The following is a 56,363-nucleotide window of genomic DNA, read 5'->3' on the forward strand; positions in this document are numbered from 1 at the left end:
ACGGACGAGAACGGCAAGGACGAGAACAGCAAGGACGAGAACAGCAAGGACGAGAACAGCAAGGACGAGAACAGCAAGGACGAGAACAGCAAGGACTACGAGGGCACGTACGAGTACGGCGGCCAGGGCGGCGGCGCCGCCGCCGACGGCCACCGCGACGAGGACAGCAAGGACTGGAAGGGCGAAGAGCACGGCCAGGAAGGCCGCGACGCCAAGGACGAGGGCAAGAAGGACTGGGAGTCCAAGGACGAAGACAAGAAGGACCGGGACTCCAAGGACCACGACAAGAAGGACTGGGAGTCCAAGGACGAAGACAAGAAGGACCGGGACTCCAAGGACCGCTGGGAGAACAAGCGGGACTTCGTCTACTACGGCGAGGCCAAGGTCGACAAGGACGCCCGCCCGGGTCGCTACGAGCTCAAGGGCTCGTGCGGCGAGGGTGAGCTCGTCGTGCTGCCCCGCGGCGGGGTCGACGGCGGTGACGGTGGCGCGAGCACCGGCACCGACCGTGGCCTGGCCACCGGTGGGGCGAGCCTGCTCGGCGCTGCCGCGCTGGGCGGGATCGTGCTGATGCGTCGTCGGCGGACCGATGGTTCGCTCGTCTGACGTGACGACGACACGGGCCGGCGGCCGTCACGGGAAACCGTGGCGCGCCGCCGGCGCGGTCGTCGTCGTCACCCTGGCCATGATCGGTGCTGGCATGATCGGCACCTCGATGAAGACCACGCCCCCTCCCCGCCCGCCGCAGCCGCTGGCCCAGGCCGGTCCCGAGGTCACCGGGCCGGCGGTCACCGGTACGGTTCCGCCGGCCGACGGGGAGCCCGTAGGGGCCGTCCAGGCTGGACTGGAGCGGTCCGCCCCGACCAGCATCGAGATCCCCAAGATCAGCGTCAACGCGACGATCATGTCACTGGGCACCAACCCGGACGGCACCGTCGAGGTTCCCCCGCTGGAGCAGGCCGACCAGGCCGGCTGGTACGAACCGGGCCCGAGCCCCGGCGAAACCGGTAACGCGGTCATCGTCGGGCACGTGGACTCGGCGAAGCTCGGACCGGCCGTCTTCTTCGATCTCGGCTCTCTCGTCCCCGGCGACACCATCACCGTGCGGCGGGCCGACGGCCAACCGGTCGCCTTCAAGGTCGACTCAGTGAAGTCGTACCCGAAGACGTCCTTCCCCACGGAGCTGGTGTACGGGCCGAACGACCGGCCCGGCCTGCGGGTGGTCACCTGCGGCGGTCAGTTCGACGAGGCCGTCAAGAGCTACCCGGACAACGTGGTCGTCTTCGCCACCCTGGTGAAGTGACCCGCGACAACGAAAGCGGTCCGGCCGATCGGGTCACCCCGATCGGCCGGACCGTGTCCGGCGTACCGACTCAGGCCGCGGCGGAGGTCCGCACCAGGGTGCGGATCTGACGCAGCAGCACGGACAGGGCGGCGAGATCCGCCCGCGACTCGTCGAACTCCCCCATCGCCCGGCGCGCCCGGTGGATCGAGGTGGCGTTCGACTGCTCCCACTGCTGCACCCGCTCGTGCGGCGGCAGCTCATCAGGAGTGGAGTCGAGCACCTCCGCGGTGAGCGCGGCCAGCGCGGCGTACAGGTCGTACCGCAGCGCCATCCGTGCCAGCGTCTGCCAACGGTCCTCGCGCGGCAGCAGGGAGATCTTCGACAGCAGCGAGTCCACCCGGAACAGGTCGGAGAGCACGAAGTAGACCGAGGCCACCTCGCCCACGTCCCGACCGCTGCGGGTCGCGGTCTCCACCACGTCCAGCAGGCCGAAGCTGTACATCAGACGGGTCGCCTGCTCCGCCAACTCCCGGGGCAGCCCCCGCTCGGTCATCGAGTCGATGTGCGCCGCGATGGCCTGCCGCTCGCTGCCGTAGAACAGTTCCTCCAGGCCCGGCAGCAGCCGGGTCACCCCGTCCCGCAGGCGGGCGATCTCGGTCGGCACGTCGATCGGCGAGCGCCGGTTGGTCACCAGCCAGCGCACCGCGCGGTCGAGCAGCCGGCGGGTGTCCAGGTAGACGCTGGTCTGCAGCTCGGGCGAGACCTTGTTGTCCAGCGCCTCGACCGCGTCCCACAGCTCACGCAGCCCAAACACCTCGCGGACCACCACGTACGCCCGGATCACGTCGGCCGCGCTGGCCGCGGTCTCCTCGACCACCCGGAAGACGAACGTGATGCCGCCCCGGTTGATCGCCTCGTTGACCAGCACGGTGGTGACGATGTCCCGGCGTAGCCGGTGCCGGCCCATCCGGTCGGCGAACCGCTCGCGCATCGGCGTCGGGAAGTAGTTGACCATGACCTCGGTCGTCCACTCCTCGTCCGCCAACCCCTCGGTGAGGATCTCCCGCTCAAGGACGATCTTCACGTACGCGAGCAGCACCGCGAACTCCGGCGCGGTCAGCCCGGACTCGCTGCGGACCGCCAGCTCCTCGTCCGGCGGCAGCGCCTCCAGCGACCGGTCCAACGCGCCGGAGCGCTCCAGGTCGTTGATCATCCGACGGTGCACCGGGAGCAGCGAGGCGGCCTGGGCCTGGGCGTTGTTGATCGCCCGGGCCTGGTCGTAGTTGTCCCGCAGCACCAGCTCCCTGACCTCGTCGGTCATCTCGGCCAGCAGCTCGTCGCGGGCGGCCATGGCCAGGTCTCCGTCGCCGACAGCGGTGTTCAGCAGGATCTTGATGTTCACCTCGTGGTCGGAGGTGTCCACCCCGGCCGCGTTGTCGATGAAGTCGGTGTAGATCCGGCCACCGGTCAAGGCGTACTCGATCCGACCGAGCTGGGTCCAGCCCAGGTTGCCGCCCTCGCCGGCCACCCGGCAGCGCAGGCTGCGCCCGTCCACCCGGATCGCGTCGTTGGACTTGTCGCCCACCTCGGCGTTGGTCTGGCTGGACGCCTTGACGTAGGTGCCGATGCCGCCGTTCCAGAACAGGTCCACCGGCGCGGTGAGGATGGCCTTCATCAGCTCCTGCGGCGACATCTGCGTGACGTCGTCGTCCAGGCCGATCGCCGCCCGCACCTGCGGGGTGATCGGAATGGACTTGGCGGTACGCGAGAAGATGCCGCCGCCGGCCGAGATCAGCTCCGGGTTGTAGTCCTCCCAGGACGATCGGGTCAGGTCGAACAGCCGCTTGCGCTCGGCGTACGAGGTGGCCGCGTCCGGGTCCGGGTCCAGGAAGATGTGCCGGTGGTCGAAGGCGGCCACCAACCGGATGTGCTCGGAGAGCAGCATCCCGTTGCCGAACACGTCGCCGGACATGTCGCCGACACCGACCACGGTGAAGTCCTGGGCCTGGGTGTCCAGACCCAACTCCCGGAAGTGCCGCTTGACCGACTCCCAGGCGCCCCGGGCGGTGATGCCCATCTTCTTGTGGTCGTAGCCCGCCGAACCGCCGGAGGCGAACGCGTCGCCCAGCCAGAAGTTGTGGGCCGCGGAGATCTCGTTGGCGATGTCGGAGAACGTCGCGGTGCCCTTGTCCGCCGCCACGACCAGGTACGGGTCGTCGCCGTCGTGGCGGACCACGTCGACGGGCGGCACGATCTGCCCGCTGACGATGTTGTCGGTGACGTCCAGCATCGCGCCGACGAACTCCTGATAGCAGGCGACCGCCTCGTCCCGGTCGCCCGGCTTCTGCTTGAGCACGAAGCCGCCCTTGGCGCCCACCGGCACGATCACGGTGTTCTTCACCATCTGCGCCTTGACCAGGCCGAGCACCTCCGTGCGGAAGTCCTCCCGACGGTCGGACCAGCGCAGCCCGCCCCGGGCCACCGGCCCGAACCGCAGGTGCACGCCCTCGAACCGGGGCGAGTAGACGAAGATCTCGAACTTCGGCCGTGGGGCCGGCAGGTCCGGGATCGCCTGCGGATCGAGCTTGAAGGCCACGTACGCCTTCGGCCGCCCACCGACCGGCTTCTGGTAGAAGCTGGTCCGCAGGGTCGCCTCGATCAGCGTCAGGTACGAGCGCAGGATCCGGTCCTGGTCGAGGCTGGCCACGTCGTCCAGCGCGCCCCGGATCGTCTCCACCAGCTCACCGCTGCGCTGCTGGCGCTGCTCCGCGCTGAACTCACCCGGCGCGAATCGGGTCTCGAAGAGCTCCACCAGCAGCGCGGCGACCTTCGGGTACGCGATAAAGGTCTGCTCCATGTAGTCCTGCGAGAAGACCGTGCCGGCCTGCCGCAGGTACTTCGCGTACGCCCGCAGCACCACCACCTGTCGCCAGGTCAGCCCGCCGCGCAGCACCAGCTCGTTGAACCGGTCCACCTCGGCCTCGCCGCGCCAGGCCGCCGCGAACGCGTTCTCCACGTGCGGGCGCACCTCGGCCAGCTCCTGGTGCCCCTCGGGCAGCATGAGACCGAAGTCGTAGAGGTACACCCGGCCGTCGACCCGGTCCACCTCGTACGGGTGCTCGTCGACCACGCGGACGCCGAGCGAGTGCAGCACCGGCAGCACCGCGGAGAGCATCATCGGCTCGCCGTACCGGTAGACCTTGAACCGGACGTCCATGGCCTCGGCCAGGTCGGCACCCGGGACCCGGGTGCCGGGCCGGGGGGCGAGCTGCTTGCGGAACAGGTGCATCTCCAGCTGGCCGGGCTCCTCCAGCAGCTCCAGCTTGGCCAGGTCCTTCATCGCCTCGTACGGCGTGTGCCCGTCCTTGTAGCCCTCCGGGAACGCGTCGGCGTACCGGGCGAAGAGGTGCTTGGCCTGCTCGTCGCCGAGTTTGCGCTCCAGCACCAGCCGGTAGTCGTCGTCCCAGAGCCGGGTCGCGTCGGCGAGCTCCTCGGCGAGCAGGTCGGCGTCGATCTCGCCGGGCGGCCGGGTCGGGTCGGTCCGGACGATGAAGTGGACCCGGGCCAGCATCGACTCGGTGACCCGGGTGGTGTAGTCCACCCCGACACCGTTCAGCTCGCGCAGCAGGATGTCCTGCATCCGTAGCCGGTTCTGTGTGGTGAACCGGTCCCGGGGCAGGTAGATCAGGCAGGAGATGAACCGTCCGTAGGCGTCCCGACGCAGGAAGACCCGCAGCTGCCGGCGGCCGGCCATCCGCAGCACGCCGATCACGGCGTGGTACAGGTCGTCGGTCTTGATCTGGAACAGCTCGTCGCGCGGGTAGGTCTCCAGAATCTGGAGCAGATCCTTGCCGGAGTGGCTGCGCCGGCTCAGGCCGGAGCGGTCCAGGACCTCGGCCACCTTGCGGCGCACCACCGGCAGCTCCCGCACGCTGGTCCGGTACGCGGCGGTGGAGAACAACCCCAGGAAGCGCCGCTCGCCGATCACGTCGCCGGCCTCGTTGAAGATCTTGAAGCCGATGTAGTCCAGGTACGCCGAGCGGTGCACGGTGGCCCGCGAGTTGGCCTTGGTGATGATGAGCAGGCGCTTTTCCAGCACCTTCTCGTGGGCCTCCGGCGTCATCGACGCCAGCGAACGGGCCTCCGGGGAATCCGACCGCAGGATGCCCAGACCGGTGCCGAGCACCGCCTCCAGGGCCTTGCCGTCGACCACGTCCGCGCCGTCCCTGCCGGGAGCATCCACCAACCGGTACTCCCGGTAGCCGAGGAAGGTGAAGTGGTCCTGGGCGAGCCAGCGCAGCAGCTCCACCGAATCGGTGATGTCCTTCTCCGGCACCGGTGGGCGGTTGTCGGAGGTCCGCGCGGCGGCCAACTCGTCGGCCAGAGCCAGGGCGCGCTGGCGCATCTTCGGCCAGTCCTCCACCGCCTCCCGCACGTCGGTGAGCACCCGCTGCAGCTCGCGGCGCAGCCGCTCCCGCTCGGCCGCGTCCCGGACCGGGTCGATCTCGATCCGCATCCAGCTCTCGATGATGTCGCCGGCGATCGCGTCGTCCGGCTCCACGTCCGCGGAGACCTCGGTGAGGCGGCCCAGCGGCTCGCGCCGGACCACGACCAGCGGGTGCACCAGCAGGTGCACGTCCAGGTGGTACGAGTTCAGCAGCGCGGTCACCGAGTCGACAAGGAACGGCATGTCGTCGGTGACGAACTCGACGACCGTGTGGTGCTGATCCGCGTGCGGCTCGTGGATCCGCAGCTTCAGCTCCCCGGGCACCCGCTGCTGGGCGAGATCCCGGTGCGCCCGGGCCGCGTCGAGCATCTCTTCCGCCGTGAAGCCGACCAGCTCCTCGTCCGGGGCGAACCGCCAGAAGCGTCCGACCAGGGTCGCCGCGTCGTGGTCGTCCCCCGCGAGCGCGACAGCCTGCGCCACCAGGCGCTCCGCGTTGGGCACCGGCTCGTCGAGCTCGGCATCCTCCACGTCGTCGGCCATCGCCTCGGTCGGCAGGCCCAGATCGTAGATGGTGTCGATGCTCGACCCGGTCAGCCCGGTCACTCCCGAGTCGAGCCGGCCGTAGCCGTCCCCGTCGGTCGCCGAATCGAAGCTGTCGTCGTCCCGGCCGGAGTCATCCTGCCGGAGGTCGGGTTCCGGTTTGATCGCCGGACGCCGGTCCATCGGTGCCACTCCCCTCGACCCACCGCGTTGTGGGTCACTCTGCCGCCCAGCCTAGGCCTACCGCTCTGCACCTTCGTCGGTGGACCACTGGCCGGACGTCCGGATCGGGACTCTGTCCTTTCACCCGTTGCGGGTCCGAGGTTGGCCGGTTGCGGGATACCCCGCCGCGCGATGTTCATCACACGGGCGCGCGCCGTCTTTCCGCACGTCGGGCGGCACCGCGGGACGCTCCGGACAGCGGCCGCGTACTACCGTGCAGAGGCTGTCCGAGATCGGAAGGACCCGCTCCATGCCCTTGTCGTACCCCCGGCCCCACCGACCGAACCACCGGCGGAGCGTCGCCGCCCTCGCCGCGACCCTGCTCACCGCCGGTCTCCTGGCCGCCTGCTCGGGTGAGGACGGGCCGGAACGCAGCGTCGACGCCTTTCTCGCGGGCTGGCGCAGCGGCGACCTCCAGGCGGTCGGCGTGGTCGACACGACCGGCGCCAAACTGCCGTCGACCGAGGTGGCGCGCGAGATCAAGGAGCTCTCCGGTGAGCTGGCGGCCACCCCGCCCACGCTGACCCGCCAAGGCGAGCCGAAGATCACCGCCGACACCGCGACCGCGAGCGTCCGGGTGGAGTGGCAGCTTCCCGGTCAGGTCCGCTGGGCGTACGACCGGGAGGTGCGGCTCACCCACGGCGACGACGACCAGTGGCAGGTGATCTGGGAGCCCCGGGTGGTGCACGAGCAGCTCACCAAGGGCGACCGGCTGGCGCTGCGCCGCGACACCGGCCCCCGGGCGGGGCTGCTGGACGGCGCCGGGCAACCGATCGTGACACCCCGCCCGGTGGTCCGGGTGGGTGTGCAGCCGCGTGAGGTCACCGACGTCAAGAAGCTGGTCAAGGACCTCGACGCGGCCTTCAAGGCGATCCGTCCGGCGTTGGTCCCCGCAGTCGACCTGTCCGATCTGCCCGAGCGGATAGCCAAGGCCGAGCCGGATGCCCTCGTCGAGGTGGTGACACTGCGCCAGGAGGCGTACCGGCAGATCAAGCCCCGGATCTACGACCTGCCCGGCACCAAGTTCCCGACCGACAAGCTCGACCTGGCGCCGACCCGGGAGTTCGCGCGGGCACTGCTCGGATCGGTCGACCCGGCGCAGGCCGACGACCTGGCCGCGCACCCGGACCGCTACGTCGCCGGTGACCTGGTCGGGCACGGCGGGCTCCAGGGCCGTTACGACGAGCGGCTGCGCGGCGGCCCGGGGCTGACCGTGCTGGTCGAGCGCCCCGCCGAGGACGGCAAGCTGGAATCCACCGGCACCGAGCTGTTCCGCCGGGAGCCGCAGCCCGGGCAGGCGTTGAAGACCACCCTGGACGTGGCCACCCAGAACGCGGCCGACGGGGCGCTGCGCGCGGAGTCGCGCCGGTCCACCCTGGTGGCGGTGCGGATCAGCGACGGCGCGGTGCTCGCCGCGGCCAACGGGCCCGGGCCGGCCGGGGAGAACCTGGCCTTCACCGCCCAGGTGCCGCCGGGCTCGACGTTCAAGATGGTCAGCACGTTGGGCCTGCTGGATCGCGGCGCGGTCACGCTGGACGGGCCGGTGGCGTGCCCGAAGACCTTCACCGTCGACGGTCGGTCCTTCAAGAACTCGGACAACTTCGAGCTCGGCTCGGTGCCGTTCCGCACCGACTTCGCCAAGTCCTGCAACACGGCGTTCGCCTCGCTGGCGCCGAAGCTCGGCGGCGACGGGCTGGCCGCCGCCGGCCGCTCGCTGGGCCTGGAGGGGCAGTGGGACCTGGGCACGGACGCGTTCACCGGCAAGGTGTCGACGGGCGGCAGCCTCGCCGAGCAGGCCGCCGCCTCGTTCGGGCAGGGCACCACGCTGGTCAGCCCGCTGGCGATGGCCGGCGCCACCGCCACGGTCGCCCGGGGTGCCTTCATCCAGCCGAAGCTGCTGATCGACCCGGCGCCGGCCAAGCCGGCCGCGACCGGCGGACCGCTCAAGCCGCAGTCGATCGAGGCGCTGCGCACCATGATGCGCGAGGTGGTCACCGCCGGCAGCGGCAGCGCGCTCAAGGACGTCCCGGGCGGCGAGGTGTACGGCAAGACCGGCACCGCCGAGTACGACGACAACCCGGCCCACACGCACGCCTGGTTCGTCGGCTGGCGGGGTGACGTCGCGTTCGCCGTCTTCGTGGAGAAGGGCGGCGCCAGCACCGCGTCCGCCGTACCGATCACCGAGCGTTTCCTGCGCGCCCTCCCAACCCCCTGACCCACCCACCCCTCCTCGACTCGGGTGATCAAGAGGTTTGCGTCAGTTCTGAGCGGGATCCTGACGCGAACCTCTTGATCACCCGGGTGGCCAGGTGGGTGGGAGCGGGACGGGGGCAGTGAGTGGGTCAGGCGGTGTCGGCGTTGGAGCGGCCGGCGGGGTCCGGGGCGGCTGGCGAGGGTCGTCGTAGCAGGCCTGGGCCGGCCGACGCGGGTGGGCCGACCGGTTCCCGCTCGACCGGAGCGGGGGCGCCGGCCGGCTCCGAGTGGCTCGGGCCGAGGATCCCCAACGACTCCGGCTCGGCAGGGGCCGGAACGCCGCGAGGCAGCCGGCCCGCCGACGGGCGGACGCCGGAGGGCTCGGCGTCGGCGGGCGAGCCGGCAGTGACGGGGAGGTCGAGCGCGGCGGGATCGCCGAACCGTGCCTCGGCGCCGGTCGCGGGACGCGGACCGTCGAGCCGCTCGGAATCGGCCCCGGGCCGACCCTTGCCGCGGCGCGGCGTTGGCGCCGGCCGGGCCGACAGCAACCGGGGCGGCACCGCCTCGGGGGCGGTCACCGGGGCCAGCCCGGCCACCACGGTGTTGACGATCTCGGCCGCGTAGGAGCCGTCCGGGTCGTAGTCGGGGTCGAAGACGGTCAGCTCGACGCCGAGGCAGTGCGGGGTGTCGACCAATCCGGCGAGCAGGATCTCCAGCTCGGCGAAGGCGATCCCGCCCGGGTCCGGCGCGTCCACGGCGGGCATCACCGCCGGGTCGAGCACGTCCACGTCGATGTGCACCCAGTAGCCCGCGCAGTCGGCGAGCTGTTCGTGGGCCCACTGGGCCGTCCGGGCGGCGCCCTCGGCGCGCAGCGCCGGCACCGGCCGGGTGACGATCCCGGCCGCCTGGAGGTCGAGCCGGTATTCGTCCTGCGCCCGGATGCCGAGCACCACCACGTCGATGTCACGGAAGTAGGGTCGGCGCCCCTCCAGCGCGGCCAGGTCGGCCTGGCCCCGCCCGGTGACCAGAGCCAAATCCTCGCCAGCCGCCGCACCCACGTAGGAGGCGTTGCCGGGGTGCCGGAAGTCGGAGTGCCCGTCCACGAAGACCAGCCCGATCCGCCCGCCGACCGCCTCGCCGAGGCGGTGCATGGCCAGCGCCGAGCCGAGCAGCACGGAGCAGTCGCCGCCCAGCACCACCGGGAACTCCCCCCGGTCGATGATGGAGCCGATCCGCTCGGCGAGCGCCAGCGAGTAGTCGGCGATCTCCCGGGCGTGGCACACCCCGTCGCCGGGCCGCCAGTCACCCGGGTCGTACCGGGGTGGGGTGAGGCAGCCGGCGTCGCGGGCCCGCAGTCGGGCCAGCAGGTCGTGGTCGCGCAGCGCGCCGGGCGCCTTCGCGCAGCCCGGGACCGAGGTGGACGTCGGCGGCCGCAGACCGAGATTTGTCGGCGCGTCGAGGACGGCGATCCGGCGCATCATGAGCTCCCGTCCTCGGTGGTCGGGCGGGCCGGCCGGAACGCCGGCCCGCGCTGGCGTGCTACGAACTCAGAACAGGGCGCTGGCCAGGGCCCGGCGTGCCGAGGCGACCGCCGGATCATCCGGGCCGGCGATGGTGAACAGTGAGACCAGGTGCTGGCGTACCGTCTCGCGGTCCTCGCCGACGGTGCGCCGGACGAGGCTGACGAGCCGGGCGTACGCCTGGTCGGCCAGGCCGCTGAGCACCTCGATGTCGGCGGCGAGCAGTTGGGCCGCCACGTCGTCGGGGGCACTCTCGGCGGCGGCCAGCGCGGTTGCCGGGTCGGCGCCGGCCACCCGGCGGGCAACTCCGACCTGGGCCAGGCCCGCCTCGGCGGCGGCGTCCGCCGGGCTGTCCGCCAGGATCTTGCAGTACGCCCGCTCGGCGGCGTCCAGATCGCCGCTCATCAGGGCGTCGTCCGCCTCGTCGAGGCGGGGGTCCTCCGGCTCGGCGACGGCCACGCCACCGGCCTTGAGCACGGCCTGGATCCACTGGCGCAGCTGCGCCTCGGGCACCACGCCGGAGAAGGCGTCGATCGGCTGGCCACCGACGACCGCGTAGACCATGGGGATGCCCTGGACCCGGAACATCTGGGCGATCCGGGGGTTCTCCTGCACGTCGACCCGTGCCAGCACCCATGTGCCGGCGCTCTCGGCGGCCAGCTGCTCCAGCACCGGGGCGAACTCGTCGCTCTCCGGGAAGCCGGCCGCGCCGAAGAAGACGATGACGGGCATGGCCATCGACCGCTCGAGCACGTCGGCCTGGATGGTCGCCTCGGTGACGTCGACGATGGCGGCGTTACCGCCGGCAGTGGGTGCGCCGGGAGTGCCGGCGGCCGGGCCGCCCTGCGGGGGTGTGCCGGGGCGGGTACTGGCTGGTGCGGGGCCGCGCAGCGTGCTGAGGTCGACCGCGCCGCGGGTGAAGATCGACGAGGTGATCCGTGGGTCGCTCATGGTTACCTAGTCTCGCACGTGAGCCCGCGATCTCCGCTCACCCGCAACTGGGACGTTGCAACTCTCACCCGCACCGCCACAACCCCCGTGATCATGCACTTTCCGCCCCGGAGATGCGGCATCTCCGGGGCGGCACGTGCAGGTTTGGCGGGGTGCGTCAGAAGCGCGCGGGTTCGCGGTACGTGCCCCATTCCGCCCGGAGGGCGTCGCAAATCTCACCGAGGGTGGCTTCGGCGCGGACGGCGTCGAGCATGGCGGGGACCATGTTCTGGTCGGTGCGACTGACGTCGACCATCCGGGCGACCGCCGCGCGGACCGCGGCCTCGTCCCGGGCGCTCTTGCGCTCGGCGAGCACCCGGCGCTGCTCCAGCTCCACCTCGTGCGAGATGCGCAGGATCTCCAGCTCCTTGGCGACCGTGCCGGTGTGGCAGTTGACGCCGACGATCTTCTTGTCGCCCTTCTCCAGCGCCTGCTGGTAGACGAAGGCCGACTCGGCGATGTGCCCGGTGAACCAGCCGTCCTCGATGCCGCGCAGGATGCCGGAGGTCATCGGGCCGATCTGGTGCGGGCCCTCCCCGCCGAGCTGCCGGATCCGGGCGAAGATCTCCTCTGCCTCGGCCTCGATCTTGTCGGTCAGCGCCTCCACGTACCAGGAGCCGCCGAGCGGGTCGGCCACGTTGACCACGCCGGTCTCCTCCATCAGCACCTGCTGGGTACGCAGGGCGATCTCGGCGGACTCGTCGGTGGGCAGCGCCAGGGTCTCGTCCAGCGCGTTGGTGTGCAGCGAGTTGGTCCCGCCGAGCACCGCGGCGAGGGCCTCGACGGCGGTGCGTACGACGTTGTTGACCGGCTGCTGGGCGGTCAGCGACACCCCGGCGGTCTGCGTGTGGAACCGCAGCCAGAGGGCCTTCTCGCTGGTCGCTCCGTAGACCTCGCGCAGCCACCGGGCCCAGATCCGCCGGGCGGCGCGGAACTTGGCGATCTCCTCGAAGAAGTCGACGTGCGAGTCGAAGAAGAAGCTGAGCCCCGGCGCGAAGACGTTGACGTCCAGCCCGCGGCTCAAGCCCAGCTCCACGTAGCCGAAACCGTCGGCCAGGGTGTACGCCAGCTCCTGCGCGGCGGTCGAGCCGGCCTCGCGGATGTGGTAGCCGGAGACCGACAGCGGCTTGTAGCGCGGGATCTCCCGGGCGCAGTACTCCATCAGGTCGCCGATCAGGCGCAGGTGCGGCTCGGGGTCGAAGAGCCACTCCTTCTGCGCGATGTACTCCTTGAAGATGTCGGTCTGCAGCGTGCCGTCCAGCGTGGACAGATCCGCGCCCTGCCGCTCGGCGGCGACCAGGTACATGCAGAACACCGGCACGGCCGGGCCGGAGATCGTCATCGAGGTGGTGACGCCGGCCAGGTCGATGCCGTCGAAGAGCGCCGCCATGTCGGTGGCGGTGTCGATGGCGACGCCGCAGTGGCCGACCTCGCCGAGCGCCTGCGGGTCGTCGGAGTCGCGGCCCATCAGGGTCGGCATGTCGAACGCGACCGAGAGGCCACCACCGCCGGCGCCGAGGATCATCTTGTAGCGCTCGTTGGTCTGCTGGGCGTTGCCGAAGCCGGCGAACTGCCGGATCGTCCAGGTCCGCCCGCGGTAGCCGGTCGGATGCAGCCCCCGGGTGTACGGGTACTCGCCCGGCCAGCCGATCCGCTCGAACCCCGGGTAGGCGGTGCCCTCCGGCGGCCCGTACACCGGATCGACCGGCATCCCGGAGAGCGTGGTGAAGTCCGCGTCCCGCTTGCGCGCGGAGTCGTACCGGGCCTGCCAGCGTGCCCGTCCGGCGGCGATCTCGTCGGCGTCCATGCGCAGGGCTCCTCCTCGGTCCTCGACTGCACGTCGAGTGTAGAGCCCTTGCCTGAACGATCGCTAAGTCGCGTCGTACTGGCGGGTAACCTGAGCTGCGCCGATGGTCAGACGGCCGGCGTCGCCGGTCCGCCCATCGCCACGTCGTCGACCCGGATGTTGACCTCGTCCACCCGCAGCCCGTACGCCTCGACCGCCTCGGTGACCCGGGCCCGCACCTGGCCGGTGATCTCCGGCACCGGCTGACCGGCCTGGATGACCAGCACCAGGTTGACCACGGCCGCGTCCCCGGTCACGTGCGCCGAGCAGCCCCGCCGGGCATCGCCCACCTGGTCCAGCCCGACCCGGTCGAGGACCGAGTTGAAGAACCGGGCGACGTCCCCGCCCATCTCGGCCACCCCGGGCACCGCGCGGGCCGCCGCGACGGCGATCTTCTCGATCACCTCGTCGGAGACCTGCGTCGACCCGCCAGCCACCGATGGCACCGTGGTGAGCTCCTGCGTCGCCTCGTGGTTCACGTCCCGCTCCCCTGCTCCTCGCGCCACCGCGCCGGCACCCCGGCCGGCCCCCACCGCCGTGGGGCGGTGCGAGCCTACAAGGACGCCGGGACACGAGGGTGTCCCCGGTGGACGGTCAGCGGGCGACCTGGGTCAGCAGAGCGTCCGACGCCGCGTACGGGTCGAGGGCGCCCTCGGCGACCTTCGCGGCGAGCGCGGGCAGCTCCGTACCGTCGCGCAGGGAACCGATCCGGGCGCGGAGCACGCCGAGCGCGATGGCCTCGATCTCGGCTGCGGCCCGCGCCTCCTGGCGGCGGCGCAGCTCACCGTGCTCGACCAGCCAGCCACGGTGCTTGTCGATCGCGGCGGCGATGTCGTCGATGCCCTCACCGCGCGCGGCGACCGACCGGACCACCTGCGGCCGCCACATCCCCGGGGCGCGCTCACCGAGGGCGATCATGCCCTGGATGTCGCGGACGGTGGCGTCGGCGCCGTCCCGGTCGGCCTTGTTGACCACGAACACGTCGGCGATCTCCAGAATGCCGGCCTTGACCGCCTGGATCGCGTCGCCCATGCCGGGGGCGAGCAGCACCAGCGTGGTGTCGGCCAGCGAGGCGACCTCCACCTCGGCCTGCCCGACGCCGACGGTCTCCACCAGCACCACGTCGCAGCCGGCGCCCTCCAGCACCCGGACCGCCTGCGGCGTCGCCGCGGCCAACCCGCCGAGGTGCCCCCGGCTGGACATCGACCGGATGTAGACGCCCGGGTCGGTGGCGTGGTCCTGCATCCGCACCCGGTCACCGAGGATCGCGCCGCCGGTGAACGGGCTGGACGGGTCGACCGCCAGCACGCCGACCCGGTGACCGCGCGCCCGCAGCGCGCGGACCAGCTCGTTCGTGGTGGTCGACTTGCCCACGCCGGGCGAGCCGGTCAGCCCCACCACCTGGGCCTGGCCGGCGTACGGCGCCAGGGCCGCGGCGATCTCCGGCAGCAGCTCGTCGCCGTTCTCCACCAGCGTGATCAGTCGGGCCACCGCGCGGGGGTCACCCGCGCGGGCCCGCTCGACCAGCAGCGGTACGTCCCGGGTCCGGCGCACCGACGGTGCACCGGCCGCCGGAACGTGCTCGACCGCTTCACTCACTGGTTGGTCTCAGCCTTTCCCGGTACATGGATGATCAGGGCGTCCCCCTGGCCGCCGCCGCCACAGAGCGCCGCCGCGCCGGTGCCGCCGCCACGCCGCTTCAACTCCAGCGCGAGCGTGAGCACCAGCCGGGCGCCGGACATGCCGATCGGGTGCCCCAGCGCGATCGCGCCGCCGTTGACGTTGACCTTGTCCGGGCTGATGCCCAGGTCACGGGTGGACTGGATGCCGACCTGGGCGAACGCTTCGTTGATCTCGATGAGGTCCAGGTCCTCGACGCTCAGGCCGCCCTTCTTCAGGGCGTGGTTGATCGCGTTGGACGGCTGCGAGTGCAGGGAGTTGTCCGGGCCCGCCACGTTGCCGTGCGCGCCGATCTCGGCCAGCCAGGTCAGCCCCAGCTCCTTGGCCTTCGCCATGCTCATCACGACCACCGCGGCGGCGCCGTCGGAGATGGGCGAGGAGCTGCCGGCGGTGATGGTGCCGTCCTTGGTGAACGCGGGACGCAGCTTGGCCAGCGACTCGACGGTGGTGTCCGGGCGGATGCCCTCGTCCTCGCTGATCACCAGCGGGTCGCCCTTGCGCTGCGGGATCACCACGGGGGTGATCTCGTCGGCGAAGTGGCCGTTCTTCTGGGCGGCGGCGGCCCGCTGGTGGCTGGCCGCTGCGAAGGCGTCCTGCTCCTCGCGGGGGATGCCGTGCTTCGTGCCGAGCCGCTCGGTGGACTCGCCCATCGAGCAGCAGTCCCAGGCGTCGCTGAGCCCGTCGTGCGCCATGTGGTCCTTGACCACCACGTCGCCGTACTTGTAACCGGAGCGCTGGCCGAGCAGCAGGTGCGGGGCGTTGGTCATCGACTCCATGCCGCCGGCCACCACGATGTCGAACTCGCCGGCCCGGATGAGCTGGTCGGCCAGGGCGATCGCGTCCAGGCCGGAGAGGCAGACCTTGTTGATGGTCAGCGCCGGCACGGACATCGGCACGCCGGCCTCGACCGCCGCCTGCCGGGCCGGGATCTGACCGGCGCCGGCCTGCAGCACCTGCCCCATGATCACGTACTGGACCTGATCCGGGCTGACGCCGGCGCGCTCCAGCGCCGCCTTGATCGCGATCCCGCCGAGCTTCGTGGCCGGGAGGTCCTTGAGGTTGCCCAGCAGCCGCCCCATCGGGGTCCGCGCGCCGCTGACGATCACCGAAGCCATGCCTGCCTCCGAGGGGGGTGCCGAGCTGTACGCCTTAACGATTGTTCGGCCAGACTAGCGCCATGGCTGAGAACTCCCCCGCCGAGCCCGGTGCGGACTACGTCACAGACATCGGGCTTCGCAAGATTGACCACGTCGGGATCGCCGTGGCCGACCTGGACGCCGCGATCGACTTCTACCAGCGAACGTTCGGAATGCGCTGCGTGCACACCGAGACCAACGCTGAGCAGGGCGTCCGGGAAGCGATGCTGGCCGTCGGGCCGACCGCCGAGGGCGGGTGCGTGCAGTTGCTCGCCCCGCTCACCCCGGAGTCGACGATCGCCAGGTTCCTGGACCGCAACGGGCCGGGCGTGCAGCAGGTCGCGTACACCGTGGTGGACATCGACGTGGCCTGCGCCGCGCTGCGGGCGCGCGGAATGCGGCTGCTCTACGACGCGCCGCGGCGCGGCACCGCCAACTCCCGGATCAACTTCGTGCACCCCAAGGACGCCGGCGGCGTCCTGGTCGAACTCGTCGAACCCGCCACCACCCAATGACCGTGCAAGGAAGGGCCCCTTCTTATCGCCTCGTGTATAGGAAGGGGCCCTTCCTAACACCGCCGCGGCGGCTCGGAGGCCGGTGCGCGAGCGCGTGGGTGCGCGGTTGACGGGGTGCTCGGACACCTTCACGCATCGGCGGATGCAGTTTTTCACAGAGGACTTCCGGCTTTAGCTACCGTTCAGTAACGTCCCGGCTCACAGGAGCGCGACCGGTGCCGGATGTGTCGAATGCCGACATGGCGGTCGCGCCCACCGGCGCCGACGATGGCAGCACCCGGGCCCGTGCGGGTGCAGATGAACCGGAGGTCACCGTGCAGGACATCCTCGAAGCGATCATGGCGGCGGAGGAATCAAGCGATCCGGACCGCGAACTCGCCGGCGTCGGCGGGCTGCCCGTTCCGGAGAGCTACCGGGGCGTGGTCGTCCGCGCCGAAGAGGCCCGGATGTTCGACGGCATGGCCACCCGGGACAAGGACCCCCGCAAGGCGCTGCACGTGCAGGAGGTGCCGACGCCGGAGTTGGGGCCGGGCGAGGCGCTGGTGGCGGTGATGGCCAGCGCGATCAACTACAACACGGTGTGGACCAGCATCTTCGAGCCGCTGCCCACCTTCAAGTTCCTCCAGCGCTACGGCCGGATCTCGGAGCTGACCCGCCGGCACGACCTGCCGTACCACGTGGTCGGCTCGGACGCGGCCGGCGTGGTGCTGCGCACCGGCCCCGGGGTGACCCGGTGGGCCGCCGGCGACGAGATGGTCGCGCACTGCCTCTCCGTCGAGCTGGAGGACGCGGCCGGGCACGACGACACCATGCTCGACCCGCAGCAGCGGATCTGGGGCTTCGAAACCAACTTCGGTGGGCTGGCCGAGCTGGCCGTGGTCAAGGCCAACCAGCTGATGCCCAAGCCGCGACACCTGAGCTGGGAGGAGGCGGCCAGCCCCGGGCTGGTCAACTCCACCGCGTACCGGCAGCTCGTCTCGCACCACGGCGCGAACATGAAGCAGGGCGACGTGGTGCTGATCTGGGGCGCCTCCGGCGGTCTCGGCGGGTACGCCACCCAGATGGCGCTGAACGGCGGGGCGATCCCGGTCTGCGTCGTCTCCTCGCCGGAGAAGGCCGAGCTGTGCCGCCGGATGGGCGCGGAGCTGGTCATCGACCGGGCGGCGGAGGGTTTCCGGTTCTGGAAGGACGAGGAGACCCAGGACCCGGACGAGTGGAAGCGCTTCGGCGAGCGGATCCGCGAGCTGACCGGCGGCGAGGACCCGGACATCGTCTTCGAGCACCCCGGCCGGGAGACCTTCGGCGCGAGCGTCTACGTGGCCCGGCGTGGTGGCACCATCGTCACCTGCGCGTCCACCAGCGGCTTCCAGCACCAGTACGACAACCGGTACCTGTGGATGCACCTCAAGCGGATCGTCGGCAGCCACTTCGCCAACTACCACGAGGCGTGGCAGGCCAACCGCCTGGTCGCGCTCGGCAAGGTGCACCCGACGGTGTCCCGGACCTACCCGTTGGAGCAGACCGGTCAGGCGGCGTACGAGGTGCACCGCAACGCCCACCAGGGCAAGGTCGGCGTGCGCTGCCTCGCCCCCGCCGACGGGCTGGGCGTACGCGACGGGGAGCTGCGGGCCCGGCACGAGGACGCGATCAACCGCTTCCGGGGGCACTGATCGGCACCCCCGGTCCGGGGCACTGACCGGGCCGCCGGCCGGACGGACGAGCCCCGGACGGCCAATGGGGTGAACGGCCATTGTTCTTCCAACGCAATAGCGGGATACCCACCCGGATCGAACAAAGGGCCACGGGCACGTCCCGTGGCCCTTTTTCGCGTCACGCTGCGTGGCGTCCGACCCGCCCGGGACCTGCCAAGATCGCCCATTGGTCCGGCCTCGCTGAGCGTGGGAGTTGACCATGTAAAGAGGACACGAAAGCTGCGCACCGCTCTTGCGAAGCACCCTGGGGCGTCTGCCAGTATGTCCCAATGCCCCAGCAGCAGTCCTCCCCTCTCGCGTTCTTCGATAACGCGAACTCGCAGCCAGATTTCACCGTTGGCCTGCGCGGATACAACACCCACCAGGTCGACGACTTCATCGGCCGGATGACGGCCGCGCTGACCCAGTCCGAGCAGGCACGTGCCGAGGCCGAGCAGCGGATGAACGACGCCCAGCGTCGGCTCCGCCAAGCCGAACAGCGCATGAGTGCGCTGGAGCAGAAGCTCACCGACACGAACAAGCAGCTCGAGGAGAACAGCCGGCCCACCCTCTCCGGGCTCGGCACCCGCGTCGAGCAGATCCTCCGGCTCGCCGAGGAGCAGGCCAACGACCACCGCAACGAGGCCAAGCGCGAGTCGGAGGGCATCCTCTCCGCCGCCCGCCTCGAGGCTCGTGAGATCACCGACAAGGCCCGCGCCGAGGCCGCCGCGATGAAGGCCAGCGCCGAGCGCGAGGCCGGCAACCTGCGCACCGCCGCCGAGCGCGAGGCCGCCGAGGTCCGGGTGCAGGCCCGCCGCGAGGCCGACACGCTGCGCGCCGACGCCGACCGCGAGACCAAGCAGCTGCGTACCGTCACCGCGCACGAGGTGGCCGAGCTGAAGTCGACCGTGGAGCGGGAGGTGGCCACCCTCCGGGCCACCGCCGAGCGCGAGATCACTCAGCAGCGGGCCAAGGCGGCCCGGGAGGCCGAAGAGAAGCGCGCCGAGGCGACCAAGCTGCTCACCGACGCGCGGGACAAGCGCGACAAGGACCTCCAGGCCCTGGAGCTCCAGTTGGCCGAGCGGCGCGAGAAGTCCGAGCGCGAGGAGTCCGAGCGGCACGCCGCCCAGGTGGCGCAGACCCAGAAGATGGTCAGCGAGGCCGAGCAGCGCGCCCGGGCCGCGCAGGAGCGTGCCAAGGAGATCGAGCAGCGCGCCGAGGCCCGCCGGGTCGAGTCGGAGCGCAGCGCCAACGAGACGATCGACAAGTCCAAGGCGCTGTCCGAGAAGACGTTCAACGAGGCCAAGGCCGAGTCGCAGCGCCTGCTCACCGAGGCCCGCACCGAGGCGGAGCTGACCACCCAGGCCGCCCGCCGCGAGGTCGAGGACCTCACCCGGCAGAGGGACGCGGTCACCTCGCAGCTCGGTCAGATGCTCTCCGGGCTCGCCGGCATCGTCCCCGGCGTTCCGGCGGCGAAGCCGGAAGCCAAGCCGGAAGCCAAGAAGGCCGACGGCGGTCAGGAGCGGGTGACCGCGGAGACCGCCGGCTGACCCGAGGCGTCAGGTCGGGGCATCGACGGCGCGAGGTGACACCGAGTGACCGGTGACACCTCGCGCCGTATGCGTTTCCCACCCCTTGACATCCCGCTCTGCGTACGGAGTGAAGTAGCTCCCACAAGGGGCGTCCGTATCGCCCCAGCCGGGCCCGATGCGTGTGAGGATGGGGGCATGTCGCACGGCGAGGAACTGTTTGCACTCGGCGGGGACGTGACCACGGAGCCCAGCTTCGAGTCCGCTCTGCGGGGTTACGAGAAACGACAGGTCGACCGGTACGTGGCGCGTGCCGAGCACGAGATCGCCACCCTCGCCGCCGAACGGGAACAGGCGTACACACAGATCCACAAGCTCGCCGGCCAGGTCGAGGTGCTCCAGCGGGACCTCGCCCAGGTGCGCAAGCAGATGAACGTGGTGGACCGCGCCTCGTTCCGACACCTCGGCCCCCGGGTCGAGTCGATCCTCACCCTCGCCGAGGAGCAGGCTGAGCAGATCCTCTCCACGGCGAACGAGGAGATCGAGGCCCGTCGCGCCGCCGCCGAGCACATCATCGAGGAGGCCCGCGAGCAGGCCGCCCGGGCACTGAAGGATTTCGAGATCGCTCTCGCCGCCCGGCGCGCGGAGGAGGAGCGGCACAGCGCCGCCCGCCGCGCCGAGGCGGAGTCGACCCTGCGGTCGGCCAAGGACGAGTCGGAGAAGCTGCGCAAGACGGCGCAGGACGCGCTGGCGAAGGCCCAGCAGGAGGCCACCCAGCTGCGGGACACCGCCAAGGAAATCCACACCCGGGCCCAGCAGGAATCCACGAAGCTGCGCGAAACGGCCCGCGAGGCGCTGGCCACCGCCCGGCAGGAGGCCGGCGAGCTGCGCGAGGCCGCCAAGGAGGTGCACGCCAAGGCCCTTCAGGAGGCCAAGCGGCTCACCGACACGGCGACCGAGGCCGGCCGGGCCACCCACGCCAAGGCGCAGCGGGAAGCCAAGCAGATCATCGACGACGCGTCGATGGCCGGGCGGGCCACCCGGGCGAAGGCCCAGCAGGAGGCGGAGCGGGTGGTCACGCAGGCCACCGAGTCGGCCAAGCGCAGCCGGACCGAGACCGAGTCGTACGTGCAGCGGATGCGCAGCGAGACCGAGGCGTACGTGCAGCACGCGCGGGCGCAGACCCAGCAGGAGCTGGGCGCCTGGCGGGCCGGGGTGGAGCAGGAGGTCAACTCCCGACGGGAGACGGCCGACCGGGAGCTGGCCCAGCGGCGGTCCGCCGCCGAGCAGGAGTTCGCCAAGCGCCGCGACGAGCTGGAAAAGCAGTACAAGTCCCGCCTGCACGAGCTGGAGACCGGCTTCACCAGCCGTCAGCAGGAGCTGGAAACCACGTTCGGCGGCCGCCAGCAGGAGCTGGAGACGGGCTTCACCACCCGTCGCGACCAGTTGGAAACCGAGTACTCCAGCCGCAAGAACGAGCTGGAGACCGAGTACGCCACCCGCAAGAACGAGATCGAGCAGGGCGCCGCGGCGGTCCGCCAGGCGGCTGAGCAGGACGCACTGACCATGCGCCTGCGGGCCGAGGAGGAGGCCACCACGCTGCTGAGCCGGTCCGAGACCGAGGCGGGCGACAAGCGCCGCGAGGCGGACGAGCATGTCGCGGCTTCCCGCCGCCAGTTCGAGGAGTACGCGGCCACCACGCAGCAGCACCTGGCCACCACCCAGCAGCACCTGGCGGCCACCCAGCAGGAGGCGGCCGCCGGCCGGCAGCAGCTCGCCCAGGTGATGCTGGAGATCGCCCAGGCCCAGCAGCAGCTCGCCGACCTGCGGCAGGAGACCTGGAAGTCCCGGCAGGAGTCCGACGAGCTCCAGCGTCAGGTGGCCGAGCTGCGGTTGCAGAGCGCCACCGTTCCGGCCGCCGGCGACGGCCCGGCCACCAGTCCCGCGCCCGCCGCAGCGGCCACCGGAGCCGCACCCGCCAGGACGGCGAACGGCGTGGCCGCCGGGACCGCTACGACGGCGAACGGCACGGCAACCGCCGGGGCCGGCACGGCCAACGGGATCAAGGCCGATCCCGCCGACGCCGCGCGGCCCGCCGGCCCCGCACAGCCCGGCGACGCCGGACAGCCCGCCGACGCCCGACAGCCGGCCGACACACGACAGCCCGCCGACGCCCGACAGCCGGCTGATGCCGCCCGCCCGACCGAGGCCGGACAGCCCGCCGACGCCGGACAGTCGGCGGACGCCGGGGACGAGCCGGAAACGGACTCCGGGCAGACCAGGACCAAGCCGGTCGCCGAGCCGGTGACCACTGTCGACGGCGGCGGGGCCAGCGCCGGGGTGGACGGCGAGCCGACCGTGGCCGCTGTCCCAGGGGAGGGCGGCCGGGGCGCCAAGCCGACCAAGATCACCAGCACCGGCGAGAACGGCAAGCGTCCCAGCAAGCCGACCACCGACGAGCGCAGCGCCAAGCCCAGCAAGGTCACTGTCGAGAAGGACTGACCGGTACGGCGACACCGCGCGCCCGCGCACGAGTCACGGCAAACTTGGACAGTTTCCGTTCACGCGTAACGGAAACTGTCCAAGATCTGTGTGCCGGGAGCCGGGTGTCAGATCAGGGCCCGGTGGCGGGCGGGTCGATGACCGGACGGCGGAACGGGCCCCAGGCCACGAAGCGTTCGAACAGCTCCCGTGGTGTCGGCCCGCCGTAGGGGTTGAGCTGGTACAGGTCATGCGCCGCCTCGTGATAGAGCCCGGCCAGGTAGATGGTCAGGGCCGCCGGGTCCGCGTCGAACTCCGCCTTCAGCAGCAGCCGAGCCTCCGCGCACGGCCACGGCCGGCCGTCGGCACGGCAGCACCACATCGGCCGCAGCGGGGTGTGCGGCGTCCGGTCACCGCAGGGTCGGGGATGCGAGGGGTACGGCCCGAGCCGCGGCTGTGGCAGCCCGGACCTCGGCGTACGGGCTGGGTGCGGCCGGCCGGAGTCCGGCGAGCAGCCAGCGGACGACCTCGGCGCCGGCCCGGCGCGCAGGGACCGTCCGAGGCGGCCGGCGCGGCTGGAGCGGGGCATGGGGTACCTCCTCGGCTGGGGCACGGGACGCGTACGGCGGCCCGGCGCGGTGGGGGACCGGAGTGACCGGCAGCAGATCCGGTACGTGACAGTCTGCTGATCGCACCGCTACGGTCGGAAGGCGTCGGCGCTTCCCCAGGCGTGACTGCGTCGGTGACGCGACCCGCCGGGCGAGCCGGTGGAGAGGACCTGCGACCTGCGGAGGCACTGTGGAAGGCGACGCCGCGCCGACGGCCGACATGATCCGCGCTCAACTGCGGCGGCTGCGGACGGCCGCCGGGATGAGCCAGGAGGAGTTCGGCCGGCTGGTGCACTACTCCGGCTCGATGGTGTCCGCTCTGGAGCTGGGTCAGCGTCCGCTGGACCGGCTGTTCCTGGCCCGCGCCGACGAGGTGCTGGCCACCGGCGGCCTGCTGGTCTACCTGCTCAAGCTCGCCGAGCGGGACGGCCAGCCGAGCTGGTTCCGACCCTGGCTGGACGCCGAGCGCAGTGCCCGCCAGCTGCGCTGCTTCCAGCCCACACTGATCCCCGGCCTGCTACAGACCGAGAACTACGCCCGCGCGGTCATTCGGTGCGACGACCTGCTCAGCGACGACGAGGTGGAACGTCGGGTGCACGCCCGGCTGGACCGACAGTCGCTGCTGATCCAGCCGGAACCGCCGCAGTTCATCGCGGTCGTCGACGAGTTGGTGCTGCGGCGTGCCGGGGAGGACGTGCGAGGGCTGTTGGTCGAGCAGATCACGCATCTGGTCGCCAGCCTGGAACGGCCACACATCAGCCTGCACATCATCCCGGCCGAGGTCGGGCTGCACGTCGGCCTGTCGGGGCCGTTCAATCTGGCGCGGGGCGAGGACGGTGGTTGGGTGGGCCACATGGAGCACCAGATTGACGGCCTCGTCGTCGATGGCGACCATGAGGTGGCTACGCTGCTGGCTCGCTGGGAGATGATCAGGAACAGTGCCCTGTCCCGCCGGCAGTCGATCGAGCTGATGAAGGAAGTTGTGACCTCATGGACCTGACCGACGCCCGGTGGCGGACGTCCAGCCGGAGCGGCAACGGAGAGTGTGTCGAGGTGGCGGACAATCTGCCCGGGGTGGTGGGCGTGCGAGACAGCAAGGACCCGACCGGCCCGGTGCTGGTGTTCGCGCCGTCCGCCTGGCGGGCGTTCGTCGCCGTCGTCCGTCGCCCCACCGTCTGACCCGGGAGGTCCCTGGTGCCGCAGCACGGCCCGCCGGCCGACGATCCGGACGCAACCCCCGCTCCCCCGCCGGCCGGTCCCCCGGCGGCCGAGACGCCACACCCGGTGCCGATCCCCGGCCCGGACGTCGACCCGGACGAGCCGCCGGCCGTCCCGTCCGGCAAGTTCGGCACGCCGGGGCGTCCGCTGCGGCGCAGCAGCTTCCTGCTCGGCTTCACGGGCGCGCTCGGCGTGCTGCTGGCGTACACCCTCTATCTGGGGATTCGTAACGCCGGCGGCATCCTGGTGCTGGTGGTGATCGCGCTCTTCCTGGCGGTCGGTCTCTACCCGGCGGTGGCCCGGCTGCGCCGCTGGGGGCTGCCCCACGGCCTGGCGGTCGCGGTGGTGGCGCTGACCGTGGTGCTGCTGCTCTGCGGCGGCGTGGTGGCGCTGGTCCCGCCGATCGTGACCCAGTCCGGGCAGTTCATCGACCAACTGCCGACGTACGTCGAGGAGCTGCGCCGAAACCCGACGGTCAACGACCTGGTGGAGCGGTACGACCTGGTCGAGCGGGTGCAGGGTGCGGTCAACGCGGGCACCGTCGGCCGGGCTCTCGGCGGGGTGCTCGGCGGCGCCCAACTGATCTTCGGCACGGTGTTCCGGGCGTTGACCGTGCTGGTGCTGACCATCTACTTCCTGGCGTACTTCAACCGGCTGCGCTCCCTGGGCTACGCGCTGGTGCCCCGGACGCGACGCGAGCGGGTCCAGCTGATCGGCGACGAGATCCTGGCCAAGGTGGGCGCCTACATGGTCGGCGCGCTCAGCATCGCGGTGCTGGCCGGCGCGACCACCTTCGTCTTCGCGTTGATCGTCGGGTTGCCGTACCCCTTCGCGCTGGCCGTGGTGGTCGCGGTGACCGACCTGATCCCGCAGATCGGCGCCACCCTGGGCGCGGTGGTCGTGAGCCTTGTCGGCTTCGCCACCGACCTGCCGACCGGCATCGCCTGCGCGGTCTTCTTCCTCATCTACCAGCAGGTGGAGAACTACCTGATCTACCCGAAGGTGATGCGGCGATCGGTGGAGGTCAACGAGGTGGCCGCCCTGCTGGCCGCGCTGCTCGGGGTGGCGCTGCTGGGCGTGGTGGGCGCGCTGATCGCCATCCCCACGGTGGCCGCGCTGCAACTGATCCTGCGCGAGGTGGTGCTGCCCCGCCAGGAGACCCGCTGAGCCGTGCGGGTCAGTCCGCCCGGCCGGCGGGCGGGCCGGGGACGGGCGTGTCGGCGAACGAGGCCACCGTCCGGTCGGCGTACGCGCTGACGTCGCCGGTCTCCATCGGGCCGTCCCAGGTCGTCGGCAGAGGCAGCCCGACGGCCGGGTTCACCCGGCGGACGATCTCGTCGAGCACCGTCTCCGCGTCACCGACCCAGAGGTGCTTGGCGTTCGGCACGCCCACCACCTCGGCCTGCGGAACCGCGGCGAACCGCTCCCCGGCCTCGGCCGGGCGCAGGTAGTCGTCGAACTCCGGCACCAGGGCCACCAGCGGGCGACCGGAGCCGGCCCAGGTGGCCAGATCCTCGGGAGCCGAGAAGCGCAGCGGCGGGGAGAGCAGGATCGCGCCCGCCACCGCCGGGTCGCAGCCGTACTTGAGCGCCAGGTCGGTGCCGAACGACCAGCCGACCAGCCAGATGTTGGGCAGCTCGGCGAACTCCGCGTACTCGATGGCGGCGGCCACGTCGTAGCGCTCGCCGACGGCCTCGTCGAAGGCCCCCTCGCTGGTGCCGCGCAGGCTGCTGGTCCCCCGGGTGTTGAACCGGAGCACGGCCACGTCGGCCAGCGCCGGCAGCCGCCAGGCCGCCTTGCGGAACACGTGGCTGTCCATCATCCCGCCGTGGGTGGGCAGCGGGTGCAGGCAGACCAGGGTGGCCACCGGTGGCCGGTCGACCGGCAGGGCCAGCTCACCGACCAGCCGCAGACCGTCGGCGGTGTGCAACTCGATGTCCTCCCGGCGACCGGGCAGGACCGACGACGCGCGGATCGGTGTGCTCACCCGTCAAGTCTGGCGCGAAGTCGCCGCATTCGCCCGCCCGGGCGCGAACAGGGTGATCCAGATCGCTCAGCCGTGGCGCGGGGCGCCCCGGCCGCGCTGCACCGCCGGGCCACGCCGCTCCCGTGCGCGCCAGCAGCCGCTGTGCCAGTGCCGCCGGTCGGTCAGGTCGCCCAGGCCGTCCGCCGGCCAGGCCACCAGGTGCGCCACCCCGGGCCGGATCTCCTGGTCACAGCCGGGGCAGCGGTACGTCTTGACCGACGCGCCCGCGCCGATCCCGCGTACCTGCCAGGCCCCGTCGGTCCACTGCTGCACCGAGGCGACGCCCTGCCGGACACGGTCGGCGTCCAGGTTGGCGTTCTCGTCCCGGCGAGGGCGGTTGCGACGGGGGCTCACAACTACCAAGCGTACGGTCCGTCGGGCGGGACGACCTCGCGGCCGGCCCCGCCCGACGCAGAGATCACTCAGACGCCGCCGGGACCGTCCGGCGTTGACCCGTCAGCGGTGCGAGTGGTCGCGGAAGCCCCGGCGGGTCTTGCGGCCCAGGTAGCCGGCGGTGACCAGGTGCTCCAGCAGCGGCGCGGGCGCGAAGCCCGGCTCGCGCAGCTCCAGGTACAGCTCCCGCTGGATGGCCAGCGAGACGTCCAGCCCGACCACGTCGAGCAGCTCGAACGGGCCCATCGGGTAGCCGCAGCCCAGCTTCATCGCGTGGTCGATGTCGTCGGCCGTGGAGTAGCTGGCCTCCAGCATCTTCACCGCGTCGTTCAGATACGGGAAGACCAGCGCGTTCACGATGAACCCGGACCGGTCGCCGCACACCACGCCGGTCTTGCCCAGCGCGGCACACACCGCCCGGGCGGTCGCCGTGGTCTCCGGGGAGGTACGGATGGTGCGGACCACCTCGACCAGCGGCATGATCGGCGCCGGGTTGAAGAAGTGCAGCCCCACCACGTCGGCGGGCCGCTGGGTGGCCATCGCCACGTCGATCACCGGCAGGGACGAGGTGGTGGTCGCCAGCACCACGCCCGGCTTGCAGATCTCGTCGAGGCTGGCGAAGAGCGCCTTCTTCACGCTCAACTCCTCGACCACCGCCTCGACCACCAGGTCGACGTCGGCGAGGTGGTCGAGCGTGGCCGACCAGCTGATCCGGCCCAGGGCGGCGTCCCGGTCGGCCTCGGCGAGCTTGCCGCGCACCACGCCCTTGTTCAGCGAGGTCTTCACCGCCTCGCACACCTTCGCGGACTTCTCCGCGCCCCGGGTCACCGAGATGACCTCGTAGCCGGCCTTCGCGAAGACCTCGATGATGCCGGTGGCCATCGTCCCGGAGCCCACCACGCCCACCTTGGCGATGGCGCGCGCGCCGTCGGCGAGCGCGGCCTCCGTGGCCAGCGGCGTCGCCTCGTCGGGTACGACCACCGGGGAACCGGGCCGTTCGTAGGTGTAGAAGCCCCGGCCGGACTTCCGGCCCAGCAGCCCCGCGGTGACCATCTGCTTGAGCAGCGGCACCGGGGCGTGCCGGCGGTCCCGCCCGCCGCGCCGGTACATGGTGTCCAGGATCTCGTACGCGGTGTCCAGGCCGATGAGGTCCATCAGCGCCAGCGGACCCATCGGCAGGCCACAGCCGAGCTTCATCGCGGCGTCGATGTCCTCCCGCGTCGCGTAGTGCGACTCGAACATCCCGACCGCGTGGTTCAGGTAGCCGAAGAGCAGCGCGTTGGCGATGAAACCGGCCCGGTCGTTGATGGTGACGTCGACCTTGCCGAGCCGTGCGCAGAGCGCCTCCACGTCGGCGACCACCTCGGCCGAGGTGACCACGGTCCGGACCACCTCGACCAGCTTCATCACCGGCGCCGGGTTGAAGAAGTGGATGCCGATGACCTGGTTGGGCCGGTGGGTGGCCACCGAGATCTCGGTGACGCTCAACGAGGAGGTGTTGGTCGCCAGGATCGCCTCGGGCTTGCAGACCCGGTCCAGCTCGGCGAAGATCCGCTGCTTCAGGTCCAGGTGCTCGGGCACCGCCTCGATGACCAGGTCGACGGAGTGCAGCGCGTCCAGCCCGACCGCGAAGTGCACCCGGCCGAGCAGCGCGTCCCGGTCCTCCGGTGCGAGCTTGCCCTTGGCGACCGCCCGGTCCGTGGAGCCGGTGAGGTTGACCCGGCCGCGCTCCAGCGCCGGCTCGGAGATCTCCACCGCGACGACGTCGATGCCGTTGCGGGCGAAGACCTCGACGATGCCGGCACCCATGGTGCCCAGCCCCACCACACCCACGGTGCTGAACTCGCGCGCCACGACCGGCCTCCCCAGACACTCCGCACGGCCACTGAACGGCCGCTAAGGTTATGCGCGCGAGTCTGCCACGTGACGCTGGGTTGTCGAGACGCCGTGGCATATTTCACCCACGACGCCACCGGCTGCCCGGCTGGCCGGGCCTGCACTCAGCCGGCCGGGACGGCGGTCAACGCCAGCAGCTCCGCGACGAACTCCGCCGGGCGCTCCAGGTGCGGGCTGTGCCCGCAACCGGGCAGCACCACCTCGTGGTACGCGCCGCCGGCCGCCGCGTACCGCTCCAGCACCGCCCGGGTCTGACCCACCATCGGCTGCGGCGGGCACTCCGCCGCACCGGGCCACCCCGGTACGGCACCCAGCGAGCCCAGGTACGCCAGGTCGAACAGCGAAGTGTCCGAGACGATCACGTCGGCGTCACCGCGTACCCAGGTGACCGGAGGCTTGTCGGCGACGGCCACCAGCTCGTCGGCGAGCCGGAACCAGGTCGGCGCGAGCGCGTTGAGCACCCCGCGCTCCCCCGGCGCCACGCCCGGCCAGTTCTCTGAGGACGCCGCCGTGCCGGGGTAGTTGTCGTCCCCCGTGGCGGTGGAGAGCAGGCTGTCGAGCAGCAACTCCTCGTCGCCGCCCAGCGACGACGGATCGGCCACATAGGTCGCTCGCAGCACGGCACGCGGGCTGGTCTGGGCCTCGGTGCCGCGATCACCCGCGGTGAGCCGGGCGACGAAGTCCGGGTTCGCCGTGCCGGCGCCGGTGCCGGCGAAGTCGGGCGTCGTCGGCGTGCCGGCCAGGTCGCGGGTGCCACCGAAGCCGTACGGGGAGACCGGCGCGGCGAGCAGCAGCGCGCCCACCCGGTGCGGGTGGTCGACCAGCAGTCGCATCGCCACGCCCCCGCCGAGGGAGTGCCCCACCACCACCGGGCGGGCGTCGGCCGCGCCGAAGAACGTCGGGTCCTCCAGCAGGGCGGCCACGTCGTCGGAGAAGTCCCGAAGACCCCGGGTCGCGTCCACCGGGGCGGTCTCCGAGGCGCCGTAACCACGCAGGTCCGGCGCGACCACCCGCAGCGTCGGCGGCAGCCGCCGGACCAGCGGCTCCCAGAACAGGGCGGACGAGCAGTTGCCGTGGATCAGCAGCACCGGGGTGCCGTCCGGCGGGCCCGCCACGCGTACCGCCTGGGTGATGCCGTTCGCTGTCACGGTCCGCTGCTCGGTCTCCACCCGCGGCATGCTGCCACCCCGGTCCGCGCCGGTCCAGGTGCCCGGCGGCCATCCCGGGTGCGGCCCGGGTGTGGGCCCGCACCAACCACGACGTCCTTTTACTCAGCGACGTGCGGTGGGCGGCGTGGCCAGCGGCAGCGGCAGCGTCGGCCGGACGTCACGCCGGGACGGGCCGAAGCTGAGCCCGACCGGATCGGTGTGGGCCACTCCCGGATCGAACAGACGCAGCTCGGTGCGGCCGAGCCGGATCACATCGCCGTCGGAGAGGAGTTCCACCTCGGTGATCCGGCGGTCGTTGAGCCAGGTGCCGTTGGTTGAGCCCAGGTCGCGCAGTGCCGGGCCCTCCGGCGCCCGCCACACCGCCGCGTGCTGCCGGCTCAGGTGCGGGTCGTTGATGACGACGTGACCGGTCGGCGCCCGACCGATCACCTGCGCCTCGGCCCGCAGACGAAAACTCGCCCCGCGCATCGACCCACCCGCGACCGTCAACAGCGGCATCAGTTCCGGATGTTCCTCCATGGACAGCCAGCCCTCCACCCCACACGACTACCCCGCGCGTCAGCCTGTCATCAGACGGTAATCGTCAATACCGACCGCCCGGTCAACTCCTCGCCACCTCCCGGCCATCTCCCGTTCGACGGTTCGGGCGGGCGGGATCCGAGCAGAGGGCCTGACCTGCTCTGATCAACGAGCGGGCGGCCCGATGCGACTCCCGTCCCGCCGGGCCGAATCGCGGCCTACCGGCGAGTAATCTTCGGGTCTAGACTTCCGCCATGACGGCTGTGCAGATCCCCGGCAACCCGGTCATCGAGGCAGGCCAACTGGTGTCCACCAGCCCCGCCACCGGCGTCGAGGCCGGTCGCCTCCCGGTCGCCACCGACGCCGACGTCCGGCGGGCCGTCGAGCGCGCCCGCACCGCCGGCGAATGGTGGGCCGGGCTGGGCTTCACCGGCCGCCGCGAACGGCTGCTGCGCTGGCGCGCCCTGCTCGCCAAGCGGATCGAGCAGCTCGCCGAGCTGGTGCACGTCGAGGGCGGCAAGCCGGTCGCCGACGCCATCGTCGAGATCGTCACCGCGATCGAGCACATCGACTGGGCCGCCCGCAACGCCGGCCGGGTGCTCGGCCCGCGCCGGGTGCGGTCCCGGCTCATCCTCGCCGAGTTCTCCGGGCACCTCGAATACCAGCCGTACGGCGTGGTCGGCGTCATCGGGCCGTGGAACTATCCGGTCTTCACCCCGATCGGCTCCGCCGCGTACGCGCTGGCCGCCGGCAACGCCGTCGTGCTCAAGCCGAGCGAGTACACGCCCGCGGCCGGCCAGTGGCTGGTGGACAGCTTCGCCGAGGTCGTACCCGAGCAACCGGTGTTCACCGCCGTGCACGGGCTGGGCGGCGTGGGCGCGGCGCTGTGCCGTTCCGGGGTGAACAAGCTCGCCTTCACCGGCTCCACCGCCACCGCCCGCAAGGTCATGGCCGCCTGCGCCGAGACGCTGACCCCGGTGCTCATCGAGGGCGGCGGCAAGGACGCCATGATCGTGGACAGCGACGCCGACCTGGACGCCGCCGCCGAGGCGTGCGTCTGGGGCGGAATGACCAACGCCGGCCAGACCTGCATCGGCATCGAGCGGGTGTACGCCGTCGACCAGGTCTTCGACACCTTCGTCGACAAGGTGGTGGCCCGCGCGGGCCGGCTGACCGTCGGGCCCGAGGGCACCGACATCGGCCCGATCACCATGCCCGGCCAGGTCGACGTGATCCGCCGCCACATCGAGGCCGCGGTCAACTCCGGCGGGCGCGCCGTGCTGGGCGGCCCGAGCGCGGTGCAGCCGCCGTACGTGCACCCGACCGTGCTGGTGGACGTACCGGAGGAGTCGGCCGCCGTCCGCGAGGAGACCTTCGGGCCGACGCTCACCATCAGCCGGGTCCGCGACGCCGACGAGGCCGTCGCCCGGGCCAACGCGCTCGCGTACGGCCTGGGTGGCTCGGTCTTCGGTCGGCGGCGCGCGGTTGCCATCGCCCGACGGCTGCGCTCCGGGATGGCCTCGGTCAACTCCACCCTCACCTTCGCCGGGATGTCCACCCTGCCGTTCGGCGGAGTCGGTGACTCCGGCTTCGGGCGGATCCACGGCGAGGACGGGCTGCGCGAGTTCGGCCGGACCAAGGCGATCACCCGCCGGAGGGCCCGGTCGCTGCTGCCGTCCATGACCTTCGAGCGGACCCCGACCGACGTCGCCCGACTCGTCAAGGCGATCAAAATTATGTACGGCAGGTGAGTGTCGGATAACCGATCTCCACCGAGATCGACGCATCCTTATGTTTGGACACGGTATTCGCGGCGGTACATTGCGTTAAATGGGCCCTAATCGATTGCGCTACCGCCTTGTCGACAGTGACCGGTCGTGGAGCGCCCGGCAGCGGCGGCGTCGCTCGGACTGGCTCGCACGCACGTTCCCGACGATCGGCGACATGCACGTGGTCGATCTCGGCGGCCGGCTCGGCACCTGGAATCGCGCCACCATCCGGCCCACTCGGGTGACGGTGGTCAACCTGGAGCAACCGCCCGCCGTCGTCCCAGAGTGGGCCCACGTCGTACAGGCCGATGCCTGCGACCTGCCGCCGCAGGTCACCAACGGCGACTTCGACCTGGTCTTCTCCAACTCGGTGCTGGAGCACGTGGGCGGGCACGAACGCCGGCTGCGGTTCGCCGCCGCAGTCCACTCGTTGGCCGACCGGCACTGGGTGCAGACGCCCTACCGAGCTACTTCCCGATCGAGCCGCACTGGATCGCGCCCGGAATGCAGTTCCTGCCGGTCCGGCTTCGCACCGCGGTCGCCCGACGGTGGCCGCTGGGCCACAAGCCGACCCGGAGCCACGACGCCGCCATCCACCAGGTGCTCTGGACCGAACTGCTGGACCGGTCGCAGATGCGCCACTACTTCCCCGACTCGCGGATGCTCGTCGTGCGGGTGGCCGGCCTACCCAAGTCGCTGATCGCGGTGCGAACCGGGGAGTGAACCGGTCAGAAGAGGGTCAGCTCGTCCTTCTCGATGCCCCGCAGCTTGTCGTAGTTCACGACCACGCACCGGATGCCCCGGTCGGCGGCGAGCACCCGCGCCTGCGGCTTGATCTCCTGCGCGGCGAAGACCCCGGTGACCGGGCTGAGCAGCGGGTCGCGGTTCATCAGTTCGAGATAGCGGGTGAGCTGCTCGACCCCGTCGATCTCACCGCGCCGCTTGACCTCGACCGCGACCGCACCGGAGTTGGCGTCCCGGCAGAGCAGGTCGACCGGGCCGATCGCCGTCATGTACTCGCGGCGGACCAGCGTGTACCCGTCGCCCAACACGCTCGGGTTGGCCGCCAGCAACTCCTGGAGGTGCGCCTCCACCCCGTCCTTGCGCAGGCCGGGGTCCACCCCCAGCTCGTACGAGGTGTCCTGGAAGATCTCCTCCAGGGTGATCCGCAGCTCCTCGCCGGCCTTGTTGACCACCCGCCACACGCCGGGGGCCTCCTCCAGCCGACACGGCGGGCTCATCCAGTTCAACGGCTTGTACGCCCGGTCGTCGGCATGGATCGACACCGACCCGTCCGCCTTCACCATCAGCAGCCGGGTCGCCAGCGGCAGGTGAGCCGAGAGCCGTCCGACGTAGTCCACCGAGCACTTCGCAATGACCAACCGCACCCGACGAGGGTAGCCGAGCACCCACCGGTCGCCACCGAGCGGCACTGGCGCGTCGATGGGATGCTGAGATGGTGCTCGAAGTCCTCACCGGTACTGGTCTCGCCGCCTCGGCGGGCCTGAACGCGTACATACCCCTGCTCACCCTCGGTCTGCTCGCCCGCTACACCGACCTGATCGACCTGCCCAGCGGCTGGACGTGGCTCGGCAACGGCTGGGTCGTCGCCATCCTGGCCCTGCTGCTCGCCGTCGAGATGGTGGCGGACAAGGTGCCGGTGGTCGACCACATCAACGACGTGGTGCAGACCGTGGTCCGACCCACCGCCGGCGGCCTGGCCTTCGGCGCCGGATCGTCGTCGGAGACGGTGACGGTCACCGACCCGGGCAGCTTCTTCTCGTCGCACCAGTGGGTGCCCGTGGTCACCGGCGTTCTGCTCGCGTTCGGCGTACACCTGCTCAAGTCCGCAGCGCGGCCGGTCGTCAACGCGACCACCGCCGGGTTCGGCGCCCCGGTGGCCAGCACCGCCGAGGACGCCACCAGCGTGGTGGTCTCCCTGGTGGCGATCATCCTGCCGGTGCTGGTGCTCGCCTTCCTGCTCGGCCTGGTGGCGTTCGTCTACTGGTTCCTACGCCGACGCTCCGAACGCCGCCGGGAACGCGAGGCAGCACGCGCCGCCGGCTTCCGCGTCTGACGAGCCGCGGGCCAGGGCGTTCCCGCCGGTCCAGACATGCTGCTGGCCGGCACCCCGGGTGGGGTGCCGGCCAGCGGTCAGTGTGGTGCGGTGGGTCAGCTGTTCCAGTGCTGGGCGACCAGGTCGGTGGCCTGCTGCTCCCACTGGGCGTAGGCGTCGGGGTAGGCCGAGACCTGCACGGTCTGCGCGGCGTCGGTCAGCGCCATGTCCTGCCACCCGTCGACCTGCTTCAGGCCCTTGAGGAACGCGGTGGTGGAGTACTCGGGGTTGGTGATCTGCTCCGGCGTACCCCAACCCGAGGTCGGGCGCTGCTGGAACAGGCCCAGCGAGTCATGGTCGTTGGCGTCGCCGAGGTGGCCCAGGTTCTCCAGCTTCGACTCCTGCAGGCTCGTGGCGATCGAGATGACCGCGGCCCGCTCAGGCAGACCGGCCTTCTTCGTCGCCGCGATGATCGCCTTCACGTTCGCAACCTGCTCGTCGTTCAGGTTGATGTGCGACTGCGCGCCCTGCGCCTTGGCCGTCTGCACCGCGACCGCGACCGGCTTGCCATCGGCGGGGGTGGCGGCGTGCGCGGCGATCGGACCGGCGAAGACGCCACCGGCGAACGCGAGACCAGCAACAGACAGCATGCTCTTACGAATGATCGTGTTCATGAGGGGGTCAGCTCCTTCAGGGGGTAGACACCCACACGCCCGAGGGGGACGGCGCAAGGGTGCGAGCACCTCGTCCGGCGCTTTCAACAACACGGGGGAAAGTCTTGGAGTTCGGCGGCCTACGGGCGGGGGCTCGTGGCGCCGGGACTGTGTGTAACGACCGCCGGGCCGGGGGCATTCCGGGGGTGGCCCATCCATCGGCACCCCGGTGAGCGGGGGCTCCGTTCCAGCGGCCCCGGGTGAGGGGGTGCTGGTGCGGTCGTTCGCGGGGTCTGCAACGACCGGCTACCCGCGGGCATTCCAACCCGGGCCCGACCGCCATCCCAACCCCAGAGGGGCGGGGTGCCGGACCGGTGGTGCTGCGATCGTCAGGATATGTAACGACCCCCGGCCCGCCACGATTCCACCCCGTGGGTGCACCCGGTCACAGGCCAGAGTCACCCGATACCGGACATTCGACGCGGAGATTGCCGGCTGTCGCGGGCTCAGCTCGACCGGCTGGGGTTGATCGACTCGGTATCACCGATATCGGGCCATCCGGCCGCCCGGGACACCGCGACATCCCCGAAATCGCCGACGTCCTCGAAATCGCCGACAAGGCCGACATCGCTGAAACGCTGACATCGATCGACCGCCGCGAACGAGGATGAAGCGAAACCCGGGGGCGAGGCGGTCAACGAGCGGTATACCTCAGAGGCATATTTATGCCTCACAGGTATATCGCTCACAACAGCGACCGCCCCCGAGAAGGGCGCACCCGGCCGCGTCCAACTACAGGGACCAATCGGACCCCGCCACCCCGCCAGACGGAATGGTCCGTCACGCAGCGGAGGGATCAGGACGAACGGCGACCCACCGACGGTGTGGGGCCCGCCGTGCCCGGCGTAGGGATCAAGCCTGACCGCCCAAAGCCGGGCACGGCGGGCCCCACACCGCCCACGGCGCACCGCACCGCGCCCGACAACCCACGACCCACCGCACCGCGCCCGACAACCCACGGCACCGCACCGCACCCGACAAACCCACAACGCACCACACCGCGCGGCCGACAAAGCCACGACCACCGCACCGGGTGGCCGACAAACCAGACAGCTACCCAGCGTCGCGGCTTAGCAAGGGTCATGAAGCCGGCAAAAGCCTACGATCAGTCAAAGACCCTAGAGGAGGTCGGCATGACTGCAGCGATGGAGATGCCCCGGGTCCAGGAGTGCGTGGTGGTGGCCTGCGCGTACAACAACGCCGGCGACTGCCACGCCTTCGCAATCACGATCGGCAGCATGGATCACGCGCACTGCCACACCTTCGTCGAGTCGCCGGTGCGCGGCGGTGTGGACAGCCTGATCGCTCAGGTGGGCGCGTGCCAGCGGTCCGACTGTCGACACAATGAGCAGCTCGAGTGCCACGCCTCGTCCATCAGGGTCGGCCCGGACAACGACATGGCCGACTGCATGACCTACGCCGGCCGCTGACCGGTCACACCAGCCCGGGTCAGGGCAGGTCGTTGGCGCGCCGGATGACCGTCACCAGGTCGTCGATGATGCCGGTGAGGGCGAAGTCCTTCGGGGTGAAGACCCGAGCCACCCCGGCCGCCCGCAGCGTGTCGGCGTCGCCGGCGGGGATGATGCCGCCCACCACCACCGGCAGGTCCGCCCGACCGGCGGCGCGCAGCCCGTCGAGCACGGCCGGCACGGCGGCAAGGTGCGAGCCGGAGAGCACGGAGAGCCCGACCAGGTCGACGTCCTCCTCCACGGCCGCGGCGACGATCTGCCCGGCGGTCAGCCGGATGCCCTGGTAGACGACCTCGAAGCCGGCGTCGCGGGCGCGTACCGCGATCTGCTCGGCGCCGTTGGAGTGCCCGTCCAGGCCGGGCTTGCCGACCAGCAGCCGCAGCCGGCCGCTGCCCAGCTCGCGGGCTGTGGCGGTGACCCGTGCGCGGACGGCCGCGAGGCCCGGGTCGCCGCCGGTGCCGGTGGCGCCGGCCAGTCCGGTGGGCGCCCGGTACTCGCCGAAGACCTGGCGCAGCGCGCCGGCCCACTCGCCGGTGGTCACGCCGGCCCGCACGCACTCCAGGGTGGCCGGCATCAGGTTCGCGGTGGTCGCGGCGTCCGCCCTGAGCCGGGCCAGGGCCGCGTCGACGGCCGCGGCGTCCCGGTCGGCCCGCCACCGGCGTACGCCAGTGGCGGCGGCGGTTTCGACCGCCGGATCGACCTGCTCGACCGCCTCCGCTCCGGCCGCGGTCAGCGGGGACGACTCGGTCTCGGTGAACCGGTTGACGCCGACCACCACGTCGGCGCCGGACTCCATCCGGCGGCGGCGCTCGGCCAGCGAGGCGACCAGCGCGCTCTTGAGGTAGCCGGTCTCCACGGCGGCGACCACGCCGCCCAACTCCAGCACCTTGTCCAGCTCGACGCGGGCACCGGTGACGATCTCGTCGACCAGCGCGGTCATCACGTGCGAGCCGGCGAAGAGGTCGGGGTATTCGAGCAGGTCCGACTCGTACGCCAGGACCTGCTGCATCCGCAGCGACCATTGCTGGTCCCACGGGCGGGGCAGGCCGAGCGCCTCGTTCCAGGCGGGCAGCTGCACCGCGCGGGCCCGGGCGTCGCGGGACAACGTCACGCCGAGCATCTCCAGCACGATGCGCTGGATGTTGTTCTCCGGCTGCGCTTCGGTCAGGCCGAGCGAGTTGACCTGCACGCCGTAGCGGAACCGGCGCTGCCTGGCCTCGGTGACGCCATACCGGTCCCGGGTGATTTCATCCCAGAGCACGCCGAACGCGCGCATCTTGGCGATCTCCTCCACGAACCGCACCCCAGCGTTGACGAAGAACGAGATCCGCTGCACCACGTCACCCATCCGCTCGGCGGGCACCTGGCCCGAGTCGCGGACCGCGTCAAGCACGGCGACCGCCGTGGCCAGCGCGAAGCCGACCTCCTGCACCGACGTGGCACCGGCCTCCTGGAGGTGGTACGAGCAGATGTTGACCGGGTTCCACCGCGGCATCTCACGCAGCGTGTAGGCCACCACGTCGGCGGTGAGCCGCAGCGACGCCGCTGGCGGGAAGATGTACGTCCCCCGGGACAGGTACTCCTTGATGATGTCGTTCTGCGTGGTGCCGGCGCAGCGGGCCAGCTCGGCGTTCTGCTCCAGCCCCACGGTGCCGTACAGGGCGAGCAGCCACATCGCCGGTGCGTTGATGGTCATCGAGGTGTTCATGTCGGCCAGCGGAATGCCGTCGAAGAGCGCCCGCATGTCGCCGAGGTGGGCCACCGGCACGCCGACCCGGCCGACCTCACCGGTGGCCAGCTCGTGGTCGGGGTCGTACCCGGTCTGGGTGGGCAGGTCGAAGGCGACCGAGAGACCGGTCTGCCCCTTCGCCAGGTTGCGGCGGAAGAGGGCGTTGGTCGCGGCGGCCGACGAGTGACCGGCGTAGGTGCGCATCACCCACGGGCGGTCCCGCTCGGGCAACCGCCCCGAAGATGCCTTCTCATCCATGGCCGGAGTCTAAGTTACCGTTTAGTAAAACGGGTTGTGGAAAACCACACAGGTCCATGTCGCGGACGTCCGGGTGCGAAGCGCCCGGAGTGTCCCGGACCGCCACACCCCGGGCGCCACGCCACCCCGGACAGGACGCACACTGGACACCATGGATGACGAGCTGGCCATCTCCGTCCGGGGGCTGCGCAAGGCGTACGGCGACAACGTGGCCGTGGCGGGCGTGGACCTCGACGTCCACCGCGGCGAGGTGTTCGCCCTGCTCGGCCCGAACGGCGCCGGCAAGACCACGACCGTGGAGATCCTGGAGGGCTACCGACGCCGGGACGCCGGCGAGGTCGCCGTGCTCGGGGCCGACCCCGCCCACCCGGACGCCGGCTGGCGGTCCCGGGTCGGCATCGTGCTCCAGGGCACCGGCGAGTTCGACGAGCTGACCGTGGCCGAGGTGATTCGGCACTTCTCCGGCTTCTACCCGGACGCCGACGACCCGGACAAGGTGATCGAGCGGGTCGGGCTGGCCGGCAAGGCGAAGGCCCGTACGCACACCCTCTCGGGTGGGCAGAAGCGCCGCCTCGACGTGGCGCTGGGCATCATCGGCCGCCCCGAGCTGCTCTTCCTCGACGAACCGACCACCGGCTTCGACCCGGAGGCCCGCCGCGAGTTCTGGGAACTGATCCGCGACCTCGCGGCGGCCGGCACCACCATCGTGCTGACCACCCACTACCTGGACGAGGCGGAGGCGCTGGCCGACCGGGTGGGTGTGATCGCCGGCGGCCGGCTCGTGGAGGTCGCCGCACCGAACCAGCTGGGCAACCGGCAGGAGGCGCTGGCGACGGTCTCCTGGCGTACCCCGGACGGGACGCTGGAGCGCGCGCAGAGCGCGACGCCGACGGCCCTGGTGGCCGAGCTGGCCGCGCGCTACGGCGGCGAGGTCCCCGGGCTCACCGTGACCCGGCCGACCCTGGAGGACGTCTACCTCACGATGATCGGACACGCGCGATGACGACCACGACGAAGCCGGCGACGCCGGTCGCCGCGACCCCGGGCCGCCGGCCGGGCGCGGGCGCGCTGGCCCTGCGGCAGGGCCGGCTGGAGATCACCCAGTTCCTGCGCAGCCGGGAGTCCGTGGTCTTCACGATGGGCTTCCCCATCATCATGATCTTGATCTTCGCGTCGATCTTCGGCGGCACGATCGGCGGCGGGGTCAAGTTCACCCAGTACTTCATCACCGGCATGATCGCGACCGGCCTGATGACGGTGAGCTTCCAGAACCTCGGCATCTGGATCCCGATCGAGCGGGACCGGGGCGTGCTCAAGCGCTACCGGGGCACGCCGATGCCGAAGTGGGTCTGGTTCGCCGGCAAGGTGATCATGGTGGTGGCGATCGGCATCGCCGAGACCGCGCTGCTGCTGGCGGTCGCGGTGGCGCTGTTCGACCTCGACCTGCCGGGTACCGCCGGGAAGTGGTTCACCTTCGGTTGGGTCTCCGTGCTCGGGGTGACCGCCTGCACGCTCTGCGGGATCGCCATCTCGTCGCTTGCCCGCACCGCGCGCAGCGGCTCGGCGGTGGTCACCCCGGTCGCCCTGGTGCTCCAGTTCATCTCCGGGGTGTTCTTCGTCTTCACCGACCTGCCCACCTGGATGCAGCAGGTGGCCGCGCTGTTCCCGCTCAAGTGGATGTGCCAGGGGCTACGGGCGGTCTTCCTGCCGTCGAGCTTCGGCGCGCAGGAGCCCGGGGGCTCGTTCGAGCTGGGCCGCGTCGCGCTGGTGCTGGCCCTGTGGTGCGTGATCGGCCTGGTGCTCTGCCTGACCACCTTCCGCTGGACGACCAAGCGCGACGGCTGAACGGTAAGCAGACAGTTCCCCGTCGGCTTTTTTCGACAGCACGACGGGACACCGGGTTCCGCCAAGGGCTGCGACACTCGGACCATGGCGGCTCGACCGACCCGGCGTGGTCTCCTGCTCGCGGGGGCGGGGGCGGGGGCACTGGCCGTCGGCATCGGCTGGACGGCGCGCGACCTGATCCGGCCCGCGCCGGCACGGCCGGTGCCTCCGAAGGCACCGGCCGGCGACGAACGGCTGACCAGCCGCCCGTCCGCCGCGCGGGGCCGCACGGTCGACTTCTACACGGCCGTCCCGGACGGGTACGGCGACGGGCGGGGACTGCCGGTCTGCCTCGTGCTGCACGGCGCTTCCACCACCGCGCGGGACTTCTCCGGGCTCGGCCTGGGCCGTTTCCTGACCGACGCGGTACGCCGGGGCGCTCCGCCGTTCGTGCTCGCTGGGGCAAACGGCGACCGACTCTCCTGGCGTCCGTCCGGGCGGGACGACCCACAACGGATGGTGCGCGAGGAACTACCGGCCTGGTGCGCCGAGTGGGGCTTCGATTCCGCCCGACTGGCGGCCTGGGGCTGGTCGATGGGGGGCTTCGGCTCGCTGTTGCTCGCCGGGACCTGGCCGGGGTTCCTCCGGGCGGTGGCGGCCTTCTCCCCCGCCGTCGCACCTGGCGACGCCGTCTTCGCCAGCGTCGATCGGCTGCGCGGCACTCGGCTGGGCATCTGGTGCGGTCGGCAGGACGACTTCCTCGCCGACGTGCAAGCGCTGGAGCGTGCTCTTCCAGAGCCGGCCGCCCAGGTGGAGTACGCCGACGGCCGACACGACTTCGACTACTGGGGTCGGGTCATCCCAGACGCCTTCGACTTCGTCGCGGCAGCGCTGGCAGACCCCGACCCGGCTTCCAGTCCGGGATGAGCACCGCCCCGGGCCCGCGGTAGCGAGTGATCGCCACTGCGGGCCCGTAGCTGCGTGTTCTCAGTACGTGTAGAAGCCCTTACCGGTCTTGCGGCCCAGGTCGCCGGCGGTGACCATGCGCTGGAGCAGCTCCGGTGGGAAGAACTTCTCGTCCGCCGTGTCGGTGTAGATGTTCTTCGAGGCGTGCAGCAACACGTCCACGCCGGTCAGGTCGGTGGTGGCCAGCGGGCCCATGGCGTGCCCGAAGCCCAGCCGGCAAGCGGTGTCCAGGTCCTCCGCCGACACCACCCCGGACTCGACGAGCTTGACCGCCTCCACCACCAGGGCGGAGATCAGGCGGGTGGTCACGAAGCCGGCGATGTCCCGGTTGACCACCACCACCGTCTTGCCGATCTCCTCGGCGAAGGCCCGGACGGTGGCCAGCGTGGCGTCGCTGGTCTTGTAGCCCCGGACCAGCTCGCAGAGCTGCATCATCGGCACCGGGGAGAAGAAGTGGGTGCCGACGACCGCCTCGGGCCGCTCGGTGACGGCGGCGATCTGGGTCACCGGGATGGCCGAGGTGTTGGTGGCGAGCACCGCGTCGGCCTTGCAGATCTTGTCCAGGGCGCGGAACACCTCGTGCTTGATCTCCAGGCGCTCGAAGACCGCCTCGACCACGATGTCCGCGTCCGCCGCCGCCTCCAGGTCGGTGGTCGGGGTGATCCGGGCGAGCGTCGCCTCGACGTCCGACGGCTCGATCTTGCCCTTCTCGGCGAACTTCTCCAGCGACTTCCGAATGCCGCCGAGCCCTCGCGTGGTGGCCGCGTCGTCCAGGTCGCGCAGCGTCACCTGCCAGCCCGCCTGCGCCGCCACCTGGGCGATGCCGGAGCCCATCAGCCCGGCCCCGACGACCGCGAGTCGACCCGCCATCTGCTTCTCCCTCGCTGCGATTGAGTGCCTGCCTGCACCCTAGTCGGCGAGCCTGAACGACGGCTAAGGGGCTGTCGGGAGACCCGACAACCTCCTGGACCCGGTCGGCGTCAGATTTCCAGCTCCGGCTCCTCCGGCGTCGTCCCGCGCTCGACAGCCACTCCGAGCGCGCGCAGGTCGGCCACGAAGTCCGGGTAGCCCCGGTCGACGTGGTGCACGTGGGAGACCTCGGTGGCCCCGTCCGCGCAGAGCCCGGCGATGATCAGGCCGGCCCCGGCGCGAATGTCCGTGGCCCGCACCGGCGCTCCGGAGAGTCGGCTCCGGCCCCGGACCACCGCGTGGTGGCCGTCGGTCTTGATGTCCGCGCCGAGGCGCATCATCTCGTTGGCGAACATGAACCGGCCGTCGAAGATGTTCTCGGTGATCAACGAGGCGCCGTCACTGACCGCGGCCAGGCCGATCGCCATCGGCAGCAGGTCGGTGGCGAAGCCCGGGTACGGCAGCGTCACCACGTCGACCGCGCGGGGCCGGTCGTCCATCCGCACCCGGAAGCCGTCTCCCCGGGTCTCCACCAGGCCGCCGGCCGCCACCACCTTGTCCAGCGCGACCTCCAGGAAGGCCGGGTCGAGCCCGGTCACGGTCACGTCGCCTCGGGTCATCGCCGCGCCGAAGGCCCAGGTGCCGGCCACGATCCGGTCCCCCACGGTGGCGTGCCGCACCGGGCGCAGCCCGGGTACGCCGGTGATCCGCAGGGTGGACGTTCCGGCGCCGGAGATCCGCGCGCCCATCTGGTTGAGCATGGTGCAGATGTCAACGATCTCCGGCTCCCGAGCCGCGTTGTCGATCGTCGTGGTGCCCTGGGCCAGCACCGCCGCCATCACCAGGTTCTCGGTGGCGCCCACGCTGGGGAAGTCCAGCACGATGTCCGCGCCGCGGAGCCCGTGCGGTGCGGTGGCGATGACGAAGCCGTGCTCACCGGAGATGTCCGCGCCCATCCGGGTCAGCCCGGAGACGTGCATGTCCAGCCCGCGCGAGCCGATCGCGTCGCCGCCCGGGTGAGCCACCCGCACGTACCCCCGGCGGGCCAGCAACGGGCCGAGCACGCAGATCGACGCGCGCAGCCGGCGGACCAAGTCGTAGTCCGCGTCGGCGCCCGGCTGGTCGGGTACGTCGATGGTCACCGAGCGGGACCGGGCCACCCCGCCCCGCGCGACCATCGGATCGACCGGGTCGTCCGCGTCGAACCGTACGTCGCAGCCCAGCCGGCGCAGCACCTCCCCCATGATCGCGATGTCGGTGATCCGCGGGACGTTGGTGATCACGCTCCGGCCCGGAGCGAGCAGCGCGGCTGCCATCAACTTCAACGCCGAATTCTTGGCACCCACCACGTGCACGGTGCCGGCCAGCCGGGCGTCACCGCGTACCCGGATGACGTCGACATCGTTGACCGCCGGATCGCCCGCGTCCCCGGGGCCCACCACCGCTGGCCAGCCGGCGGTGGTGTCCGGCCGCGCCGGGATCGTCAGGTCCGGTATCCGTAGGCTGTGCGTCATGGCCGTCCACCTCACGCGCATCTACACCAAGGCCGGCGACGCCGGCATGACCAGGCTGAGCAACAACGAGCAGGTGCCGAAGACCGATCCACGGATCGCCGCGTACGCGGATGTCGACGAGTGCAACGCGGCGATCGGCGTCGCGCTCGCCCTGGGCCAGCTCGACGAGGAACTGCGGGCCGTGCTGGCGTCGATCCAGAACGACCTGTTCGATGTGGGCGCCGACCTGTCCACGCCGGTGGAGCCGAAGCCGAAGTATCCGCCGCTGCGAGTGACCGAGGAGTACGTCGAGCGCCTTGAGGGCTGGTGCGACGAGTACAACGCACGCCTGAGCAAGCTCGACTCCTTCATCCTCCCCGGCGGCACCGCAGGTGCGGCGCTGCTGCACGTGGCGCGGACCATCGCCCGGCGTGCCGAACGAGCAGCGTGGGCGCTGGTCAGCCACGATCCGGAACGGACCAGCCCGCTCCCGGCAAAGTATCTCAACCGGCTCTCCGATCTGCTCTTTATCCTGTCAAGAACGGCAAATCCGGCGGGAGATGTGCTATGGGTGCCGGGCGGTGAGCGCTGAGCGTCGGCGGGCTGCACCACGTCGAGGTGTGGGTTCCCGATCTCGAGGCCGCCACGCGTAGCTGGGGCTGGCTCCTGGGCGAGCTGGGCTGGTCGCTGCACCAGGACTGGCCGGCCGGCCGCTCGTGGCGCCTCGGCCCCACCTACATCGTGCTGGAGCAGTCGTCAGCGCTCTCCGGGCCCCGGCACGATCGGCTGGCTCCGGGGCTGAACCACCTGGCCTTCCACGCCGGCCCGCCGGCCGCCGTGGACCGGCTCGTGACGACAGCCCCGGCGTACGGCTGGACGCTGCTCTTCCCGGACCGCCATCCGCACGCCGGCGGCCCCGACACCTACGCGGCCTACCTCACCGACAACCACGGCTACGAGGCAGAACTGGTCGCCACCAGTAACGGCAGTTGACAAAAGCCGCGCCCGAACGACGCACAGTGCCCCCGCAGGGTTTCCGGGGAGCCCGCCCGGCGGAGGGATCAAGCCTGACCGCCCGGAGCCGGGCGGGCTCCCCGGAAACCCCCAACGGTGAGAGGGAACTAGGCAGCGGGCCAATCTTGGGAGGCCATACGCGGCGAGACCGCCCCCGGAGGGGCGGCCTCGAGCCAGGAGAGGAAACCGGTCACTGTAGACCGCGCCATGGCGATCTCCACCGGTGCGTGGTGACTGGTACAGCGGAGGATCACCCAGTCGGCCGGCATGGAGAGGCGTTCCTGACCCTCCGGCAACCGGCGGCGCTCCACCGCGAGCCCCTTGCGGGAGAGCACCCGCTTGGGCCGCAGGGCGAAGCTGAACATCCGGTACCAGCGCAGCTCGTCACCGGCGAACCGGCCGAAGCCGGGCGACCAGCCGCGGCCGTCGAGCATGGTGGAGACCCGGACGCTGAGCCGGATGATGCCACCGCTGCGGGTGACCAGGGCCCGCCGGACGAAGAGGATGAGGAGCGCACCGAGGATGACGGCGACGCCGATCCCGATTCCCTCGACGATCTCCATCCCCGGTACGGCTCAGTGGCTCTGCGCGGAGACCGGGGTCGCGCTCTCGGCCAGGACGGTGACACCGTCGGCGCTCACCGAGAGGAAGCCGCCGGCCACGTCGTAGGAGACCTGCTCACCGCCGGCCAGCTTGATGCGCACCTGGCCGGGCTCGGCGAGCTGGCCGAGCAGCGGCGCGTGCCCCGGCAGGACACCGAGCTCACCCTCGGTCGTCCGGGCGACGACCATCTCGGCGTCACCGGACCAGACCTTCTCCTCGACGGCGACGAGCTCGACGTGAAGCTGCTGTGCCACGCTGTCTCCTTGCTGCGGCGGCGGATTGCCGAAAGTCTAGTCCTGACGCTGACCCGCCCCCAAGGCGGGTGGGGAGAGCTGCGCCACGGCTACTTGGTCTTGTTCTGGAATTCCGGGTGCTCCAGCAGGAACGGGTCCAGTTGTTCATTGTGCAGGGCGGTGAAGAAGTCCGACACGCCGGGCTTGAACTGCTCACCCTTGTACTTCTTACCGTCGAAGACCCCGCCACCCGGGAGCTTGATCATCTGGATGGTGTTCGGGCGGATGCTCTTCAGGGCGAGCCCGAAGTCGATCACGCTGTTGCCGCGGCCGTTGAAGATCAGCGACTGGCCCGCGGCGCGGAGCACCTTGTCCAGCTTGATCGGGTTGGACACCACGTCAGCGCTGAACGCCTGACCGACCATGGCCTTGACGAACTGCTGCTGGTGACGCTGCCGGCCGTAGTCAGAGTCCGGGACACCGTTCTTCGGGTAGCGCTGCCGGACGTAGTCCAGCGCCTGCCACCCGCTGAGGTGCTGGTTGCCCTTCTCGTAGACCGCCTGCGGGCCGACGTAGCCCTCGCCGCGCGTGTTGCCCGGCCGCGGCTTGCCGTCCGGCTGCTTGTGCTCGGAGCGCACTTCCCGCTCGACGTACATGTCGACGCCGCCCATCGCGTCGACGATCTTCTGGAAGCCGGTGAAGTTGATGATCGCGCCCGCGTCGAACCGCTTGATGCCGGTCACGTTCTGCACAGTGGTGGCCAGCAGCTCGAAGCCCCGCGCCGCGTCGGGGTTCCCTCCCGGCACCCGGCTGCCGAACGACATGGCGGCGTTGATCTTCGTGGTCTCGCCAGCGAACTCGGCCTTCTTGAACGAGGGGATGTGCACGTAGAGGTCCCGCGGCAGCGAGAACAGATAGGCCCGGTCCATCGACGCGGGCACGTGCAACACCATGATCGAGTCGGCCAGTGGCGCCGCTGTCGGCGTACGCGGGTCGATGCCGACCAGCAGGATGTTGAGCGGGCCCTTGATGTCGGTCTTCTTCGCCTGGGCACCGGCCGCCTGGTCGCCGAAGAGGTCGGCCTTGCCGACCGCGCCCTCGTAGCGGGCCATCAGCACCTCGGTGCCGACCAGCACCGCCCCGCTGAGCATGGTCAGCACGGTGCCGAACACCGTGCAGACCCTGGCCCAGCGCGGCACGCCCCGCCAGATGGACGGCTTACGGCCACTCTTGACGGCCTTACCCACGAGCATCTCCGTTCGTTACGCCCACGAAGAGGAGACGGGCGCACGTAGCCGAAAGGTTGCAAAGATCAACGCTCGTTCACGTGAGCGCCGACCGACCGTATCTCGGGTGGTACGGAACTGACGACCACGAGTAACGGACCGCGGCGATGATAAGGCGTGAAAATGAACAAAAGACTGCCCCGGCATGGCCGGGGCAGTCTTTTTGTTTCAGATCTGATCGGGCTGTCAGCCCTTCATCAGCTCCTCAGCCTTACGCTCCAGGTCCTCGAGACCGCCGCACATGAAGAACGCCTGCTCGGGGAAGTGGTCGTACTCGCCCTCGCTGATCTTGCGGAACGCCTCGATGGTCTCCTTGATCGGGACCGTCGAGCCCGCCACGCCGGTGAACTGCTCCGCAGCGTAGGTGTTCTGCGACAGGAAGCGCTCGATCCGCCGGGCCCGGGCCACGGTGATCTTGTCTTCCTCGGAGAGCTCCTCGATGCCGAGGATGGCGATGATGTCCTGCAGGTCCTTGTAGCGCTGCAGGATCCGCTTCACCTCGGTGGCAACCTGGAAGTGCTCGGCGCCGACGAACTCCGGGGCGAGGATCCGGGACGAGGACGCCAGCGGGTCCACGGCCGGGTAGATGCCCTTGTCGGAGATCGACCGCTCCAGGTTGGTGGTCGCGTCCAGGTGGGCGAACGTGGTGGCCGGTGCGGGGTCGGTGTAGTCGTCCGCCGGCACGTAGATCGCCTGCATGGAGGTGATGGCCTGGCCCCGGACGGAGGTGATCCGCTCCTGGAGCTCGCCCATCTCGTCGGCCAGGGTCGGCTGGTAGCCCACCGCGCTCGGCATACGGCCGAGCAGGGTGGAGACCTCCGAGCCGGCCTGGGTGAAGCGGAAGATGTTGTCGATGAAGAGCAGCACCTCCTGCTTCTTGACGTCGCGGAAGTACTCGGCCATGGTCAGCGCGGAGAGCGCCACCCGCAGCCGGGTGCCCGGCGGCTCGTCCATCTGGCCGTAGACCAGCGCGGTCTTGTCGATGACACCGGACTCGGTCATCTCGGCGATGAGGTCGTTGCCCTCACGGGTGCGCTCACCCACGCCGGCGAAGACCGAGGTACCACCGAAGTTGCGGGCCACACGGGTGATCATCTCCTGGATGAGCACCGTCTTGCCCACACCCGCGCCGCCGAACAGGCCGATCTTGCCGCCCTTGACGTACGGGGCGAGCAGGTCGATGACCTTGATGCCGGTCTCCAGCATCTCGGTCTTCGGCTCCAGGTCCGCGAAGGCCGGGGCCTTGCGGTGGATACCCCAGTGGTCGTCCGGGGTCAGGGTCTCGCCCTCGGTGAGGTTGAGCACCTCGCCGATCGCGTTGAACACGTGGCCCTTGACCGCGTCGCCCACCGGCACGGTGATCGGCTTGCCGCGGTCACGCACCTCCGCGCCGCGGACCAGGCCGTCCGTCGGCTGCATCGAGATGGCACGGACCAGGTTGTCACCCAGGTGCTGGGCGACCTCCAGGGTCAGCGTCTTCTCACCGCCGGACAGGCTCACGTCAACGTTGAGGGCGTTGAACAGGGCCGGCATGGCGTCGCGCGGGAACTCGGCGTCGACGACCGGGCCGATGACCCGGACCACGCGACCCGTGGCCGTCTTGGTCTCTACTGGTGCAGTCATCACACTTCACTTCCCGACGCGGCCAGCGCGTTGGCGCCGCCGACGATCTCGCTGATCTCCTGGGTGATCCCGGCCTGGCGAGCCGAGTTCATCTCACGCGTGTACTTCTCGATCATCTCTTCGGCGTTGTCGGTGGCGCTCTTCATCGCCCGCCGCCGTGCCGCCGACTCACTCGCCGCCGACTCGATCAACGCCGCGTAGATCCGCGTGTTGATGTACCTCGGCAGGAGCGCGTCGAGCAGCGCCTCCGCCTCCGGCTCGAACTCGTACGCCGGCAGCAGCCCCTCGGAGCGCGGCCGGTCCTCCACCTGCATCGGACCGATGATCTTGGCGACCGGGGTCTGCATCATCAGCGAGTGGAACTCGGTGTAGACGATGTGCAGCTCGTCGACGCCGAGCACCCCGTCCGCACCGGCACCGCCGTCGACGTCGTCCGCACCGGCCGTGAACGCCTTGATCAGCGTCTCACCCACCGTGCGGGCGTCCTCGAACGACGGCTGCTCGCTGAACCCCGTCCAGTTCGCCTCGATCGGCCGGTTGCGGAACCGGTAGAACCCGACACCCTTACGCCCGATGACGTAGAGCACCGGCTCCTTGCCGTCCGCCCGGAGCCGCGCGATGAGCGACTCCGCCGTCTTGATCGCGCTGGCGCTGTAGCCGCCGGCCAGGCCTCGGTCGCTGGTGACCAGCAGGACGCCCGCCCGCCGCACCCGCTCGCGCGGGGTGAGCAGCGGGTGGTCGATCCGCGCGTTGGACGCCAGCGCCGTGAGCACGCCGGTGATGGCCTGGGCGTACGGCAGGGACGCCTGCACCCGGGCCTGGGCCTTGGCGATCCGGCTCGTCGCCACGAGCTCCATCGCCTTGGTGATCTTCTTCATCGACTTCGCCGAGCGGATCCGTTGACGAAGAACGCGTACCTGGGCCGCCATGGGATCAGCTCTCGGCCGGGCGGTCGGTCGCGCTGTCGCGGAAGCGGGTCACCGTCTCGCGGTTCTCGTCGCCCTCCAGCGGCGCGGCCGGCGCGTCGTTGACCCGACGCTCGTCGGCCTTGCCGAGGAAGACCTGCTTGAACTCGCTGATCGCGTTGTCCAGGGAGCCGATGATCTCGTCGCTCCACTGGTTGTCGGCGATCCCGGCCAGCACACCCGCGTGCTTGTGCCGCAGGTACTGCAGGAACTCGGACTCGAAGCGCCGGATCTCGCCCACCGGGATGTCGTCCAGCTTACCCTCGGTGCCGGCCCAGACCGTGACGACCTCTTCCTGCACCGGGTACGGCGAGTAGTTCGGCTGCTTGAGCAGCTCGACCAGCCGGACACCGCGGTCCAGCTGGGCCCGGGAGGCCTTGTCCAGGTCGGAGGCGAAGGCGGCGAACGCCTCCAGCTCGCGGTACTGGGCCAGGTTGAGGCGCAGCGAACCGGCAACCTTGCGCATCGGCTTCACCTGCGCGGCGCCACCGACCCTGGAGACCGAGGTCCCGACGTTGATCGCCGGACGGACGCCCTGGTTGAACAGGTCGGTCTCCAGGAAGATCTGGCCGTCGGTGATCGAGATGACGTTGGTCGGGATGAAGGCCGAGATGTCGTTGGCCTTCGTCTCGATGATCGGCAGACCGGTCATCGAGCCGCCACCCAGCTCGTCGGAGAGCTTCGCGCAGCGCTCCAGCAGGCGGGAGTGCAGGTAGAAGACGTCACCCGGGTACGCCTCGCGGCCCGGCGGGCGGCGCAGCAGCAGCGACACGGCCCGGTACGCCTCGGCCTGCTTGCTCAGGTCGTCGAAGACGATCAGGACGTGCTTGCCGCCGTACATCCAGTGCTGCCCGATGGACGAGCCGGTGTACGGGGCGATGTACTTGAAGCCGGCCGGGTCGGACGCCGGGGAGGCAACGATGGTGGTGTACTCCATCGCGCCCGCCTCCTCCAGCTGGCCCTTGATGGAGGCGATCGTGGAGGCCTTCTGGCCGATGGCGACGTAGATGCAGCGGACCTGCTTCTTCGGGTCGCCGGTGCGCCAGTTGTCCCGCTGGTTGAGGATGGCGTCCAGGGCGACCGTGGTCTTGCCGGTCTTCCGGTCACCGATGATCAGCTGCCGCTGGCCCCGGCCGATCGGCGTCATCGCGTCGATCGCCTTGATGCCGGTCTGCAGCGGCTCGAACACCGACTGCCGGGACATCACGTTCGGAGCCTGGAGCTCCAGCTCGCGGTAGCCCTCGTCGGCGATGTCGCCGAGGCCGTCGATCGGCTGGCCGAGCGCGTTGACCACGCGGCCGAGGAAGGCGTCGCCGACCGGCACGGAGAGCACCCGGTCGGTGCGCTTGACGCGCTGCCCCTCCTCGAGCTTGGCGGCGTCACCGAGAACGACGACACCGATTTCCCGGACGTCGAGGTTCAGCGCCACGCCGAGCGTGCCGTCCTCGAACTCCAGCAGCTCGTTGGTCTTGGTCGAGGGCAGGCCCTCGACGTGGGCGATGCCGTCACCGGTGTCGGCGACGGTGCCGACCTCCTCGCGGGAGACGTCGGTCGAGTAGGAGGAGACGTAGCGCTCAAGGGCGCCGCGGATCTCCTCCGTCGAGATGGTCAGCTCGGCCATCCTCTGCTTCCTTAAAATTCAGGGGCCCGGGATACCTAGTACCGACCGGTCCGAATGGCGTCTGTCATTCCGGGCGCTGCGCGGCGAAGCCGCCGCAACGCTGGGCGGCGGAGCCGCTCAGCGCTTCGCGAGCGCGTTGCGGGTCTCGTTGAGGCGGCGCAGGATCGTGCCGTCGTACAGGTCGGAGCCGACCCGCACGCTCACGCCACCCAGGACGTCGGGGTCGACCGTCTGCTTGATGGAGACCTCTCGACCGTATATCGCGGTGAGGCTCGCACCCAGCCGCCGCTCGTCCTCGTCACTCAACGGGGCCGCGACGGTCACGTACGCCACCTGCCGGTCGCGTCGCTCGGCGGCGAGCTCCACCAGCCGGGTGAGCGCCCCGATGAAGGAGCGTCCACCGAACCCACTCAACGCCACCTCGACGAGGCGGACGGTGACCGGGCGCGCCTTGTCGGCGAGCAGATCACGGGCCAGGGCGACCCGCTTCTCGACCGGAGCGACCGGGTCGGCCAGCGCGTTGCTCAGCGCCGACTGACCCGTGACGACCTGGCCGAAGCGGAACAGCTCGTCCTCGACCTCGCCCAGGTCGCCGGCCTTGTCGGCGCTGGCCAGCAGCGCCTCCACGCCCAGCCGCTCGGTGCCGTCGAGCAACTCCGACGGTGCCGACCAGCGGCCGGAGACCAGCGACACGAGCAGGTCGAGCGCGTCTGCGCCGATCCGACCACCCAGCATGTCGCCGAGCAGAGCGCCCCGGTCCTCGCCGGAGCGGGCCGGCTCGGACAGCGCCCGGCGCAGCCGCGGCTCACGCCGCAGCAGGGCGGCGACGGAGAGGACGGCGTCAGCGGTGGAGGCCACCGCCGACGGCTCCGCGCCGCGGACGTACGCGTCGAGGCGCTCGGCCGCGACCTTGTACGACTCCCGGCTGGCGGCCTGCATCAGCGGGCCCCCGTGCTCTCGAGACCGCTCAGGAACCGGTCGACGGTGCCCTTGCGCCGCGCCTCGTCGGCCAGCGACTCACCGACGATCTTGCTGGCCAGGTCCACCGCGATCGTGCCGACCTCGGTGCGCAGCTCGCGCACGATGGTGGCCCGCTCGGCGGCGAGCTGGTCCTTGCCGGCCGCGATGATCCGGTCGGACTCTTCCCGCGCCTTGGCGAGGACGTCCTGCCGGATCCCCTCGGCGTCGGCCCGGGCGTCGTCGCGGATCTTCGCGGCGTCGGTGCGGGCCTCGGCGAGCTGGGCACGGTACTGCTCGAGCAGCTGGTTCGCCTCGGCCTGGGCGGCCTCGGCGCGCTTGATGCCGCCCTCGATCGCGTCGACCCGAGCCTGGAACGTCTGCTCCATGCGGGGGAAGACGAACTTCATCAGCACGAAGCAGAGCACGGCGAAGGCGACCGTGCCGACCACGATCTCCTGCCAAATCGGGATGATCGGGTTGTGGGTCGACTCACCACCCTCAGCGGCGAGGAAATACATGGTTACCTCCCGGTCTAAGGGCGGGATCAGTTGCCGGCCCAGATGAAGCCGAAGGCGATGCCGAACAGCGCCAGCGCCTCGATGACGGCGAAGCCGATCCAGACGTACGGCAGGGTCATGCGGGACGACTCGGGCTGCCGGGCGGTCGACTGGATGTAGGCGGCGAACACCAGGCCAACGCCGATGCCCGGGCCGATGGCCGCGAGGCCGTAGCCGATGGCGGCGGTGCTGCCCTCTACCGCGGCGATAACGTCCATTAGTGGTTCCTCCTGGTTATCACGCGTGACTCTCACGCGGGACGACAACGGTTGGTGCGTGGATCAGTGCGCTTCGGCGAGCGCGCCCTGGATGTAGCTGGCGCTCAGCACGGTGAAGACGTAGGCCTGCAGGACGATGACCAGCGCCTCGAGAAGGGTCAGCGCCACGGTCATCACCCAGGACACCACCGAGATCGGTGCCAGCCAGGCGTTGGCATTGAGCATCGCGAAGCCGCCGAGCGTGAAGACCAGCAGGAGCATGTGGCCGGCGAACATGTTCGCGAAGAGACGGACGGCCAACGAGAACGGCCGGATGATGAAGGTCGAGAACGCCTCGATCGGGATCAGCAGCGGCAGGATGTACCACGGTGCCGGCGGGATCAGGGCGTGCTTGAAGTATTTGACGAAGCCGTGGTGCCGGATGCCGATGTAGTTGAACAGCACGTAGCTGAGCACCGCGAGGATCGCCGGGAAGGCGATGTGCGAGTTCGGCGAGATCTGGAAGAACGGGATGATCGCGAACGCGTTCGCCAGCAGCACGAAGCAGAACAGCGTGGTGAAGTACGGCGCGAACCGCACACCCGCGTGCCCGATCATGTCGACCGCGATGTTGTTCCGCACGAAGCCGTAGATCGACTCGGCGAACCACTGCTTCTTGGTCGGCACCAGCTGCGGCTTCCGGTAGGTCGCCAGGAAGAAGATGATCAGGACGCCGACCGCGATCCAGACCATGGCCGTGAACTTGGTGAACCAAGGAGCGTTTTCCACACCCCAGGGCAGGATGGCGGGCAGGTAGAAGTCGTCCACACTGGGTGGGAATGCCGCCTGGCCTGCTGCCAGAACGTTCGCCTGTCCGAGCACCGTGTCCCTTCCTAAGTAGGCGTGCCGAGCCGGCGGACGACGAGGATGATCCCCCCGGTCACGCCGAGCACGACGCCGATCCCGGTGGCGACGCCACCGGTCTCGAGCCACTGGTCGACCAGCCAGCCGATGAAACCCCACACGAGCATGCCTCCGATGAGGTAGCTGAGCGCGGTCCAACCCTGACCGGCGCCGGACGGATAGTCGTCCGGTTCACCGGCGGGACGGGGGGTTTGGTCACCAGCCATGACGGGGCGAACGATATCAGCCGGGAAGACGAGGCTGTGCCTCACCCCCCGCACAACCGTCGTTGTGTGGGCATCTCGGGGGCCGCGTCGTCTGTGGGCACGCTACTCCCCTTCCGCCCGTCGGAAAATGACCGGAGGCCGACACATTGTGGCGCGTCCGCTGGGTGGGACGACCGGCCGACGGCCAGGTCAGCCCCGCGGCCGGCGGGCGTGCACCGTGGTCAGCCACCAGAGGTGCACCGCTGTCCACACTGCCACCCCGGCGACGATGCCGAAGCAGAGCGGGATCAACCCGGGCCAATCGGCCGACGCCACGGCCACCAGCACCACACCCAGCAGGGTGAACTTCAGCGCGTACAGGCCCAGCCCGAGGGGCAGCACCAGCTGCGGGTTGATCTCGTCGGCCCAGGCCAGCACCACGGTGGTGAGGGTGTAGCTGAGCACCGTGACACCGACCCCCGCCGCCGCGCCGAGCGCGGCCGTCATGCCGCCGGTCGCGCCACCGACCACCGCGGCGACCGCGGCCAGCGCCACCGACGCGGCCAGGAGCACCGGCAGGTGCCGCAGCCGCCAGCGCCGGTTGGTGTCGGCCGCGACAACCTCGGGCTCAGCCACGGGGGTACGCCGGAAACGCCGCGACCAGCTCGGCCACTTCGGCACCGACCCGGGACAGCTCGTCGGTGCCGCCCGGTGCGCCGGGATCGGCGCGTACCGCCCGCGCGATCAGGGCGGCCACCTGCCGCAGCTCCCCCTCCCGCATGCCCTGGGTGGTGACGCTGGGCGTGCCCACCCGGATGCCGGAGGCCACCATCGGCGGCTGCGGGTCGTACGGGATCGCGTTCTTGTTCAGGGTGATCGACGCGGCGTCGCAGCGCGCCTCGGCCTCGGAGCCGGTCACCCCCAGCTCCCGAAGGTCGATCAGGGCGAGGTGGGTGTCGGTGCCCCCGGACACCGGGCGCATGCCCTCGGCGGCCAGCCCGGCGGCGAGCGCCTGGGCGTTGCTGATCACCTGACCGGCGTACGTCTGGAATTCGGGCTGGGCGGCCTCGCGCAGCGCGACTGCCTTGGCCGCGACCGCGTGCATCAGCGGGCCGCCCTGGGTGAACGGGAAGACCGCCTTGTCGATCCGCTGCGCCAGCGACTCGCGGCAGAGGATCATGCCGCCGCGCGGGCCGCGCAGGACCTTGTGGGTGGTGGCGCAGACGACATCGGCGTACGGCACCGGGGACGGGATCGCCCGGCCGGCGACCAGGCCGATGAAGTGCGCCGCGTCCACCATCAGGTACGCGCCGACCTCGTCGGCGATCTCCCGGAACCGGACGAAGTCGATCAGCCGGGGGTACGCGGTGGCGCCGCAGATGATCATCTTGGGCCGGTGCGCCCGGGCCAGGTCCCGCACCTCGTCGTAGTCGATCAGCTCGGTGTCCGGACGGACGGTGTACCCCACCGTGGCGAACCACTTCCCGGAGAAGTTCACCCGGCTGCCGTGGGTCAGGTGCCCGCCGTGCGGCAGGTCCATCGCCAGCACCGTGTCCCCCGGCTGCACCAGCGCGGCGTACGCGGCCAGGTTGGCGCTCGCCCCGGAGTGCGGCTGGAGGTTGGCGTGCTCGGCCCCGAAGAGCTCCTTGGCCCGGGCGATGCCGATCTCCTCGGCCCGGTCCACCTCGGCGCAGCCGCCGTAGTAGCGCCGGCCCGGGTAGCCCTCGGCGTACTTGTTGGTCAGCGTCGAACCGAGCGCGGCCAGCACCGCCGGCGAGGTCAGGTTCTCGCTGGCGATGAGCTGCAGGCCGCCCCGCAACCGGTCCAGCTCGCCGAGGACCACCCCGGCGATCTCCGGATCGGTTGCCCTGAGCTGCGCGAAATCCGGCCCCCAGAAGGTGCTCGTCTCGGTCTCCACAGCGAACGAGTCTAGGGGGCCGCACACTGGAAGCCGTGCGATGCCTCGTCACCGGAGCCACCGGATACATCGGCGGGCGGCTGGTGCCCCTGCTGCTCAACGAAGGGCACACCGTGCGCTGCCTGGCCCGCAAGGCCGTGCGGCTGCGCGACGTGCCCTGGGCCTCGGCGGCCGAGATCGTCGAGGGAGACCTGAGCAGGCCGGAGACACTGCCCGCCGCGTTCGCCGACGTGGACGTCGCCTACTTCCTGGTGCACTCGCTGGGCCGAGCCGACTTCGAGGCGGCCGACCGGACGGCGGCGACGAACTTCGCGGAGGCGGCCCGCGCTGCCGGCGTACGCCGGATCGTCTACCTGGGCGGCCCGGAGCCGGCGCCCGACGAGGAGGTCCCCTCGCCGCACCTGCGGTCCCGGGCCGAGGTGGGCCGGATCCTGCTGGCCAGCGGCGTGCCCACGGCGGTGCTCCGCGCCGCGGTGATCATCGGCTCCGGCTCGGCGTCGTTCGAGATGCTGCGCTACCTGACCGAGCGGCTGCCCGCCATGGTCACCCCGCGCTGGGTGAGCAACCGGATCCAGCCGATCGCGGTCCGCGACGTGCTGCGCTACCTGGCCGGCTGCACCACGCTGCCGCCGGAGGTCAACCGCGGCTTCGACATCGGCGGGCCGGACGTGCTCAGCTTCCGCGACATGATGCAGCGCTACGCCCGGGTGGCCGGCCTGCGCCGGCGGGTCATCGTGCCGGTCCGCCCGCTGACCCCGTCGCTCTCGTCGCACTGGGTCGGCCTGGTCACCCCGGTGCCGAACGCCATCGCCCGCCCGCTGGTGGAGAGCCTGGTCCACGAGGCGATCGCGCACGAACACGACATCTCCCGGTACGTCCCCGACCCCCCGGGCGGGTTGACCGGCTTCGACCAGGCGGTGGCGCTGGCGCTGGCCAGGGTGCGCGACGCCCAGGTGGAGACCCGCTGGTCGACCGCGAGCGGGCCGGACGCCCCGGCCGAGCCACTGCCCTCCGACCCGGACTGGTCCGGCGGCACCGCCTACACCGACCTCCGGGAACGGGCGGTGGATGCGCCGCCGGCGGAGCTCTGGCGGGTCATCGAAGGTGTCGGCGGCGAGCACGGCTGGTACTCGTTCCCGCTCGCCTGGTCGATCCGCGGCTGGCTGGACCGACTGATCGGTGGCGTC

The 56,363-nt window shown here is 71.1% G+C and carries 51 protein-coding genes and 2 pseudogenes (1 of these 53 only partly in view); 21 read left to right on the top strand and 32 right to left on the bottom strand.

The features are described 5' to 3' along the window. Together ACWD5O_RS09580 and ACWD5O_RS09585 are read left to right on the top strand one after the other, a co-directional pair. Positions 1 to 606: pseudogene (locus ACWD5O_RS09580) on the top strand (hypothetical protein); the annotation flags it as partial. A gap of 1 nt (position 607) precedes the next feature. After that, positions 608 to 1,303: a class F sortase gene (locus ACWD5O_RS09585; RefSeq protein ID WP_354963882.1), complete on the top strand. Its 696-nt coding sequence runs from the start codon at positions 608 to 610 to the stop codon at positions 1,301 to 1,303. Positions 1,304 to 1,373: 70 nt separating this feature from the next. On the opposite strand, the gene ACWD5O_RS09590 is transcribed toward ACWD5O_RS09585, so the two are convergent. Next, on the bottom strand, positions 1,374 to 6,455 hold the full coding sequence (locus ACWD5O_RS09590; protein WP_450085005.1) for an NAD-glutamate dehydrogenase: 5,082 nt from the start codon (positions 6,453 to 6,455) through the stop codon (positions 1,374 to 1,376). 289 nt (positions 6,456 to 6,744) lie between these two features. Here ACWD5O_RS09590 and ACWD5O_RS09595 point away from each other — a divergent pair, with 289 nt between their 5' ends. After that, complete coding sequence (locus ACWD5O_RS09595) at positions 6,745 to 8,709, top strand: penicillin-binding transpeptidase domain-containing protein (protein WP_449935693.1); 1,965 nt, start codon at positions 6,745 to 6,747, stop codon at positions 8,707 to 8,709. Between the two features lie 127 nt (positions 8,710 to 8,836). Here ACWD5O_RS09595 and ACWD5O_RS09600 read toward each other — a convergent pair whose 3' ends face one another. From ACWD5O_RS09600 to ACWD5O_RS09625, 6 genes are all read right to left on the bottom strand, one after another. Beyond that, positions 8,837 to 10,168 carry an arginase family protein gene (locus ACWD5O_RS09600; RefSeq protein ID WP_387326075.1) on the bottom strand — a complete coding sequence of 444 codons (1,332 nt, stop codon included), beginning with the start codon at positions 10,166 to 10,168 and terminating at the stop codon, positions 8,837 to 8,839. Between the two features lie 66 nt (positions 10,169 to 10,234). Continuing rightward, complete coding sequence (locus tag ACWD5O_RS09605) at positions 10,235 to 11,158, bottom strand: tetratricopeptide repeat protein (RefSeq protein WP_450085006.1); 924 nt, start codon at positions 11,156 to 11,158, stop codon at positions 10,235 to 10,237. A 157-nt stretch (positions 11,159 to 11,315) separates the two neighbouring features. Further along, on the bottom strand, positions 11,316 to 13,004 hold the full coding sequence (locus tag ACWD5O_RS09610) for an acyl-CoA mutase large subunit family protein (RefSeq protein WP_387326069.1): 1,689 nt from the start codon (positions 13,002 to 13,004) through the stop codon (positions 11,316 to 11,318). Positions 13,005 to 13,111: 107 nt separating this feature from the next. Further along, positions 13,112 to 13,522, bottom strand: coding sequence for an Asp23/Gls24 family envelope stress response protein (locus ACWD5O_RS09615; protein ID WP_354963876.1), 411 nt, complete (start codon positions 13,520 to 13,522; stop codon positions 13,112 to 13,114). 115 nt (positions 13,523 to 13,637) lie between these two features. Further along, positions 13,638 to 14,642 carry a methylmalonyl Co-A mutase-associated GTPase MeaB gene (meaB, locus tag ACWD5O_RS09620; RefSeq protein WP_450085007.1) on the bottom strand — a complete coding sequence of 335 codons (1,005 nt, stop codon included), beginning with the start codon at positions 14,640 to 14,642 and terminating at the stop codon, positions 13,638 to 13,640. Beyond that, the gene (locus ACWD5O_RS09625) at positions 14,639 to 15,838 is read right to left on the bottom strand and encodes an acetyl-CoA C-acetyltransferase (protein WP_354963874.1); all 1,200 of its coding nucleotides are present in this window, start codon (positions 15,836 to 15,838) and stop codon (positions 14,639 to 14,641) included. Before ACWD5O_RS09625 ends, meaB begins: the two co-directional genes overlap by 4 nt. A gap of 62 nt (positions 15,839 to 15,900) precedes the next feature. Here ACWD5O_RS09625 and mce point away from each other — a divergent pair, with 62 nt between their 5' ends. From mce to ACWD5O_RS09645, 4 genes are all read left to right on the top strand, one after another. After that, positions 15,901 to 16,374 carry a methylmalonyl-CoA epimerase gene (gene mce / locus ACWD5O_RS09630; RefSeq protein WP_450085008.1) on the top strand — a complete coding sequence of 158 codons (474 nt, stop codon included), beginning with the start codon at positions 15,901 to 15,903 and terminating at the stop codon, positions 16,372 to 16,374. Between the two features lie 314 nt (positions 16,375 to 16,688). Next, complete coding sequence (gene ccrA, locus ACWD5O_RS09635) at positions 16,689 to 18,044, top strand: crotonyl-CoA carboxylase/reductase (RefSeq protein WP_450085059.1); 1,356 nt, start codon at positions 16,689 to 16,691, stop codon at positions 18,042 to 18,044. 311 nt (positions 18,045 to 18,355) lie between these two features. After that, a complete protein-coding gene (locus ACWD5O_RS09640; RefSeq protein WP_354963872.1) occupies positions 18,356 to 19,615 on the top strand; it encodes a cell division protein DivIVA in 1,260 nt (419 codons plus the stop codon). A gap of 177 nt (positions 19,616 to 19,792) precedes the next feature. Beyond that, positions 19,793 to 22,096 carry a coiled-coil domain-containing protein gene (locus ACWD5O_RS09645; RefSeq protein ID WP_354963871.1) on the top strand — a complete coding sequence of 768 codons (2,304 nt, stop codon included), beginning with the start codon at positions 19,793 to 19,795 and terminating at the stop codon, positions 22,094 to 22,096. Between the two features lie 112 nt (positions 22,097 to 22,208). On the opposite strand, the gene ACWD5O_RS09650 is transcribed toward ACWD5O_RS09645, so the two are convergent. Then, positions 22,209 to 22,538, bottom strand: a complete 330-nt coding sequence (locus tag ACWD5O_RS09650; protein WP_354964015.1) for a hypothetical protein — start codon at positions 22,536 to 22,538, stop codon at positions 22,209 to 22,211. A gap of 365 nt (positions 22,539 to 22,903) precedes the next feature. Between ACWD5O_RS09650 and ACWD5O_RS09655 the strand changes: the two genes are divergently transcribed. The 3 genes from ACWD5O_RS09655 (at position 22,904) to ACWD5O_RS09665 (ending at position 25,068) form a co-directional block, all read left to right on the top strand. Continuing rightward, positions 22,904 to 23,683 carry a helix-turn-helix domain-containing protein gene (locus ACWD5O_RS09655; protein WP_387326218.1) on the top strand — a complete coding sequence of 260 codons (780 nt, stop codon included), beginning with the start codon at positions 22,904 to 22,906 and terminating at the stop codon, positions 23,681 to 23,683. Further along, positions 23,674 to 23,862, top strand: coding sequence for a DUF397 domain-containing protein (locus ACWD5O_RS09660; RefSeq protein ID WP_450085009.1), 189 nt, complete (start codon positions 23,674 to 23,676; stop codon positions 23,860 to 23,862). The genes ACWD5O_RS09655 and ACWD5O_RS09660 overlap by 10 nt, the downstream gene beginning before the upstream one ends. 111 nt (positions 23,863 to 23,973) lie before the next feature. Beyond that, on the top strand, positions 23,974 to 25,068 hold the full coding sequence (locus ACWD5O_RS09665) for an AI-2E family transporter (protein WP_450085060.1): 1,095 nt from the start codon (positions 23,974 to 23,976) through the stop codon (positions 25,066 to 25,068). A 10-nt stretch (positions 25,069 to 25,078) separates the two neighbouring features. Here the strand turns inward: ACWD5O_RS09665 and ACWD5O_RS09670 are convergent, their stop codons facing one another. From ACWD5O_RS09670 to ACWD5O_RS09690, 5 genes are all read right to left on the bottom strand, one after another. After that, on the bottom strand, positions 25,079 to 25,888 hold the full coding sequence (locus ACWD5O_RS09670) for an alpha/beta hydrolase (protein WP_450085010.1): 810 nt from the start codon (positions 25,886 to 25,888) through the stop codon (positions 25,079 to 25,081). 66 nt (positions 25,889 to 25,954) lie between these two features. After that, positions 25,955 to 26,281 (bottom strand): hypothetical protein, encoded by a 327-nt coding sequence (locus tag ACWD5O_RS09675; protein WP_172899056.1) that lies wholly within the window; start codon positions 26,279 to 26,281, stop codon positions 25,955 to 25,957. A 102-nt stretch (positions 26,282 to 26,383) separates the two neighbouring features. Further along, positions 26,384 to 28,174 carry a 3-hydroxyacyl-CoA dehydrogenase family protein gene (locus ACWD5O_RS09680; RefSeq protein WP_450085011.1) on the bottom strand — a complete coding sequence of 597 codons (1,791 nt, stop codon included), beginning with the start codon at positions 28,172 to 28,174 and terminating at the stop codon, positions 26,384 to 26,386. Between the two features lie 146 nt (positions 28,175 to 28,320). Further along, on the bottom strand, positions 28,321 to 29,394 hold the full coding sequence (locus tag ACWD5O_RS09685; RefSeq protein WP_450085012.1) for an alpha/beta fold hydrolase: 1,074 nt from the start codon (positions 29,392 to 29,394) through the stop codon (positions 28,321 to 28,323). Positions 29,395 to 29,487: 93 nt separating this feature from the next. Next, positions 29,488 to 29,904 carry an FHA domain-containing protein gene (locus ACWD5O_RS09690; protein WP_354963864.1) on the bottom strand — a complete coding sequence of 139 codons (417 nt, stop codon included), beginning with the start codon at positions 29,902 to 29,904 and terminating at the stop codon, positions 29,488 to 29,490. A gap of 254 nt (positions 29,905 to 30,158) precedes the next feature. Between ACWD5O_RS09690 and ACWD5O_RS09695 the strand changes: the two genes are divergently transcribed. From ACWD5O_RS09695 to ACWD5O_RS09705, 3 genes and pseudogenes are all read left to right on the top strand, one after another. After that, entirely contained in the window at positions 30,159 to 31,655 is a 1,497-nt protein-coding gene (locus tag ACWD5O_RS09695) for an aldehyde dehydrogenase family protein (protein WP_450085013.1), read from the top strand. Between the two features lie 193 nt (positions 31,656 to 31,848). After that, positions 31,849 to 32,031 (top strand): annotated as a pseudogene (locus ACWD5O_RS09700) (class I SAM-dependent methyltransferase); the annotation flags it as partial. A 146-nt stretch (positions 32,032 to 32,177) separates the two neighbouring features. Then, positions 32,178 to 32,396, top strand: a complete 219-nt coding sequence (locus tag ACWD5O_RS09705) for a hypothetical protein (RefSeq protein ID WP_450085064.1) — start codon at positions 32,178 to 32,180, stop codon at positions 32,394 to 32,396. A 5-nt stretch (positions 32,397 to 32,401) separates the two neighbouring features. On the opposite strand, the gene nucS is transcribed toward ACWD5O_RS09705, so the two are convergent. Then, a complete protein-coding gene (gene nucS / locus ACWD5O_RS09710; protein WP_450085014.1) occupies positions 32,402 to 33,061 on the bottom strand; it encodes an endonuclease NucS in 660 nt (219 codons plus the stop codon). Between the two features lie 71 nt (positions 33,062 to 33,132). Here nucS and ACWD5O_RS09715 point away from each other — a divergent pair, with 71 nt between their 5' ends. Then, positions 33,133 to 33,750 (top strand): DUF4126 domain-containing protein, encoded by a 618-nt coding sequence (locus ACWD5O_RS09715; protein ID WP_121656011.1) that lies wholly within the window; start codon positions 33,133 to 33,135, stop codon positions 33,748 to 33,750. A gap of 95 nt (positions 33,751 to 33,845) precedes the next feature. Here the strand turns inward: ACWD5O_RS09715 and ACWD5O_RS09720 are convergent, their stop codons facing one another. Then, on the bottom strand, positions 33,846 to 34,403 hold the full coding sequence (locus ACWD5O_RS09720) for a hypothetical protein (RefSeq protein WP_449936711.1): 558 nt from the start codon (positions 34,401 to 34,403) through the stop codon (positions 33,846 to 33,848). A gap of 485 nt (positions 34,404 to 34,888) precedes the next feature. Further along, a complete protein-coding gene (locus tag ACWD5O_RS09725; protein WP_450085015.1) occupies positions 34,889 to 35,080 on the bottom strand; it encodes a hypothetical protein in 192 nt (63 codons plus the stop codon). Positions 35,081 to 35,575: 495 nt separating this feature from the next. Between ACWD5O_RS09725 and ACWD5O_RS09730 the strand changes: the two genes are divergently transcribed. Next, positions 35,576 to 35,872: a DUF1540 domain-containing protein gene (locus ACWD5O_RS09730; protein ID WP_450085016.1), complete on the top strand. Its 297-nt coding sequence runs from the start codon at positions 35,576 to 35,578 to the stop codon at positions 35,870 to 35,872. 19 nt (positions 35,873 to 35,891) lie between these two features. On the opposite strand, the gene ACWD5O_RS09735 is transcribed toward ACWD5O_RS09730, so the two are convergent. After that, positions 35,892 to 37,898 carry a protein meaA gene (locus tag ACWD5O_RS09735; protein ID WP_450085017.1) on the bottom strand — a complete coding sequence of 669 codons (2,007 nt, stop codon included), beginning with the start codon at positions 37,896 to 37,898 and terminating at the stop codon, positions 35,892 to 35,894. A 151-nt stretch (positions 37,899 to 38,049) separates the two neighbouring features. Here ACWD5O_RS09735 and ACWD5O_RS09740 point away from each other — a divergent pair, with 151 nt between their 5' ends. From ACWD5O_RS09740 to ACWD5O_RS09750, 3 genes are all read left to right on the top strand, one after another. Further along, entirely contained in the window at positions 38,050 to 38,901 is an 852-nt protein-coding gene (locus ACWD5O_RS09740) for an ABC transporter ATP-binding protein (protein WP_450085018.1), read from the top strand. Further along, positions 38,898 to 39,743: an ABC transporter permease gene (locus tag ACWD5O_RS09745; protein WP_450085019.1), complete on the top strand. Its 846-nt coding sequence runs from the start codon at positions 38,898 to 38,900 to the stop codon at positions 39,741 to 39,743. The genes ACWD5O_RS09740 and ACWD5O_RS09745 overlap by 4 nt, the downstream gene beginning before the upstream one ends. 84 nt (positions 39,744 to 39,827) lie before the next feature. Continuing rightward, complete coding sequence (locus tag ACWD5O_RS09750; RefSeq protein WP_450085020.1) at positions 39,828 to 40,649, top strand: alpha/beta hydrolase; 822 nt, start codon at positions 39,828 to 39,830, stop codon at positions 40,647 to 40,649. A 60-nt stretch (positions 40,650 to 40,709) separates the two neighbouring features. Here the strand turns inward: ACWD5O_RS09750 and ACWD5O_RS09755 are convergent, their stop codons facing one another. Then, positions 40,710 to 41,558 carry a 3-hydroxyacyl-CoA dehydrogenase family protein gene (locus tag ACWD5O_RS09755; protein ID WP_450085021.1) on the bottom strand — a complete coding sequence of 283 codons (849 nt, stop codon included), beginning with the start codon at positions 41,556 to 41,558 and terminating at the stop codon, positions 40,710 to 40,712. Positions 41,559 to 41,668: 110 nt separating this feature from the next. Further along, positions 41,669 to 43,111 carry a UDP-N-acetylglucosamine 1-carboxyvinyltransferase gene (murA, locus tag ACWD5O_RS09760; RefSeq protein WP_450085022.1) on the bottom strand — a complete coding sequence of 481 codons (1,443 nt, stop codon included), beginning with the start codon at positions 43,109 to 43,111 and terminating at the stop codon, positions 41,669 to 41,671. Between murA and ACWD5O_RS09765 the strand changes: the two genes are divergently transcribed. Continuing rightward, positions 43,110 to 43,682, top strand: a complete 573-nt coding sequence (locus ACWD5O_RS09765; protein WP_450085023.1) for a cob(I)yrinic acid a,c-diamide adenosyltransferase — start codon at positions 43,110 to 43,112, stop codon at positions 43,680 to 43,682. The genes murA and ACWD5O_RS09765 overlap by 2 nt on opposite strands. 26 nt (positions 43,683 to 43,708) lie before the next feature. Continuing rightward, positions 43,709 to 44,083 (top strand): VOC family protein, encoded by a 375-nt coding sequence (locus ACWD5O_RS09770; protein ID WP_450085024.1) that lies wholly within the window; start codon positions 43,709 to 43,711, stop codon positions 44,081 to 44,083. A 128-nt stretch (positions 44,084 to 44,211) separates the two neighbouring features. Here ACWD5O_RS09770 and ACWD5O_RS09775 read toward each other — a convergent pair whose 3' ends face one another. The 13 genes from ACWD5O_RS09775 to ACWD5O_RS09835 form a co-directional block, all read right to left on the bottom strand. Continuing rightward, positions 44,212 to 44,667, bottom strand: coding sequence for a DUF2550 domain-containing protein (locus ACWD5O_RS09775; protein WP_363757145.1), 456 nt, complete (start codon positions 44,665 to 44,667; stop codon positions 44,212 to 44,214). 12 nt (positions 44,668 to 44,679) lie between these two features. Beyond that, positions 44,680 to 44,961, bottom strand: coding sequence for a F0F1 ATP synthase subunit epsilon (locus tag ACWD5O_RS09780; RefSeq protein ID WP_089019235.1), 282 nt, complete (start codon positions 44,959 to 44,961; stop codon positions 44,680 to 44,682). Between the two features lie 89 nt (positions 44,962 to 45,050). Then, positions 45,051 to 46,193 (bottom strand): LCP family protein, encoded by a 1,143-nt coding sequence (locus ACWD5O_RS09785; protein ID WP_354963849.1) that lies wholly within the window; start codon positions 46,191 to 46,193, stop codon positions 45,051 to 45,053. A 219-nt stretch (positions 46,194 to 46,412) separates the two neighbouring features. Beyond that, the gene (gene atpD / locus ACWD5O_RS09790; RefSeq protein WP_450085025.1) at positions 46,413 to 47,849 is read right to left on the bottom strand and encodes a F0F1 ATP synthase subunit beta; all 1,437 of its coding nucleotides are present in this window, start codon (positions 47,847 to 47,849) and stop codon (positions 46,413 to 46,415) included. Beyond that, entirely contained in the window at positions 47,849 to 48,778 is a 930-nt protein-coding gene (locus ACWD5O_RS09795; protein ID WP_450085026.1) for a F0F1 ATP synthase subunit gamma, read from the bottom strand. Before ACWD5O_RS09795 ends, atpD begins: the two co-directional genes overlap by 1 nt. A gap of 4 nt (positions 48,779 to 48,782) precedes the next feature. Next, entirely contained in the window at positions 48,783 to 50,435 is a 1,653-nt protein-coding gene (gene atpA / locus ACWD5O_RS09800; protein WP_450085027.1) for a F0F1 ATP synthase subunit alpha, read from the bottom strand. A 117-nt stretch (positions 50,436 to 50,552) separates the two neighbouring features. Next, positions 50,553 to 51,374, bottom strand: coding sequence for a F0F1 ATP synthase subunit delta (locus ACWD5O_RS09805; RefSeq protein ID WP_450085028.1), 822 nt, complete (start codon positions 51,372 to 51,374; stop codon positions 50,553 to 50,555). Beyond that, a complete protein-coding gene (locus ACWD5O_RS09810; RefSeq protein WP_354963844.1) occupies positions 51,374 to 51,913 on the bottom strand; it encodes a F0F1 ATP synthase subunit B in 540 nt (179 codons plus the stop codon). The genes ACWD5O_RS09805 and ACWD5O_RS09810 overlap by 1 nt, the downstream gene beginning before the upstream one ends. Before the next feature lie 26 nt (positions 51,914 to 51,939). Beyond that, positions 51,940 to 52,170 carry an ATP synthase F0 subunit C gene (locus tag ACWD5O_RS09815; RefSeq protein WP_354963843.1) on the bottom strand — a complete coding sequence of 77 codons (231 nt, stop codon included), beginning with the start codon at positions 52,168 to 52,170 and terminating at the stop codon, positions 51,940 to 51,942. A gap of 63 nt (positions 52,171 to 52,233) precedes the next feature. Next, entirely contained in the window at positions 52,234 to 53,031 is a 798-nt protein-coding gene (atpB, locus tag ACWD5O_RS09820) for a F0F1 ATP synthase subunit A (RefSeq protein WP_450085029.1), read from the bottom strand. A gap of 11 nt (positions 53,032 to 53,042) precedes the next feature. Next, positions 53,043 to 53,279, bottom strand: a complete 237-nt coding sequence (locus ACWD5O_RS09825) for an AtpZ/AtpI family protein (RefSeq protein WP_450085030.1) — start codon at positions 53,277 to 53,279, stop codon at positions 53,043 to 53,045. 189 nt (positions 53,280 to 53,468) lie between these two features. Then, positions 53,469 to 53,894 (bottom strand): hypothetical protein, encoded by a 426-nt coding sequence (locus tag ACWD5O_RS09830; RefSeq protein WP_450085031.1) that lies wholly within the window; start codon positions 53,892 to 53,894, stop codon positions 53,469 to 53,471. After that, positions 53,887 to 55,176, bottom strand: a complete 1,290-nt coding sequence (locus tag ACWD5O_RS09835; RefSeq protein WP_450085032.1) for a serine hydroxymethyltransferase — start codon at positions 55,174 to 55,176, stop codon at positions 53,887 to 53,889. Before ACWD5O_RS09835 ends, ACWD5O_RS09830 begins: the two co-directional genes overlap by 8 nt. A 35-nt stretch (positions 55,177 to 55,211) precedes the next feature. Between ACWD5O_RS09835 and ACWD5O_RS09840 the strand changes: the two genes are divergently transcribed. After that, positions 55,212 to 56,363 carry the 5' portion of an SDR family oxidoreductase gene (locus ACWD5O_RS09840; protein ID WP_450085033.1) on the top strand. It continues 336 nt past the right edge of the window, so 1,152 of the gene's 1,488 nt are visible here — the first part of the coding sequence; its start codon is at positions 55,212 to 55,214; the stop codon falls past the right edge of the window.

The organism is Micromonospora sp. NPDC005161 (genome assembly GCF_053599855.1).

Bases quoted from the DNA above. Each gene is read 5' to 3' on its own strand.
- ACWD5O_RS09590 (WP_450085005.1), bottom strand. From the start codon at position 6,455: ATGGACCGGCGTCCGGCGATCAAACCGGAACCCGACCTCCGGCAGGAT.
- ACWD5O_RS09595 (WP_449935693.1), top strand. From the start codon at position 6,745: ATGCCCTTGTCGTACCCCCGGCCCCACCGACCGAACCACCGGCGGAGC.
- ACWD5O_RS09600 (WP_387326075.1), bottom strand. From the start codon at position 10,168: ATGATGCGCCGGATCGCCGTCCTCGACGCGCCGACAAATCTCGGTCTG.
- ACWD5O_RS09605 (WP_450085006.1), bottom strand. From the start codon at position 11,158: ATGAGCGACCCACGGATCACCTCGTCGATCTTCACCCGCGGCGCGGTC.
- ACWD5O_RS09610 (WP_387326069.1), bottom strand. From the start codon at position 13,004: ATGGACGCCGACGAGATCGCCGCCGGACGGGCACGCTGGCAGGCCCGG.
- ACWD5O_RS09625 (WP_354963874.1), bottom strand. From the start codon at position 15,838: ATGGCTTCGGTGATCGTCAGCGGCGCGCGGACCCCGATGGGGCGGCTG.
- mce (WP_450085008.1), top strand. From the start codon at position 15,901: ATGGCTGAGAACTCCCCCGCCGAGCCCGGTGCGGACTACGTCACAGAC.
- ACWD5O_RS09640 (WP_354963872.1), top strand. From the start codon at position 18,356: ATGCCCCAGCAGCAGTCCTCCCCTCTCGCGTTCTTCGATAACGCGAAC.
- ACWD5O_RS09645 (WP_354963871.1), top strand. From the start codon at position 19,793: ATGTCGCACGGCGAGGAACTGTTTGCACTCGGCGGGGACGTGACCACG.
- ACWD5O_RS09655 (WP_387326218.1), top strand. From the start codon at position 22,904: ATGATCCGCGCTCAACTGCGGCGGCTGCGGACGGCCGCCGGGATGAGC.
- ACWD5O_RS09660 (WP_450085009.1), top strand. From the start codon at position 23,674: ATGGACCTGACCGACGCCCGGTGGCGGACGTCCAGCCGGAGCGGCAAC.
- ACWD5O_RS09685 (WP_450085012.1), bottom strand. From the start codon at position 29,394: ATGCCGCGGGTGGAGACCGAGCAGCGGACCGTGACAGCGAACGGCATC.
- ACWD5O_RS09690 (WP_354963864.1), bottom strand. From the start codon at position 29,904: ATGGAGGAACATCCGGAACTGATGCCGCTGTTGACGGTCGCGGGTGGG.
- ACWD5O_RS09695 (WP_450085013.1), top strand. From the start codon at position 30,159: ATGACGGCTGTGCAGATCCCCGGCAACCCGGTCATCGAGGCAGGCCAA.
- ACWD5O_RS09705 (WP_450085064.1), top strand. From the start codon at position 32,178: ATGCAGTTCCTGCCGGTCCGGCTTCGCACCGCGGTCGCCCGACGGTGG.
- ACWD5O_RS09720 (WP_449936711.1), bottom strand. From the start codon at position 34,403: ATGAACACGATCATTCGTAAGAGCATGCTGTCTGTTGCTGGTCTCGCG.
- ACWD5O_RS09730 (WP_450085016.1), top strand. From the start codon at position 35,576: ATGACTGCAGCGATGGAGATGCCCCGGGTCCAGGAGTGCGTGGTGGTG.
- ACWD5O_RS09735 (WP_450085017.1), bottom strand. From the start codon at position 37,898: ATGGATGAGAAGGCATCTTCGGGGCGGTTGCCCGAGCGGGACCGCCCG.
- ACWD5O_RS09740 (WP_450085018.1), top strand. From the start codon at position 38,050: ATGGATGACGAGCTGGCCATCTCCGTCCGGGGGCTGCGCAAGGCGTAC.
- ACWD5O_RS09745 (WP_450085019.1), top strand. From the start codon at position 38,898: ATGACGACCACGACGAAGCCGGCGACGCCGGTCGCCGCGACCCCGGGC.
- ACWD5O_RS09750 (WP_450085020.1), top strand. From the start codon at position 39,828: ATGGCGGCTCGACCGACCCGGCGTGGTCTCCTGCTCGCGGGGGCGGGG.
- ACWD5O_RS09755 (WP_450085021.1), bottom strand. From the start codon at position 41,558: ATGGCGGGTCGACTCGCGGTCGTCGGGGCCGGGCTGATGGGCTCCGGC.
- ACWD5O_RS09765 (WP_450085023.1), top strand. From the start codon at position 43,110: ATGGCCGTCCACCTCACGCGCATCTACACCAAGGCCGGCGACGCCGGC.
- murA (WP_450085022.1), bottom strand. From the start codon at position 43,111: ATGACGCACAGCCTACGGATACCGGACCTGACGATCCCGGCGCGGCCG.
- ACWD5O_RS09775 (WP_363757145.1), bottom strand. From the start codon at position 44,667: ATGGAGATCGTCGAGGGAATCGGGATCGGCGTCGCCGTCATCCTCGGT.
- ACWD5O_RS09785 (WP_354963849.1), bottom strand. From the start codon at position 46,193: ATGCTCGTGGGTAAGGCCGTCAAGAGTGGCCGTAAGCCGTCCATCTGG.
- atpD (WP_450085025.1), bottom strand. From the start codon at position 47,849: ATGACTGCACCAGTAGAGACCAAGACGGCCACGGGTCGCGTGGTCCGG.
- ACWD5O_RS09795 (WP_450085026.1), bottom strand. From the start codon at position 48,778: ATGGCGGCCCAGGTACGCGTTCTTCGTCAACGGATCCGCTCGGCGAAG.
- atpA (WP_450085027.1), bottom strand. From the start codon at position 50,435: ATGGCCGAGCTGACCATCTCGACGGAGGAGATCCGCGGCGCCCTTGAG.
- ACWD5O_RS09805 (WP_450085028.1), bottom strand. From the start codon at position 51,374: ATGCAGGCCGCCAGCCGGGAGTCGTACAAGGTCGCGGCCGAGCGCCTC.
- ACWD5O_RS09810 (WP_354963844.1), bottom strand. From the start codon at position 51,913: ATGTATTTCCTCGCCGCTGAGGGTGGTGAGTCGACCCACAACCCGATC.
- ACWD5O_RS09815 (WP_354963843.1), bottom strand. From the start codon at position 52,170: ATGGACGTTATCGCCGCGGTAGAGGGCAGCACCGCCGCCATCGGCTAC.
- ACWD5O_RS09825 (WP_450085030.1), bottom strand. From the start codon at position 53,279: ATGGCTGGTGACCAAACCCCCCGTCCCGCCGGTGAACCGGACGACTAT.